Annotated in this window: 28 protein-coding genes and 2 CRISPR repeat arrays (1 of these 30 only partly in view); of the genes, 9 read left to right on the top strand and 19 right to left on the bottom strand. The window is 69.5% G+C overall.

The features are described from left to right. Positions 1–179: 179 nt before the first annotated feature. Entirely contained in the window at positions 180–881 is a 702-nt protein-coding gene (locus ACIQMU_RS29375) for a formylglycine-generating enzyme family protein (protein WP_352240554.1), read from the bottom strand. Between the two features lie 508 nt (positions 882–1,389). Between ACIQMU_RS29375 and ACIQMU_RS29370 the strand changes: the two genes are divergently transcribed. Then, on the top strand, positions 1,390–1,833 hold the full coding sequence (locus tag ACIQMU_RS29370) for a RidA family protein (protein WP_402690067.1): 444 nt from the start codon (positions 1,390–1,392) through the stop codon (positions 1,831–1,833). A gap of 350 nt (positions 1,834–2,183) precedes the next feature. Then, positions 2,184–3,713 carry a UDP-N-acetylglucosamine 1-carboxyvinyltransferase gene (locus tag ACIQMU_RS29365; protein WP_352240552.1) on the top strand — a complete coding sequence of 510 codons (1,530 nt, stop codon included), beginning with the start codon at positions 2,184–2,186 and terminating at the stop codon, positions 3,711–3,713. 137 nt (positions 3,714–3,850) lie between these two features. Here ACIQMU_RS29365 and ACIQMU_RS29360 read toward each other — a convergent pair whose 3' ends face one another. The 15 genes from ACIQMU_RS29360 to ACIQMU_RS29290 form a co-directional block, all read right to left on the bottom strand. Continuing rightward, positions 3,851–5,029, bottom strand: a complete 1,179-nt coding sequence (locus tag ACIQMU_RS29360) for a tyrosine-type recombinase/integrase (protein WP_402690066.1) — start codon at positions 5,027–5,029, stop codon at positions 3,851–3,853. A 131-nt stretch (positions 5,030–5,160) separates the two neighbouring features. Further along, positions 5,161–5,448, bottom strand: a complete 288-nt coding sequence (locus ACIQMU_RS29355) for a helix-turn-helix transcriptional regulator (protein ID WP_402690065.1) — start codon at positions 5,446–5,448, stop codon at positions 5,161–5,163. A gap of 137 nt (positions 5,449–5,585) precedes the next feature. Further along, positions 5,586–6,284 carry a tyrosine-type recombinase/integrase gene (locus ACIQMU_RS29350; protein ID WP_402690064.1) on the bottom strand — a complete coding sequence of 233 codons (699 nt, stop codon included), beginning with the start codon at positions 6,282–6,284 and terminating at the stop codon, positions 5,586–5,588. A 435-nt stretch (positions 6,285–6,719) separates the two neighbouring features. After that, positions 6,720–8,458: a CRISPR direct-repeat array (repeat unit 29 nt; unit sequence CGGAACACCCCCGCGTCGGCGGGGAGGAC). Positions 8,459–8,475: 17 nt separating this feature from the next. After that, on the bottom strand, positions 8,476–8,793 hold the full coding sequence (gene cas2e, locus ACIQMU_RS29345) for a type I-E CRISPR-associated endoribonuclease Cas2e (RefSeq protein WP_402690063.1): 318 nt from the start codon (positions 8,791–8,793) through the stop codon (positions 8,476–8,478). Beyond that, positions 8,793–9,731, bottom strand: coding sequence for a type I-E CRISPR-associated endonuclease Cas1e (gene cas1e / locus ACIQMU_RS29340; RefSeq protein ID WP_402690062.1), 939 nt, complete (start codon positions 9,729–9,731; stop codon positions 8,793–8,795). Before cas1e ends, cas2e begins: the two co-directional genes overlap by 1 nt. 56 nt (positions 9,732–9,787) lie before the next feature. Further along, a complete protein-coding gene (gene cas6e / locus ACIQMU_RS29335) occupies positions 9,788–10,438 on the bottom strand; it encodes a type I-E CRISPR-associated protein Cas6/Cse3/CasE (protein WP_402690061.1) in 651 nt (216 codons plus the stop codon). Continuing rightward, complete coding sequence (cas5e, locus tag ACIQMU_RS29330; protein ID WP_402690060.1) at positions 10,435–11,211, bottom strand: type I-E CRISPR-associated protein Cas5/CasD; 777 nt, start codon at positions 11,209–11,211, stop codon at positions 10,435–10,437. Before cas5e ends, cas6e begins: the two co-directional genes overlap by 4 nt. After that, a complete protein-coding gene (gene cas7e / locus ACIQMU_RS29325) occupies positions 11,208–12,371 on the bottom strand; it encodes a type I-E CRISPR-associated protein Cas7/Cse4/CasC (RefSeq protein ID WP_402690059.1) in 1,164 nt (387 codons plus the stop codon). The genes cas5e and cas7e overlap by 4 nt, the downstream gene beginning before the upstream one ends. After that, positions 12,368–12,979 carry a type I-E CRISPR-associated protein Cse2/CasB gene (gene casB, locus ACIQMU_RS29320; RefSeq protein WP_402690058.1) on the bottom strand — a complete coding sequence of 204 codons (612 nt, stop codon included), beginning with the start codon at positions 12,977–12,979 and terminating at the stop codon, positions 12,368–12,370. Before casB ends, cas7e begins: the two co-directional genes overlap by 4 nt. Positions 12,980–13,054: 75 nt before the next feature. Beyond that, positions 13,055–14,662, bottom strand: a complete 1,608-nt coding sequence (gene casA, locus ACIQMU_RS29315; protein ID WP_402690057.1) for a type I-E CRISPR-associated protein Cse1/CasA — start codon at positions 14,660–14,662, stop codon at positions 13,055–13,057. Between the two features lie 579 nt (positions 14,663–15,241). Next, positions 15,242–18,061: a CRISPR-associated helicase Cas3' gene (cas3, locus tag ACIQMU_RS29310; RefSeq protein WP_402690056.1), complete on the bottom strand. Its 2,820-nt coding sequence runs from the start codon at positions 18,059–18,061 to the stop codon at positions 15,242–15,244. A 290-nt stretch (positions 18,062–18,351) separates the two neighbouring features. Then, positions 18,352–20,203: direct repeats of the CRISPR family, unit length 29 nt; unit sequence GTCCTCCCCGCCGACGCGGGGGTGTTCCG. A gap of 551 nt (positions 20,204–20,754) precedes the next feature. Continuing rightward, positions 20,755–21,897, bottom strand: a complete 1,143-nt coding sequence (locus ACIQMU_RS29305) for a hypothetical protein (RefSeq protein WP_402690055.1) — start codon at positions 21,895–21,897, stop codon at positions 20,755–20,757. A 615-nt stretch (positions 21,898–22,512) separates the two neighbouring features. Beyond that, positions 22,513–22,824: a hypothetical protein gene (locus ACIQMU_RS29300; protein ID WP_352240551.1), complete on the bottom strand. Its 312-nt coding sequence runs from the start codon at positions 22,822–22,824 to the stop codon at positions 22,513–22,515. A 98-nt stretch (positions 22,825–22,922) separates the two neighbouring features. Beyond that, complete coding sequence (locus ACIQMU_RS29295; RefSeq protein WP_402690054.1) at positions 22,923–29,168, bottom strand: DNRLRE domain-containing protein; 6,246 nt, start codon at positions 29,166–29,168, stop codon at positions 22,923–22,925. A 404-nt stretch (positions 29,169–29,572) separates the two neighbouring features. Beyond that, positions 29,573–32,551 (bottom strand): LuxR C-terminal-related transcriptional regulator, encoded by a 2,979-nt coding sequence (locus ACIQMU_RS29290; RefSeq protein ID WP_402690053.1) that lies wholly within the window; start codon positions 32,549–32,551, stop codon positions 29,573–29,575. A 797-nt stretch (positions 32,552–33,348) separates the two neighbouring features. Between ACIQMU_RS29290 and ACIQMU_RS29285 the strand changes: the two genes are divergently transcribed. The 3 genes from ACIQMU_RS29285 to ACIQMU_RS29275 all read left to right on the top strand — a co-directional run bounded on the left by ACIQMU_RS29285 (position 33,349) and on the right by ACIQMU_RS29275 (position 36,856). Then, complete coding sequence (locus ACIQMU_RS29285) at positions 33,349–34,959, top strand: S8 family peptidase (RefSeq protein ID WP_402690052.1); 1,611 nt, start codon at positions 33,349–33,351, stop codon at positions 34,957–34,959. 209 nt (positions 34,960–35,168) lie between these two features. Next, positions 35,169–35,291, top strand: coding sequence for a hypothetical protein (locus ACIQMU_RS29280; RefSeq protein ID WP_352240548.1), 123 nt, complete (start codon positions 35,169–35,171; stop codon positions 35,289–35,291). 218 nt (positions 35,292–35,509) lie between these two features. Beyond that, positions 35,510–36,856 carry an MFS transporter gene (locus ACIQMU_RS29275; RefSeq protein ID WP_402690051.1) on the top strand — a complete coding sequence of 449 codons (1,347 nt, stop codon included), beginning with the start codon at positions 35,510–35,512 and terminating at the stop codon, positions 36,854–36,856. Between the two features lie 85 nt (positions 36,857–36,941). Here the strand turns inward: ACIQMU_RS29275 and ACIQMU_RS29270 are convergent, their stop codons facing one another. Further along, positions 36,942–38,444 carry a SulP family inorganic anion transporter gene (locus ACIQMU_RS29270; RefSeq protein ID WP_352240545.1) on the bottom strand — a complete coding sequence of 501 codons (1,503 nt, stop codon included), beginning with the start codon at positions 38,442–38,444 and terminating at the stop codon, positions 36,942–36,944. Positions 38,445–38,821: 377 nt separating this feature from the next. On the opposite strand from ACIQMU_RS29270, the gene ACIQMU_RS29265 reads away from it, so the two are divergent. The 3 genes from ACIQMU_RS29265 to ACIQMU_RS29255 all read left to right on the top strand — a co-directional run bounded on the left by ACIQMU_RS29265 (position 38,822) and on the right by ACIQMU_RS29255 (position 41,989). Further along, positions 38,822–39,223 (top strand): MerR family transcriptional regulator, encoded by a 402-nt coding sequence (locus tag ACIQMU_RS29265; RefSeq protein WP_352240544.1) that lies wholly within the window; start codon positions 38,822–38,824, stop codon positions 39,221–39,223. Between the two features lie 307 nt (positions 39,224–39,530). Continuing rightward, on the top strand, positions 39,531–41,216 hold the full coding sequence (locus ACIQMU_RS29260) for a ribonuclease J (RefSeq protein WP_352240543.1): 1,686 nt from the start codon (positions 39,531–39,533) through the stop codon (positions 41,214–41,216). Positions 41,217–41,248: 32 nt separating this feature from the next. Beyond that, on the top strand, positions 41,249–41,989 hold the full coding sequence (locus tag ACIQMU_RS29255) for a spermidine synthase (protein WP_402690050.1): 741 nt from the start codon (positions 41,249–41,251) through the stop codon (positions 41,987–41,989). Positions 41,990–42,301: 312 nt separating this feature from the next. Here the strand turns inward: ACIQMU_RS29255 and ACIQMU_RS29250 are convergent, their stop codons facing one another. Then, positions 42,302–43,759 (bottom strand): amidase, encoded by a 1,458-nt coding sequence (locus tag ACIQMU_RS29250; protein ID WP_352240541.1) that lies wholly within the window; start codon positions 43,757–43,759, stop codon positions 42,302–42,304. Positions 43,760–43,884: 125 nt separating this feature from the next. Between ACIQMU_RS29250 and ACIQMU_RS29245 the strand changes: the two genes are divergently transcribed. After that, on the top strand, positions 43,885–44,493 hold the full coding sequence (locus ACIQMU_RS29245; protein ID WP_352240540.1) for a helix-turn-helix domain-containing protein: 609 nt from the start codon (positions 43,885–43,887) through the stop codon (positions 44,491–44,493). 152 nt (positions 44,494–44,645) lie between these two features. Here ACIQMU_RS29245 and ACIQMU_RS29240 read toward each other — a convergent pair whose 3' ends face one another. After that, positions 44,646–45,127: the 3' end of a peptide chain release factor 3 gene (locus ACIQMU_RS29240; protein WP_402690049.1), read on the bottom strand. The gene runs 1,120 nt beyond the window's last position; the window shows 482 of its 1,602 coding nt (coding positions 1,121–1,602); its start codon lies off the right edge, out of view; it ends in the stop codon at positions 44,646–44,648.

Below are 45,127 nucleotides of genomic sequence, written 5' to 3'. Positions count from 1 at the left end.
GATACGCGCCGACCTCCATCTCGGCCTTCTCCAACTCGCCTGCAGCATCATCTGCTTGAGACGACTCAAAACCTCATTTTGAAACCGTCAGTAAGCGCCCTCACTCGACAAGGAACTCCATGAGGAACCATTGCGGGGCGTCCCGCGCCGTGCGCGGCGTCCCGTGCGGGAACCCGTCGTCACACGATGGAGCGTGCGACGCGGAACCCTACGTCCTCCACCTGGAATGTCGGGTGGCTGCGACGCCGAGCGGAGGCCCGGCAACTCCAGTGCTCGTCGAACCAACCACCACCACGGAGCACCCGGTAGCTGCCGTAGACCTCGGCGTCGTAGACGTCCCAGCACCAGTCCCAGACGTTGCCGAGCATGTCGTGCAGGCCCCATGGGTTGGGGCGTTTGCCGCCCACGGCATGGACCTGCTCGTCGGAGTTGGCGCGATACCAGGCGATCTCGTCGAGCGGCGCGTACCGCGGCCCCTCCGTACCGGCACGGCAGGCATGCTCCCACTCGGCTTCGGTCGGCAGTCGGTACCCGCCGGAGGACGCGTCCCACTCAATACCGTCACCGTCACTGTCGGCGTCAACGTCGGTGTCACCGTCGGCGCGGAAGCGGTACGCGGGCGTGAACCCGGCGGCTAGGGACAGGGCATTGCAGAACCGCGCCGCGTCCCACCAGGAGACGCACTCGACGGGCAGCCGGTCCCCCTGGGCCGCACTGGGACGCTGTTCGGCGACCTGCGCGTACAGCTCCTGGGTGACAGGGAACGCCCCGAGCCGGTAAGGCGCGAGGTCGACCGGCCAACTGCGCTGCGTCCGCCGGTCCGAGAGCGTCACCCGCCCCGGCGGAATGTCGATCATCTCCAGGCCCGCCATCCCATCCATGATCGAGCATCCTAAGGCTGTCCCACGATTCCCGGCGGGACAACCCTTAGGGAGCCCTGCCGGCATGGAACCTCGGGTCAAAGGCAGAACTGGGCGGCCCCGGAGGCCAGAACGGTCACCGACTCACCGCGCCGGCACCCGGCCGGACGGGCTCGTGCCCGGCCGCGGTGTGGCCTTCCCTGTCGCCGCCGCCTGACCGGCCGAGGACCGAGGGACAGCCGAGGGCCGGGGGACAGCCGAGGGCCGGGGGACAGCCGAGGGCCGGGGGACAGCCGAGGGCCGGGGGACAGCCGAGGGCCGGGAAAAAGGAGGAGCGGGACGCGCATGGCGCTGAGACAATTCTGCCTGCCGCCCGGGCCCGCACGTCCAGCACGAGACCGCGGCACACCCAGCACGACCGACGCGCCAGCACGCCCAGGCCGTCCAGCCCCGCTGACCCCTCCGACCCGTCCAGCCCGTCCAGCCCGTCCAGCCCGTCCAGTCCGTCCAGCCCAGGAGAAGTACGCACGTGACCCGCACCAGCGCCGTTTCGCTGATCCGTTCCCGCACCCTTTCCGACGTGGCCGAATACGCCTACGCCGCCACGGCGCCCGCCGGGTCCAGACTCATCTTCCTCGCCGGTGCGTGCCCGCTCGACGAACAGGGCAACACCGTGGCCGTCGGGGACTACGCCGGCCAGGCGGCGAAGGCCGTCGAGAATCTGCGGACCGCGCTCGCGGACGCGGGCGCCTCGATCGAGGACGTCATCAGCACGCGGGTCCTCGTGGCATCGGCCCGGCAGGAGGACCTCGTGACCGCCTGGGAGGTGGTCCGGGACGCCTTCGGCGACCACGACGCACCCAGCACGCTGATGGGCGTCACCGTGCTCGGCTACACGGACCAGCTCGTCGAGATCGAAGCCGTGGCCGCCGTCCTCGACGCCCCGGAGGCAGGACCTTCGCCATCGCGATGAGCCGGTCGGCCACCGGCCACCGGCCACCGGCCACCGGCTCCCGGACCGGCGACCCCGACTCCCGTGCCTCCGCCTCTCCGGCCACCGGCCGCCGGCCGCCGGCTCCCGGCGAACAGGGCAAGGACGCCGCGTCCGTCACTGCCGCGCCGGGGGCCGTCCGGTGCCCGGCGCGGAGGTCCGTGTTCGTGATCGCGGGCGGGGACGCCCCGTACGGACGCGCAGAGCACGCCCTTCGCCACCCCGTGAGCGACGATGAGGAGACCCGCCAGATGGGCGGCGGGTGCGCACCCGTCACTCGAACGGCGCACCCCCACATCAGCCTCATCTCATATCTGAGATAACCTGCCGTCATGTCAGACGACTACCTCGTACGCATCGGCAAGCTCATCCGTGACGCCCGTCAACATCGGGGCTGGACACAGACACAGCTGGCCGAGGCGCTCGCCACCAGCCAGAGTGCCGTCAACCGCATCGAGCGCGGCAACCAGAACATCAGCCTTGAGATGATCGCCCGCATCGGTGAAGCCCTCGACAGCGAGATCGTGTCCCTCGGTTACGCCGGGCCGATGCATCTGCGGGTCGTCGGCGGCCGGCGGCTCTCCGGGGCCATCGACGTCAAGACCAGCAAGAACGCCTGCGTCGCGCTGCTGTGCGCCTCGCTCCTCAACAAGGGACGCACGGTCCTGCGCCGGGTGGCCAGGATCGAGGAGGTGTTCCGGCTCCTGGAGGTGCTGAACTCCATCGGGGTGCGCACCCGGTGGGTCAACGACGGCGTGGACCTGGAGATCGTGCCGCCGGCGCAGCTGGACATGGAGGCGATCGACGCCGACGCCGCGCGTCGCACCCGCTCGATCATCATGTTCCTGGGACCGCTGCTGCACCGGATGGAACAGTTCACCCTGCCGTACGCGGGCGGCTGCGACCTGGGCACCCGCACCATCGAGCCGCACATGATCGCGCTGCGCCGGTTCGGCCTGGAGATCGCCGCCACCGAGGGGCTGTACCACGCGCAGGTCGACCGTTCCATCGTGCCGGGGCGGCCCATCGTACTGACCGAGCGCGGTGACACGGTGACCGAGAACGCCCTGCTGGCCGCCGCCCGCCACGACGGCACGACCGTCATCCGCAACGCCTCCTCCAACTACATGGTCCAGGACCTGTGCTTCTTCCTCGAAGCGCTGGGCGTACGGGTCGACGGGGTCGGCACGACGACGCTGACCGTGCACGGAGTCCCGCAGATCGACGTGGACGTGGACTACTCCCCCTCCGAGGACCCGGTCGAGGCGATGAGCCTGCTGGCCGCCGCGGTGGTGACCGAGTCCGAGCTCACCATCCGCCGGGTGCCGATCGAGTTCCTGGAGATCGAGCTCGCGGTCCTGGAGGAGATGGGCGTCGACTGCGACCGCACGCCGGAGTACGCCGCCGACAACGCGCGTACCCGCCTGGTGGACCTGACCGTGCGCCCCTCCAAGTTGGAGGCCCCGATCGACAAGATCCACCCGATGCCGTTCCCCGGCCTCAACATCGACAACGTCCCGTTCTTCGCGGCGATCGCGGCCTCCGCACACGGCCAGACCCTGATCCACGACTGGGTGTACGACAACCGCGCGATCTACCTCACCGACCTCAACCGCCTCGGCGGCCGCCTCCAACTCCTCGACCCCCACCGGGTCCTGGTCGAAGGCCCGACCCGCTGGCGCGCCGCCGAAATGATGTGCCCGCCCGCCCTGCGCCCCGCCGTCGTGGTGCTGCTGGCGATGATGGCGGCGGAAGGCACCTCCGTACTCCGCAACGTCTACGTGATCAACCGCGGCTACGAGGAACTGGCGGAGCGGCTCAACTCGGTGGGCGCGCAGATCGAGATCTTCCGGGACATTTGATATACGGATGCCGCCGCACCCCGTCTGACCTGCTACTCAGCGGGTCAGAGAGGGGTGCGGCGGCACCTCTGGGACTTCTCTGGGACTTTGGGCCCGCGAGGAGCTACGGGCCACACTCCACAGGCTCTGCCGACCGGCTACGGCTCCGCGAAGATCGCGTCGATGGCAGCGGCGCCCCGTGCGCCCGCGCGGGGCAGGAAGTGGGAGTACTTCCGCAGCGTGAACCCCGGGTCGGAGTGCCCCAGCCAGCGTGCCAGGGAGACGACCGATTCTCCAGCCTCCAGTTCCTCGGAGGCGTAGAAGTGGCGCAGGGCATGGAAGCCGTGCTCCCGGGACGGCTCCCAGACGCGAACACCGTCGGTGCTGCTCTCGTCCAGCGGGGCGATCACGTGCGCTGTCGCCAGAGCGGGCTTCCACACGTAGGAGTTGAGGTAGTTCCGGTTGACGGCCTTCTGCTCGCGTCCCGTCACCAGGAGGCTGTAGGTCCTCGGCCGCCGGTGTTTGGCCTCCACCGGCGTCTCGGCCGGAGTCGGGTCGTCCCAGGGCAGCGTGACCGGGATCGGCGCGAACTGCTCCATGTGCTGCCGGATTGCCCGGGCCACGCTGGCTGGTAGCGGCACGTCCCGGACCTTGCGGCCCTTCGGAAGCGCGAAGCACAGTTTCGCTCGCACCATCTTGATCTGCCGCCGGACGTGGACGACTTCCTTCTCGAAGTCGATATCGTCCACTGAGAGTCCGAGCGCTTCCCCTTGGCGGAGCCCGAGACCTGCTCCGATCACGAGGAGTATCCGGTAGCGGTCCGGCAGGGCCTCCCGTACCGCCAGGACCCGTTCGGGCGGCCACGCCTCAACCCTGCCAGGGGCCGCGGGCGGAGGCCCGACCGTGCTGGACCGGCATGGGTTGCGTCCAAGGCGACGGTCCTCGACCGCAGCCTGGAGGACGCTGGAGAGCGTCGCCCAGACCAGACGGATCGAGGTCGGACCGAGGTCCTTCTCCAGCCGCTTCTTCCAGTGCCGCAGGACTTCCGTGCCGATGGCGTTGAGCGGCTGAGCACCCAGGTGAGGAACGATGTGGCGGCGTACCCTCTGCTCGATCCGCTCGATCGTGGACGGGTCACCGCTCTGGGTTGGCCACCAGTGGGTCGCGATGTAGTCCTTGAGGGAGATTGCCCCGTCGCGGGGATCGACGAACTCGCCTCGGCGTGCATCGGTCTGGGCCTGGGCGAGCCAGGTCTTGGCGTCTTGGAGTGCGTCGAAGGAACGGTCCTTGACGCCGGGGATGCCCTTGACTCGGTAGCGGGTGCACTTGCCGTACATGGCGGTGCGGTCGCGTTTGCCGGTTTTCGGGTTCGGGCGCTTCTTTAGCCATCGGTCTTCTATGTAGCCGGCCAGGTGGAACTCCTTTGTGATGAGGGTGACGGCGGCGTTCTACGGCGCAGGAGGCCGTGTCAGGCGGTGGTAAAGCGGGCGGACCGCCCCTGCGGCCGGACGCTGAGTGGGTTGAGGGCGGGGTTGAAGCGGGAGTCGGCCTGCTCCTGTTCGCGGACCCAGGCGTCGAGGGCTTCCACTCGGTACATGACGCGACCGCGGGGGCCCATGCGGAAGCTCGGCGGTCCCTGACGGCGGTGGCGCCAGACGTAGAGGGTGTGGGGTGAGAGGCCGAGGTAATCGGCGGCGTCCTTCACGGTCAGGAAGGCCGTGCGTACCGCCGTGGAGGAAGCAGTGGGGGCAGGCAAGGGTCGTGCAGGCATCTGGGGTTCTCTGTGAGGGACGGGAGAGGCGAGCCCGGCTGGGCGGAAACCGCTGGTCCGCCCAGCCGTTGCCTGTCATGAGGCAGGGAAGAATCGCGGACAAGCCGCGACCCGGTGTGCCGCTACGGACGCCGTGCGGTCGAAGTCGGCTGGCTCGGCTCAGGAAGGGCCAAGGCGGCTTCGAGTCGATCCCAAGGGATTTCGTCCCGGCTCGGCTTGCGAAGGCAGTTCGCGAAGCGTTCGGCGAGGCGAGGAGCGTCCATTCCGGCGCATTCGGCCACCGCAAGGATGTGGCCCGCCGTCTGGTCGCCGTTCTTCAGCCACGCCGCAATGCGCGCGTCACGGAGAGCCGAGACATGCCTACCGAGCGACGAGTTCAGTTCATGTGCTTGCAGGGCTGCTGCCCGCGCCTGCTGCCAAGCCTTTCGGTAGACCTGGGCGGTCAGCGGTCGTCCGTTGTCGAGGACAAACATCGCGTCATCGGGGCGGAGATCGCGCCGGGTGGTCTCCTCCTTCAGGATCGCCGCCAACTCGCGGCAGACGGGAACACGCCGTACGGTACCGGCGCGGTCCGAATCCTTCTCGCGGCGCTCTTGTGCCTGAGGGTGGACCATGAGCCAACCGGTGCCGTCGTCCACGAGTTCCACGTCTCGCACGCGCAGCACCCGGGCCTCCTCCGGGCGCAGTGCCGCGAGAGCGATGGAAGCCAGGAAGGCTCGCAGGGCGAGGCCGTTCTGCGGATCTTCGCTGGCCCGGTCCAGGATCGCGAAGCACTGCCGATCGGACAGATAAGACGTTTGTTCATTGACGACTGCGGTCATGGAAGAGCTCCTTGAGGGTGAGGCATGGATAGACACGGCAGTCCGGCCATCCCAGGCGAATCGCACGGCGACCGAACACCATCAATACTCCGAAGAATCGCCGGTTTGGGTAACCGGCGATCCCGTGCTACCTTGCGCCGCTCTCGCGCACTCTTCCGCAGCTGATCTAGGTTCGCTTGCTTCACCGCACGATTCCAGTCTTTTCCCGGGTCAATGTGTCTGCCATCGGCGAACCACCATGCTGGCGCCGGAATCACATAGGTCAGCCTGTCGAATAGTCAGCCCTGAACGAGTGGAAGCACCGGAACAGAGCAGGTGTCTTCTAAGCACCTGGACTATTCTGCGAAGCTCTACTCGGCGCCTGAGCGCCAATACGCTCCTGCCGCAGATACATCTCCGCGTACCTGCGTGCCATGTCGGTACCGCCTCTCAGGACGGATCGCCCCCGCGTCGGCGGGGAGGACGGGCCCCAGGAATAAACCCACAGGCCCGGTGCCGGAACACCCCCGCGTCGGCGGGGAGGACCCCTGCGAGGCGATTTCCAAGCTCACGTCGGACGGAACACCCCCGCGTCGGCGGGGAGGACGCTCACCACCCATGAAGTTCCGGACGTCAACACGGAACACCCCCGCGTCGGCGGGGAGGACTCACGCATCTTGTACGCCGAGTTCTGCGCCATCGGAACACCCCCGCGTCGGCGGGGACGACTCTCACCGTGGGTGCGCTCACGAATCCCTCCCCGGAACACCCCCGCGTCGGCGGGGAGGACCCATGAGCCGGGTTCCCGGTGACAGCGGGTCACGGAACACCCCCGCGTCGGCGGGGAGGACAAGTACCGATGCGCCCTCTACCGGTTCTTCGACGGAACACCCCCGCGTCGGCGGGGAGGACCCGCAAAGACCGTCAGCCGCGCGCTGAAGGTACGGAACACCCCCGCGTCGGCGGGGAGGACGTTGACGGTTTCGAACCACCGCCAGAGGCCGTCGGAACACCCCCGCGTCGGCGGGGAGGACGCCTCGATGGAGATGGGCACGAAACCGTCGGCCGGAACACCCCCGCGTCGGCGGGGAGGACGGAAGCCGGGCGATCGATATCACGAACACGGGCGGAACACCCCCGCGTCGGCGGGGAGGACGGTGAGGGACAGCGGCGTCCCGGCCGAGTGCGCGGAACACCCCCGCGTCGGCGGGGAGGACACGTGTACGCAGGTGGGACATGGTTCGTCGGGCTCGGAACACCCCCGCGTCGGCGGGGAGGACTCCTTGGGCGGCCTACACGCTGATCGCGGCGCCGGAACACCCCCGCGTCGGCGGGGAGGACGGTCTTCTGGGGGTCGACGTTTACGCGGAGGGCGGAACACCCCCGCGTCGGCGGGGAGGACCTCGGCGGCCACACAGACACCGGTGCCATGACCGGAACACCCCCGCGTCGGCGGGGAGGACCCGGCCATCGCAGCCGACGCCGAGTCTGTGATCGGAACACCCCCGCGTCGGCGGGGAGGACTGCTGGGTGATGCCGGGGCGGTGGGGTTTGGGCGGAACACCCCCGCGTCGGCGGGGAGGACCCCGTATCGCCGCAGCACTGACCACCGCCGCTCGGAACACCCCCGCGTCGGCGGGGAGGACTGGATCAAGGGGGCCTTTCGGGTGGGCCGGTTCGGAACACCCCCGCGTCGGCGGGGAGGACGACGACATCTTCGAGGGGTGGCAGCGCTTCTACGGAACACCCCCGCGTCGGCGGGGAGGACCCGCGGGCGACAACGCACGCGACCCACTCGGACGGAACACCCCCGCGTCGGCGGGGAGGACGCCTTCTTCGCCGACGAGTTCGCGCTGTCGGCCGGAACACCCCCGCGTCGGCGGGGAGGACGTGGGTGTAGGTGACGGTGAGCGTGCCCCCGACGGAACACCCCCGCGTCGGCGGGGAGGACTCGGGGGCTGCCGGCGCCACGTCCGCGCCGTTCGGAACACCCCCGCGTCGGCGGGGAGGACGATGTTGGGCTCCAGGCCGAGGTGGACGCGGGCGGAACACCCCCGCGTCGGCGGGGAGGACAGCTGCGCCACAACGCCGGCCCCGTTGGTGATCGGAACACCCCCGCGTCGGCGGGGAGGACTAAATCAACCAGCGCAGCAAAGATGCCACCGTCGGAACACCCCCGCGTCGGCGGGGAGGACACTTCCTGACCTGCACCTTAAGAAGGGCTTTGCATTTCCTTTGCCTTTGGTGCGGCGGTCATACGGATCAGGGTAAGCCCGTCGAAGTCGGCGGGTACGCGGCGACGGGTGCCGGCGGTTCGGATGGCGTAGCCCTGTTCGGTGGGGGCGGGGTGGACGAGGACGGCGGCTCCGTTGCCCACGGTGTCGGTGACGGCTTGCCAGAGTTGGTCGCGGACGCGGGCGGAGACGCTGCCGACGAAGATGCCGGGGACGACCTCGCTGGTCCAACGGCTGAGTGCTCCGCGGAGGTGGTCAGGAACGGCCGTGGTGGCTATCACGAGCATGGACGGCATCATTCACCTCGGGCCGCGTAGTTGATGCCGGCGGGAAGGGTGCCGGCCTTGGGGTCCCAGAGGTGGACCAGTTGGACGTCGCGCTTCTCCTGTGGCTCGTCTTCGTCGGTGGCATCCGTGGAGCGTGGCGTCAGGAGGTTCTGGACGTCCCGGACGATGCGTGGGAGGAGCTTGAGGAGTCGTAGGTCTTCACGGAAGCGGCGACGTGCTTCCTGTTCGGGGTTGTCGGCATTGTGGAGGGCGAAGGCCAGAGGGAGGGTGGTCTCGGCCTTGTAGAGGTCGGCGATGTCGTAGACGAAGGAGTGCTGCTTACCGGTGTGGACGAATCCGAGGGCGGGAGACAGTCCGAGCGCGAGCAGTGCGGCGTGGACGATGCCGTAGAGACAGGCGCTGGCCGCGGACAGGGCGAGGTTGACGGGGTCCTGGGATTCCCATTGGTCGGGGTGGTAGTTGCGGCGGAAGCGGCCGATGCCGTGCTGCTGGGCCAGGATCTTGTAGAAGGCTTTCATCCGCTGGCCCTCGAGGCCGCGGAGTTGGTCGAGGGTGACGGCTTCGGGGAGGTCGGCGTCCTGGAAGCGCATGCGGTACATGCGGACGGCGACGTCGAGGCGTCGTCCGGAGTCGGCCCAGCAGGCGACCTGCTGTTCCAGCCAGTGAGTGGTGAGAGAGTCGGAGAGGATGCCCGCGTAGGCGCGTACTCCGCCGGATCCGACGGAGATGACGCTGGTGCCGTGGCGGGCCAGGGTGTTCAGGGCAGGTGTGGTGATGGAGACGCCCGGGCCGACGAGGAGGCACGACAGTGCCGCGGTGGGGATGTAGACGAGGTCGGTGCGCTGGGCGTCTACCTGGATCTGGGCACAGACTCCGGTGTCGTCCTGTACCACGCGGACCATGTCCAGGTAGAGGAATGACAGGGAGTCGGCGACGCGGGGCAGCATGGCGAGGGTAGGTGAGGCGAGGCGCCGACGGGCGTCGCCTCGCCTTCTCGGGGCGCTCATGCGACCGGTGCGGGGGCCAGGCTGAGCAGTCCGGCTCCGTACGGTTTGCCGCGTCCGATGCCGGCCAGGACGGCCTCGTGCAGAGCATCGGGGTCGGTGACGACTGCGGTGCCGTCGTAGCGGATCAGGCTGTGCCGCATGCCGTCGGCATCCTGCCTGCGGGGGCGGACCGGCGGCATGTTGGTGGGCGTCAGGACGTGGACGTGCAGTCCCGATTCGGCCGCCCGGCGTAGCCACCACTGGTCGGCGTCCGCCCCGGACAGTGGCACGATCCGGCCGCGCTTGCCTTTTGCCTCGAGCGGGAGGCGCTCGCGCTTGGCGGGGTTGAGGACGATGCGGTAGCGGACGGCCAGCCCTTTGCGCAGGGCTGTGAACATAGGGGTGAGGCTCTTGATGTCTGCCTGCCCGTATCCGGCGGGGAGACGGTCAGGGTTGAGGCGATTCGCTTGGACGAGGAGGGTGCTGGTGGTGTCGGTCTCGTCGAGGCGGTAGAGCAGGCCCGCCTGGCTGCGGGGCGATTCGCCGAGGCCATCGGGCACCATACGCATCACCGTGCGGTGCATTTCGGTGGCGTCGCGAAGATCCCGCTGTACGTCACGACTGTGCGGGTTGAGGCGGATCCGGGCGATCACCGGCTCGTCGTTCATGCGTGTTCCTCGGCGTGGGCGTAGTCGATCAGACGCGTGAGCAGGCTCTTCTGCGGTCCTGCCAGAGAGCGGTGCACCGGCTCGACGGTGCGGTAGAGACGGCGACTGGCATGGGCCCGTCCGTGTGGGGCGAAGCTGACCGACATGTCGTTGACCTCGATGACGTCGGCGGCCGCGCCGGGACCGCCTTCGGGAAGTGCACGCTCTCGGAGGAACTGCACCGGGACCGATTGTTCTGCATCGTCACGGGGTTCGGGAGAGATGAGAGGTACTCCGGTCAGCAGCTCATTCTCGGGGTCGTCGACGTGTCGGCGCAGGAGGAACGGCTCGTCGGGTGGGCAGGAGCGTCGGCCCAGGTACGGCGCCCAGTAGGGGCGCCGTAGTGCGGCAGCGAGCTGGGCCGTCAGGTCGTCGGGGGCGGTGACGGCGACGACGAAGACCGCGTCGGTCAGGTACTGGCGGCGGGTGATGACGGCCGCGTCCTTGTGGCTGCCGCCGCTGGTGGCGGCGGTGCGTTCCTTGGGGAAGCCGCCACCGACGGTGTGGTAATCCTCCAGCAGCGTGCCCGGTCGGTCGACCCGCACCGTCAGCCGCACCTGCTCGTACTTCTTGAGGCTGGCTGTGTCGCCCCGGGCGGTGCCCTGGGCAGCGGCGAACATGCCAATTAGCGCGGAACGGGTCGGGAAGAGGGCGGTCTCCCGCACGGGGGTGAACGCCGAGCGTTCACCCCAGGACTGCAGGGGACCGGCCAGGCGCAGCAGCAGTCCACTCACTGCTGGGCTCCCGCGACCGTGGTGTCGGCGGCGCTGATCGCGGCCTCGACGGCTGCGTCCACGAGCGTGTAGTAGGACTCGTGGGCGGTGCCGAGTCCCTTGGGGTTCTCCTGCGGGTCGATGACTGTGTGCCCGTGGAAGGGGCGGTTGCGGTCACCGGTGAGCCGGTTGATGTTGACGGTATAGGTGTCGAGTGCCTGGCGGGACGGCTTGGAGAAGCCTCCCTGCCGGTCGGCGGTCACAGGGGTTTCGAACGCGGCGGCCAGCGACAGCGGCCGGTGCTCGCGCACCGCCAGGTACGCGAGGTCCGGCAGGGTGTGCGGAGCCGTCGAGTTCTTCTTGGCCTGGGGCAGTGACATCAGGAAGTGCTCGGCGAATGAGGCCAGCACGGTGCGGGCGGCCTTGACGTCCCCCTCAAGGTTTTTCAGCAGGTCGGTGACGTTGACGGTCCCGTACCGGTAGAAGACGCCGGCGGCGAATTCGGCGGTGTCCAGGTGCCCGCTACCAGTCTCGGATTCGCCCAGCCAGTCGTCGACCGCGGTGAAGTAGTCCCGCTGTGGCTCCGCGGCGTGCGTGGTGAAGGCGTGCGCGACCTGAGCGGCACCATCGACGTTGGCGTCCGGCAGCTCGGCGAGCATGCGTCCCAGCAGGCTGATGGAGGCGGTGCGCCGCTTGAGGATCTCCTCGATCGTGTTCGGGGGCAGCGTCTGCGGGGCCTTGACTCCCTTCTTGGCGCTCGCCGCCTTCTTCATGGCGGCCTCCAGGGCCGCGCGGTGCTCGGCACACACGGTGGCGAGCTCCTCGACGGCCGCCTCCGGCAGGAACAACAGGACCGAGGTGTGACCGGCGGCCTCCAGACCGATGCCCTTCTTTCCGGCGCTCACCGCCACTTGAGAGCCGGCGAATGCGGCCAGGTCGGTGGGCCAGCCCGCCCGTTCGAGCGTCTGCTGCACCTTCACGGGGACGAGGCGGGTTCGGGCCGCCTTCTCCCCGAGGTCCTTCTCCACACCGAGACGGATGGGCCGCTTCCAGGACTGGCTGGAGACCCGGATCCGCAGCGCGTCGCCGTAACGCACCTGCTTCGGAGATCCAAGATCATCGCGGTTCAGGTTCGCGGCCGGCACCGACTGGAGCGCGTTCAGGTCCAGGTAGAGGGTCATCGCTCGTTCTCCTCGGGAAGAGTAGTGGTGGTGTCGGGGGCGCCAGCGGGCGTGGAGCGGCGGAAGTACTGGTCGAGCCAGCGGGTAGCAATGGCGTCGCGGTCCTGGGTCCACCAGGACAGGTCCTTCAGCAGGACAGACCAGTCGACCGCGGTGCCACCGCTCAGGAGCTGCCGGGTCAGGGAGGGAAGCGTGCGGTGAACGGCATCGCTGCTCTGCCGGGACATCAGGTGCAGAGCGCTCTCGGCCGTGCCCGCCTTCATGACGTCCCTGCGGACAGCCTCGCCGAGCGCGGCCCCCAGATTCGGACGCAGGGACCAGGAGGTGGCCGAGGTGGCCGCCGGCTCGGTGTGCCGGGCGGCGCGCGGGCGCGCCGCTATCAGCGAGGCCACCGAGTAGTAGGCGCGGCGGGTGTCCGGGTACCTGACGTCGTCGTGCTGGTGGAGCCAGGGGACGAGGTAGCGGTGCATGTAGTTGCACCGTTCGACCGGCAGGCCCAGGCCCCGGCGCAGCTCGGCACGGGTGCGGTTGTCCTGGCAGAGGTCGTGGACGTAGGAGATGAATCGGTCGTGTTTCGGCGGCGCAGCGGCCGCCGTGGAATCGGTCATGAGGCATCCCTGGTAGGGAGAATCAGGTGAGAGCGCTGACAGATGGTCAGCGTGTGCAGGATGGTCGGAGCCGGCTCAGCCGGTTTTGGGGCCCAGGAGCGCGAGGAGCATCGAGCGGGCGCGGTGCCGGGCGCGCGCCACTCTGATGTCCGCCCTGCTGGACGGGCCGATCGCCTCGTCCAGCGCCGACAGGGCGGCGTGAACGAACGGCTCCCGGGGCCGGACCGCCCGCCGCTCAGGTTTGGTCAGCTGCCAAAACTCGGTCTCGGCCTTCGGCCAGAACCGGGTCAGCGCGGCGGAGGCCCACGGGCCGGGCTTGCGGGCGTCGAGCTTGACCTTCGCCTTGGGCGAGGGATCAATGCTGGAGTCCGTGGCGATCTTCCAGGCGACCCTGGCCGCGAAGTCCAGCCGGTCACCCACCTCTTCTGCGGAAGCGTGACAGCGCTTGATGCGGTGCGCCATCTCCTCGTCGTTCTCCTCAAGCCAGGTCAGGACCCGGGGAGTCTTCGACGCGAACCAGACGCTGTCCTTCTGCTGGCCGTCCTGATCGAAACCGTAGGCCCGCACCCGCAGAGTGGGCAGCAGAGTTTTGGGCATTGCGCCAAAGGCAGGCGGCCGCTGGGCGTCCTGCCGGTCGTCCTTCAGCAGCAGGGCGTCCAGGTCACGCCACAGCGCGCGGGCACCATCGGCCTCGCGGGGCTGAAAATTCCCGTCCTTGCGCCGGTCGAGGATCTGGTAGGGGTCACGCACCACAGGGGCCGGTGCGTGCGTGGACCAGGTGATGTACGCGTCCGTCACCTGTCGGCCGTCAGACGACGGAACGAGCAGCACGGCGTGCCGGAACCGGCCGGTCAGCATCCGACCCGGCCACGTCATCGGAATGCGAGGCTCCAGCGGGTGAAGAAGTTCGCCCTCCCACGGGCACAGGTCCTCGTCCTCGTCGAGTTCCTCGTCCGGCAGCCTCGGCACGGCCAGGATCAACGAGGTGAACAGGTCACTACCCGACGGGAAGTACGAGACCGACTTCCGCAGAGGTGCCGCGTCCCCACTGCCGGTCCGTTCCTCGGTGATGCGCCGGGGAGTGCACTGGCCTGACGGCCCGAAGTAGAGCTGGGCGATCAGATGCCAGACGGCCTCCGCGGCCGGCACGGGGACAGGAGCGGTGTCGGTGAAGTGGCCGAACAAGACCGCTCCGTTGACGCCTGTCGGCCGGCCCATCACCAGCTTGTTCACACCCGACGGGTTCGGCACGCCCTTGGCGTCCACGCATTCGGTTCGAAGCCGAGGGTCCTGCAGGAACGGCCTCTGCGGGTCAAACAGGTCGAACCTTCCTGACGGCACGCCCTTGTCGAAGTACTCGTCCACGGCATCCGGATCGAATCGGCCCGTCCGCAGAACCCGCCGACGCAGAACGATCCAGTCCTGGACGTTCTCGGCGACGTCAAGGTCATCGAGACGGTCGTCTTCATCGGCGGCAATCCTGGCTGTGATCGCTGCCAGAATCCGCATCAGCCCAGCAGCTGCCGGCGGCACCGGCAGCTCCAGGTCTTCGATCTCATGAGCCTGCTTGAACACCTGCCGCAGTCCCAGCCGCGCCGACTCCCCAGTCAGCAGCCGCACCGGAATCCACGGCTCGTCCCGCAGGTCGAACCCCCCAGACATCAACAGCCCCTCCACAAACATGGTTAGCGCGAAGCAGCACGGCAAGGCCCCAGCGAACCGCCGCCTGAGTAACGCTTCGCATTCAAGCAGCCACCACTGACACAGAGGCTCCGTTCCGTGCTGCCGATCAGTAGAGCACCTTCCGGTGATGTGCGTGACGGATTCCCAGAAGGTTGGAGAGAGGGGTGGAGTCTGAGGAGGGGGGCTTGATCAACTTGCGCCATTGGGGCAGCGTCCGTTAGAACTGCCCTCCGTCACACCAGAGTTGACCTCGAGGAGACCTCGTGAACCGAGTCCCAACCGCATCCGCGTCCTGGGATTCACCGGCACCCTGGGTGCTGGTGATCACCATCATCGTGATCGTCGTCGGCCTGAGACCCGACCCGGCAACCACCGGATCGTGCCTGCTTCTTCTGACTGGGGCAGGCAAGGCGTACCACGGCTTCTCCCGGTAGCCTCCGGGGGAAGCAGTCGCCGTACGCAGGCGCGACCGCTTTCCCGCCGATGCGGGGGTGTACCAGTTGGAGAGCGCGGGGCTGGGAACAGCTCAACGCCTTCCCCGCCGATGTGGGGGTGCTCCACCTGAGTGGCTGTTCCCGCTTATTCGCGGACGAGGCCCAGGTCCTGATGCAGACGCAGCATTCTGTCGCCGATCTTCACGGCCTGGGCCTTGCCCTGGCGGACCGGCTGACGGAGAACTCGGAGGTCTCCCAGCATGGGGTGCTCGGCCCACGAGGAGGGAGGACTGAGGGTGTCCGGCTCGGCGTCACGAAACCAGTCGGCGCGTACAGGGATCGTACGGCGCATCACCTCTCGGACACGCGGGGCCGGCATCCTGCCGTCCTCGGGCATTTCGGGCAGCGGCTGCCTACCCTCAGCGTCGAGCGTCAGCTGGCCGCCCTCCTGCGCGTAGGCGCACAACAGGCGTACCGAGTCAGCACCCAGACGAGTCGACACCTCCCACTCGTCTTCTTCACCCTCCAAGGCATGCAGGTCATGCAGCTCGGCAACCTGCCGGGCACGCGGCACAGCGCACAGAGCAGCGATGCTCCGCTCCGCGGTCTCCTTGCCCTTGTGCTCCGCCCAAGCCTTCGCCTCGCGGCCGCCGGAGACGTTCCAGTCGAATTCCTCGCTGTCACCGTGGACCGCCTCGACCAGCCCTTGCACATCATCCGGAATGGCGATGTCTCCACCCTCGACCTCGGTCAGCATCCGGGAGGTCTTTCCGAGCAGGTGCTCGGAGTACACCTCACCCCACTGGACCGGTACCCGACCACCGCCCACCAGGGGATCGAGGACAACGAGACGAGGTGTATCCGCCCACGCCGGGCGGCCGCGACCGGCGGGGTACCCGTGCCTCTGCCAGTGCTTCTCATGGCGCCAGCAGCGGCCCGCTCGCTGCAGCAGCAACGACAGGGGGGCAAGATCGCTGATGACGATGTCCGCGTCCAGGTCCAGGGACTGTTCGACGACCTGCGTGGCCACCACGATCCGCCGGACCGGCCTCGGACCGCTCCGGCCCAGCCCCGCGGTGACCCCGGCCGTACGCTCCTCCCGCACATCTCCGGGGAATCGGGCATGCAGCAGCTGAACGTCGCCCGCTTCCTCATGGGAGCGCCGGTCGATCTCTGCCCGGAGCTGCAAGTAGGTCTCCTGCGCGTCGCCCACGGTGTTGCACACCACCAAAGCGGTACCGCCGTCACCCGTCGCGACCGGCTCCAGCAGCCGCTTGATCACCGCGATCCGGTCCCCCACTACGTCCTTCCCGCCGTGGAGGACGCGCTCTACGCCCACCCTGAGCCGCATGTTCCGCGTACGGGCCTGCTCCAGCTGGCGATCCTGGGACATCGGGGCGCATGTGCCGGTCTCGCCGTCCACGTACAGCCAGCCCGGGTAGGGCGCCGGGAAGGTCTGCCGTTTCAGCGCCGACGATTTGTGGCCCGCGCCCCGCAGGTACTCCTTGACCAAGCGGTCGCCGACCGAGCACGGCAAAGTCGCCGACAGCAGCACGACCGGCACCCCGTAGAAGCCCAGCCAGTTCAGCAGCCGGCCCAGCAGCACCTGCATGTACGGGTCGTAGGCATGCGCCTCGTCCACGATGAAAGTCTTGTTCGAGAGAGCCAGCATCCGCAGAGCGTTGTGCCGAACAGGCAGTACAGCCATGAGCGCCTGGTCAATTGTCCCGACCGCGAACTGCGCCAGCAGCGGCCTCTTCGGTCCACGCAACCACCGCCCCGGGCGCATGTCGGCCTCCCGGCGACGGCGCCCGGCCGGAGCCTCGTCGCCGTCGCAGGTCACCACTGCCTCGCCATCCAAGTCTTCGTCGGCGTAGGAGCTGCTCAGCCACGCCATGCTGTGAACCAAGGTCAGCCCGGCTTCCTCCCCGGACTGGTTTCCCAAGGTCCTGGCGACCCGGTCGTGCATCTGGTCACTGGTGGCCATCGTCGGCAGCAAAAACGCATACCCGTGCGTGCCGAAGATCTTCGACAGGATCCGCTCCGCCTCCAGCGCGGTCTCCGACTTCCCGTCACCAGGCGCGGCCGTCACCAACATGATGCCGCCTCGGCTCCCGGTACCCGCCGCGGCCAACAGGTCGTCCATGACCGACCGCTGCAAGGGATTCGGCTTCCCCGCGATGCCGTACGCCTCGGTGAAGTCCTTGCGCTCCAGTTCCACCGGAGTCAGCCCGGCATCCCTCAGCAATTCGGCCGCGTCAGCCTGCGAGCGCCGGAAATGAGCGGCCAATGAAGGCTCGAGCGTGCGCTGGCGTCTCCGCAGGTATCCCTCCTGACTGACCAGCCAGTCCGCGAGTATCACCACCCCCGTCACCAACACGGCAACGGGAGCCTCAAACGACCCTGGCGCGGCCGGGGACCCCAGCGCCTCGTGCACCGCTGTGGCATGCGCGACCCGCTGACCAGCCCACGCCGCGCCGCCGAGAAACGTCGGACAGGCGCCGTCCACCTGACGGTGGAAGCGGCCGTGATGACCGCCGATGATCTCCGCAACTCGTTCAGCGGCGGACATCTCGTCTTCATCGTCGAAGCCCAGGACCTCCAGCACCGCGGCCGCAGCAGTCATGCCCGCCACGTCGTGCCCGGCCCGTTCGGCACTCATCCGCTCGCTGCCCGCCGCCAGCCCGCCGTTGAGGAACTGCGCAGCCGGCCGTGAACAGAATTGGAACCCCGACACCTTCCCGATGTCGTGCAGGCCAGCACACAGGCCGACGAGCGCCCGAGCGCGATCCGGTTCCCCGGCCAAGCCCATCCCATCAGCTATACGCGCCCTTTGGTTCTCCGCCAGGTAAACGTCCCACAAGTGGAGCGCCATCGCGGCCGCGTCGAGAAGATGCCTCACCAGCGGATAGGGAGGCAACGCCGGATCCAGCCCCCGGGACTTTCCCCACACCGACTCATCCACCACGTTCCGCCTATGCAGCACGCCAGCCCTCTCCGCTCCACCACTCGAACCTGATCTGGCAACGGAAGCGAACCCGCCACCCATCGCATACAAGCACCCGGCACTGACATTGATATCGCTACTCGCGTACCGCGGCCGTTCCTCGATCAGTAACGGGGCGCGGTCCTCGCCTTGGCGACCTTGCCAGCTGCAGCTGGATAGAGTGACGGCATGCGTCTGACTGAGCGCCTCACCCCATCAAGAATGGCAAAGAAAATGCAAAGCCCTTCTTAAGACGCAGGTCAGGAAGTGTCCTCCCCGCCGACGCGGGGGTGTTCCGGATCAGGCCGCCGAGAAGGCTGCGCAGGCGGCGTCCTCCCCGCCGACGCGGGGGTGTTCCGCGCAGGTGCACGCCACCCTCGCGCTCGCCGCGTCCTCCCCGCCGACGCGGGGGTGTTCCGGTCTTGGTCGTCCTTGTCGAGACCGTTGACGGGTCCTCCCCGCCGACGCGGGGGTGTTCCGAACCTCGCCTGCTACTGCCCGCTCCCCGCTGAGTCCTCCCCGCCGACGCGGGGGTGTTCCGCAGGCCGCCGAGCCCGACGAGGAAACCGCCCCGTCCTCCCCGCCGACGCGGGGGTGTTCCGGCCATCTCGGACCTCATGGGAATCGTGAACTGGTCCTCCCCGCCGACGCGGGGGTGTTCCGTTCTTCAGCAACGGCGGGGCCCCTGGGGGTGCGTCCTCCCCGCCGACGCGGGGGTGTTCCGTCGGTGGGCGAGGCCCTGATGAACGTGCTGGAGTCCTCCCCGCCGACGCGGGGGTGTTCCGGACTTTCCGCCCCTCCCCTCCCCCGCCGCAACGTCCTCCCCGCCGACGCGGGGGTGTTCCGCAGTCGTGTCCCTTGCGTTGCGGGGCAACGCCGTCCTCCCCGCCGACGCGGGGGTGTTCCGCACGCGGAGGCCGCCACGGCCGTGGCGCCCGCGTCCTCCCCGCCGACGCGGGGGTGTTCCGGCTCCGTTGCTGTCCTCCGCGCCTGAGTGTGAGTCCTCCCCGCCGACGCGGGGGTGTTCCGAACTCGGGCGCCCGAGTTCACGTCATCGCGAAGTCCTCCCCGCCGACGCGGGGGTGTTCCGCAGGTGGCTGATGGCCGTGCTCGCAGTAACCCGTCCTCCCCGCCGACGCGGGGGTGTTCCGGAGATATGGTTTCGTGAGCAACGTGTGTACGTGTCCTCCCCGCCGACGCGGGGGTGTTCCGGCGACTGCACCGCCCGCCGGAGGGTGACTACCGTCCTCCCCGCCGACGCGGGGGTGTTCCGTCCTCTTGGGGCCGGCGGATCGGGGCCCGGCGGTCCTCCCCGCCGACGCGGGGGTGTTCCGTCCTCTCGGGGCCGGCGGATCGGGGCCCGGCGGTCCTCCCCGCCGACGCGGGGGTGTTCCGACATGGCCCGGCGCCTTGCCGCGCGGGCCCGAGTCCTCCCCGCCGACGCGGGGGTGTTCCGGTCCAGGTCGGCGAGGAGTTGTTCCACGAGTCGTCCTCCCCGCCGACGCGGGGGTGTTCCGGTCGATGCCCTCGATCAGAGCCTTGAGGTCCAGTCCTCCCCGCCGACGCGGGGGTGTTCCGGGTGGCCCAGCAGCCGGCGCCGCTGTCGTGCGTCCTCCCCGCCGACGCGGGGGTGTTCCGCCCAGCAGGCCCAGAACCTCCTCGAACAGGCGTCCTCCCCGCCGACGCGGGGGTGTTCCGCGGATGCTGACGAGCATTTTCGTCACCCAGGCGTCCTCCCCGCCGACGCGGGGGTGTTCCGGCGCGCGCCGTCGACCACATCGAGCACGGACCGTCCTCCCCGCCGACGCGGGGGTGTTCCGTTCACCGAAGACCAGATCTTCGCCGCCGCCGGGTCCTCCCCGCCGACGCGGGGGTGTTCCGGCCCAACCGGTCTGGTTGATGTCCCACCGGTAGTCCTCCCCGCCGACGCGAGGGTGTTCCGAGCCGGAGTCCGCCGAGGCCCTTCGCGGCCGTGTCCTCCCCGCCGAGGCGGGAGTGTCCGCGGGTAGCCGTGGTGACGATGACCATCGTGCCGTCCTCCCCGCCAACGCGAGGGTGCGCTCACCAGGGAAGGCGCTTGGCGCGGGTGTTGGTCCTCCCCGCCGACGCAGGGGTGTTCCGCTGCGCGGGAGGCAGTCGTCCCAGCCCTTGCCGTTGTTCCCGCCGAAAACGGCGCCAAGCCGGTCCCGGAGCGACCCGCCAGCTCGCCGCCGCCACGGGCCGACAGTCAAGGGTGCACTCCGTACCGACCAAGATCCGGGCCATACGCGGACCAGCCGCCTACAGCTTGGCCGCATAGTGGCCGTTTCCGCTGGTCAGGGAGCATCGGAGGCGTGTACCACCAGCAGACGAAGAACCTGCTGGCACTCTGCGCAAGTGGCTGAGTGGGACCGCTCAGCACCACGAAATTCCCAGCACCTTGCCGCACCCGTACAGTCAGGAGGCCACCCGACCAGCGGAGCAATGCGCCTGACGGCTCATCAGAACGAGCGTCACGATGCCTCGGAGAGCGTCATTTCAGCGTCAAGATATCGCCCGTAACGCCCACAGTGCACATAACGCACACCACCCAAACCCGCAGGTCAGACGTTCTTTACGACGGGTTCGAGGATCGCCACGCACTCCACATAGTGCGTCATCGGCAACACGTCGGCCCACCGCTGACGCGGGCGTCACCGTCCGCCTAGACACTCCGGTCCATCGGGACTCCAACCCCTGAGAAATGGCTTGAGTTCCTCACGCGTGGGCTCATGGGTGTACGGCAGTCCTGGAAGCGAAGCCAAGGGGTCGATTGACCTCACGTACTCCCTTGCCCACTCCAGCCACAGTCGAGCTGAGTCCAGAGTCGACTCGTCCGCAACACCGATCAACTCGCCGATGCGACGTTCCAATGCATTGCAGTACGCACTGAGGTCAGCGGCCTCCTGCCAGCGCGCAGCCTCTTCACACAGCGCCCGGGCAAGCTGTTCACGGACAGCTTGTTCCTTCGCCCCATCCATGGCCGCTTGCCAACGAAGTTCTCGTGCTACGTGGGCCTGCTGCTCCTCCTGTCTACGCCGAGCGTCCTCTACCGCCCGCGCCTCGATCTCTCCAAGGATCAAGCCCAGGGCTTCTTCGAGCGTCCGGGTCTTCCGATCCCGCCAGCGACCGGGCCGACCGGTCAGGCCATGGGCCAGCTCCACGACAAGACGAACGGAACGCTCCGGATCTGTGGACTCCGGGAACTCCTGTCTGACGGTGACGGTATACGCGAAGCCGTCGACAGCGACGTCCACTCCGCCCTCGCGCGGGTAGAAGGACGACCCGGCCTTCCGCACCGCGTACCCTCGCCGGACCGCCTCAGCCGCCAGTCCCTGCAACAGCAGGAGCGACCTACGGCGCAGAGCAGACGGCATGACGAGTCGGCGCTCGTCGTCTTTGAGGGCGGTCACGATCGGATGGAGGTTCCCCAGTCGTGAGGGAGCGGGGACCGGATCCCCGCCCGCCTTCGACCGTTGACTCCGCGCGTTGGGATGCGGGCCATCCGCAAGGAACAGCTCCAGCCCCGGCCCACCGCACGGAACCTTCTCAATGCGCTTGCCCGCTGGTTCCAGGCCGTGCCGTTTCGCGTAGTTGACGACGCGCCGCCACTCCGCGACCTCGTCGTCATCAGGGTCGGTGATCCGAACGCGACCCTCGGCGACGAGCCGCTCGATCAGCTCTTGAGCCTTCGCCCGCCGAGCCCGCGGGACGGGCCTCTCGCCGTAGGGCGTCCGAGGGCTGGCGGGCACTGCCGGCTCGCTGCCACCAGCGACCGCAGAGTCGTCGTCGATCATCAGGATCCCACCATCCCGCAAGCCAGCGCCCGAGCGCCAGTCACTCGCCATCCAGGCTCCACCACCTTCGTTGGAAACGAGGCCGTTTCGACGGCCCATACGCCCGTACAGAGCGGAAAGACACCCGTCAGCAGTGGGAGTCCCCTGGGACTTTTCTGGGACTTCCGGCCCCATCAAGCGGCACGAGCGTGAAACAGCCGAAAGGTCATTCGCGCAGGTCATCGACCACAAGTCACTCATCGCGGCAGGTCACCGCGTTCCCTGGTCTCTTCCGGGACATCTGAAAGCCCTCAGGAACAACACCGTTACACCCCTTTCCGGCCTGAGGCGCAACGAGTCAGGGAGGGGTGCGGCGGCATCTCCGGGGCTTCTCCGGGACGTGATCCCCGGTGGATCAGCGCGCGGCGTCGGATGCGGTGCATCGCAAGGCGGGCGGTCGTCCGCACACTGGATGTCTGTGGATGTTCCGACAAAGCGGCGAGGTGCCGTAGCTGTCGTCGTGCGCCCGTCAGGGATTACGGGACAGCCTGCACGCACCTCACGAGACCACCGCGACTTCGCATCAGCCCTGCTGACGAACTCGAAGGGCTATCGCCGCCCGGCCTCATAGGTCTTCTATCCGTCGACGACGAATTGTTCGACTCCCGTGTCGGTGAGCGAGTCAAGGGAGTCCAGTTGCTCCGCGGCGAGTACGAGGTCCTCGTACTCCGACCGGAGGACGGGAAAACGGTAATACTGGATCAGCAATCCGATGTCGTCCATCGCCAATTCGGTCTCGTCGTTCTCCACCATATGAACGACCGACGTCAGGGCACTGACCGGCTTGGCCTGTTCAGCCAGTCGACGGGCCATGCGCAGGGCGACGGAGCGGATGATGGCACCGGGCGGGTCCAGAGGCGGGTTGCCGGGCGGGTTCGGGGGGCGCACGTACGGATTCCCTCCTTGTGAGAAATGTGCAGCGGCGGGACGGCCGGGCCCCGGTGCCGGAAGGGAGAACTCCCGTTCCGGCACCGGGGCGGATGACGTCAGCGTCGGTTGATGTAGGCGCTGGTCACGCCGAGCGGCTTCCCATCAGGAGCCGCGACGGTGCGATAGTGCACCGTAACTGTGTACTTCTTCTTCTTTCGGCATCCGCAGCCGGTCCAGTAGGTGTAGTAGATATCCCACTTTCCGTTGCGGCTGTCGCCCCACTGATAGCGCCACTTACCTGAGGTGAGTGCCTTCTTGAGGTCACTCAACATGGTGGAGCTGGAACGCCAGGCCGATTTCTTCCCTCTGCCGACATGCTTGTCCTTGATGTGCCTCAGGCCGAACTTCCCGTACTTGACACCATTGGCCTTCACATTGCCCTTGCTGCCCTCTCGGATAGTCTTCCAGTGGCTCCCCGGCGAGCGGGACCACATGAGGATGCGCCATTTGTCGCACGACTTGAAGGGGTTGCCCCAAGCGCCGCACCGGCCGTCGAGGTCGGTTCCGTTGACCGGGTCGGCGCACACGAAATCGTACGCGTTGCAATTCCCGCCGAAGATCGGGTCGACCTGGAGGAAGCGCGCCGTGGAGGGGTCGTACAGTCGGACGCCCATCAGGACGAGTCCGCTGAGGGTCTCGCTGGAGCGCTGCTTGCCGCCGAACCAGCCGTAGCGCTGGGCGTCGCCGCCACCGCGGGGCGCGCCGTTCTCGTCACTGTCCAGAGCCTTTGGCGCGACGGACGTGTCGAGCGGCAGTTGCAGGGCGATGTCCCCGTGGATGTTCGACAGTTGGAGGACGGTACCGATGGTTTTGCCGGTGGTCGCGGCGAACATGCCGGTGGCGGACGCGACGTTGCGCGTCACCGCGCCCTGCGTGTTCTCCGCGATCCAGCTCGGGTTGTCGCCGTCGTCGCCGTAGTGGTTGGTCTTGGCTGTTGTCCGGGTCCAGGTACCCGCGTTGTCGGCCTCCACCGTCCAGGACCGGAAGCGCAGCGTGGCGTCCAGTTCCCACGTCTGGCGCTGCTTCCCCGCGACCTGCTGACGCACCAGATCGTTGGTGTAGTAGGAGAGAGTGGAGCCCGGCAGTGCGGTCGTACGCCCGAAGGCGTCGTAGACGTGACCCGCGCCGGCCACACGATCGGCACTGTCGTAGCTCCGGCCGGTGACCGCTCCCGCGCTGGTGGGGCAGGCGACACCGGCGGCGCCGGCGGCCTTGGCCGTGCCCGTTCGGTTGGACCGCTTGTCCAGGGTGTATGTGCGCAGGGTGCACGCGTTGTCGCTGGTGTCCTCCACGCGGGTGAGGCGGCCGGCGTTGTCGTAGTCGTAGCTCTGGTGCGACCAGCCGGCTCGGGTGGACGCCTGGCCGTGGATCGTTGAGGTGACTGCGTCGCTGAAGACCGTCGCCCCGTCGCTGTCTCTGGTGTAGAGGCGTTCGACGACTGCGCCCGCGGCGTCCTTGACCTGCTTCAGGGTGTAGCCACCCGGCAGCTTCTCGGTGGCCGTGGCCCCGTCGGCGTCGTAGGTGGCGGAGAAGTCGCCGGCGACCGAGTCGGAGACCTTGGTTGCCAGGCCCCGCGCGTCGACGGCGGTGTCATAGGTGTAGGTGACGGTGCTCGGGACGCTGTTGCCGACCTGTACGGGGCGGTTGAGGAGGTCGTACTCGGTGGTGGTCGTTCCTCCGTCGGCGTCGGTGTAGGAGATCAGCCGGCCCAGGTCGTCGTAGGCGCGGGTGATGGTTCCGCCGGTCGGGGACGTGGACTTCACCGCCCGGCCGGTGTCCGGGTCGTACGTGGTCGTGGCTGTCGGGACGGCCGCGCCGATGCCGCCCGTGGTCGTCACGGATACGGGCCGTCCGGCGGCGTCGTGGGAGTGGGTGATGGTACGGGTCGACGCTCCGGCCTTCTCCGTGGTCCGGGCCGTGTCGCCCCACCAGTTGTACTCGGCGGTCATCGTGGGGAGCTGGCCGGGGTTGGCTCCGCCCCCGGTGATGTCGCCGGCCGGGCCGGCGGTGCACAGCAGGTCGGCCCATTCGGGGCGTCCCGCGCAGGCGCCGGTGCCGGTGGCCGACCAGTAGGCGCTGACCTGGGTGCCCGCGTCGGTGCCCCCGGTGCCGGGTGCGCCCTGCCTGGTCACCCTGCCCTGGGCGTCATACTCGGTGGTGGTCGTGATGGCGAGCCCGGCGGGGTCCTGGACCACCTTCGTGGGCAGTCCCTTCACCCAGTCGTACCCGACGGTGGTGAGCTGTGCGTCCGCCATGACGGCCGGGTGTTCGCGGACCTGAGCACCTTCGGTGGTGCTGGTGACCTGGTTGCTCGTGACGAAGCTGCCGTCCGTGGGGCGGCCCTCGTCGTAGCGCTTACTGGTCCAGCTCCGCGCGATGACGGACGAGCCCGCGGACACAAGAGTGGTGGAGCCCGACTTCAGGTCCCTGGCCAGGTCGACTCGGCCCGTAGGACCGAACTTCTCGAGCTCCTGAGCACCTGTTTCGTCGTAGACCGAGCGGGTGGAGAGCAGTTCGGCGCGTTCGGCGCTCGGCAGGGCGCTGAGACCGAGGTCGGCAAGAGCCTCCTTCGCGCCTGCCGTGGTGCCGAGCGCGGTCTCCCGGTTCCCGGCCGACAGGACGCGCACGATGTTGCCGAAGCGGTCGTAGTCAGTGCTCTCGATCCGGCCGCCGGGCTCGACGGTGTTGGTGCTCTGGCCCGAGGCGTCGAGGTAGTGGACGGTGGCACGGCGGTAATCGGCCGGTGCGAGCGCCGACCCCGCGTGGGAGGAGGGCACGGTGTCGGCGGGCAGGACGGCGGCGGCGTCGACGGGAATGCTCCGCTGCCCCCACGCCCTGACCGCGTCCTTGTTCATCGAGTACGGGGCGGCGGAGCCGGAGAGCGGCACGTCGTAGACGACGCTGGTGGTCGCCTCGCCCTCGGTGGTGTCGGCCGTTCCCCGCTTCAGCGCGGCACGGGTGGCCTTGAGGAGCATTCCCTCACCGACCGCCGGGTCATTGCCCGCCTTGCCGTAGGTGAAGTTCCACGGGAGCTCTCCGGGCGGAGCCAGCGAGGTGACCCGCCCCGCCGCGTCGTAGGAGTACCGGGTCGGCAGCCCTGGCGTGATCTGCGGGTTCCAGGTGCGACGGAGCTTTCCGGTCTCGTCGTACTGGTACATCTGGACGGACTTGGACGTGGCCGAGGCGGCTCCGGGCGCGGTGGACCAGAGGCGGATCTCCTTGACCTGGCCCGCGAAGTCACCCAGGTCCGACGGCGTGGCGGTCGTGGTGGAGGCGTAGACGTACTCCAGCACGCGGCAGCCCTTGGTCGCCGGATCGGCGGCACAGGCCGAAGCGCTGACGGCGGAGGTCGGAGCGATGATCCGGGTGGGCCGTGCCAGCTTCTCGCCGTTCACGGCGACGTTCTCCGACAGGACCGTGGTGGTCGTGTGGGAGAGTCCGTCGTGCAGTGTGCTGCTGACCTGCCAGGTCGTGGTCTGCGGGTCGGCCCTGGTGAAGTGGGTCACCGTGCCCGCGCTGTCGGAGAGGGTGAAGGCGCCGTTGACGCTCCCCTTCAGGACCATCTCCTCCGCGCCCGGCTCGGGGACCCATCCGTTCTTCGCCGCGGTGGCTGTGAAGTGGATCGGGTCGTCGTCGGCGAGCATCACGCTGACGGCCGTGTCGGAGACCTTCTTCAGATGGGTGTAGTCCGACTCGGTCAGCTGCGCCTCGAACCCCGATACCCATTGCGGCCCGAAGATGGCGGCCTGGTCCTCCTGCTGAGCCCCGGCCTCCGGACGGCGCGAGGAGGCGGTGCGGGTTACGGCGACGTCGAAGTAGGAGACGTCCTCCTCGGAGATGCTGTAGTCGCCCGTCAGCAGATTGACGGAGCCCGGACCGATGTCCTCGCTCGCCGCTCCGCTGGAGTTGCGGTCGACCACGATGCTGATCGGATCGGTGGACCCGGTGGCCCCGCCGGGGCCGGTGAAGTCGGCCTTCAGCTCGATGGTGCCGTCGGGTTTGACCGTGCCTGTCGCATTCCAGGTGAGCGGGGTGTTCTTACCGCCGGCAAGTGCGGCCGGCCACTGAGCGAGCGCGGTGCCGTCCAAGGTCACGTCTCCGGCAGGCACCTGCTGCCAGGGGTCGGCGGCGGAGCGCCGCCACGAGAAGGAGACGCCGTCGTACTTGCCGCCGTCGCTCTCGGCCTCAAGGATGAGACGTCGCGCGGTACGGTCGCCGGACGCGGGACGCAGGAAGCCGCCCGCTCCGACGTTGAAGGAGTAGGTGACGACCGGGGACCGGTTGTCGGCCTTGTCGACGGCGCGGACCAGCAGGGACTGCGCGCCGTTGTCGGCGGGGGTGATGGCGACGTCCTTGTCGCCGCCCGCGCCGCCGGTGGCGACCTTGGCCCAGGTCTGGCCGTCCATCGACCATTCGAGCCAGTTGTGGTCGGAGGCCGGCGGAGTGACCGTGAAGCGGCCGGCCTGCCCCGCGCCCTTGCTCCACTTGCCCGACGGGTAGTCGGCCGAGGCGACCTTGGCGGGCGCTGCGGGGGCGGTGGTGTCGACGGTGAAGGTCTTCCAGGCGGACCAGCCGGTGTTGTAGTGCGCGCCGTCGTAGGGGTTGGTGCGGAACTTGTAGGTCCTGCCGTTGGTCAGTACGCCTGCCGGGACGGTCACGGAGGCGACTTGGCCGGAGGGTACGTAGGGGGAGACGATGACGTTGCCGACCTGGGTGTTGGTGGCGTTGTCGAAGATCTGGAAGGTGCCGTTGACCTTGTCCCCGTCAGCGTCGACGAAGGTGTCGCGCAGGGTGGGGGTGGTGGTGTCGACGACGTAGGAGCCGCCGTAGGAGAAGTACGGCGGACCGGCTTCCTGCTTGGTCCCGGTACGCGGCCGGTAGTTGTAGGTGACGACCAGCTTGGGCGGGTTGGAGGCGGCGTTGGCGGAGTTGACGCGCTTCCACTGCCTCGTGCTGCTCTCGTCAGCGGCGCGCAGGCCCATGTGGGACCGGGATGCCTTGGCGGAGGCCCATTCCTGCGCCAACGTGGTCACGTCGGCGTTGATCCAGCCGTCGGGCTGGGTCGAGCAGGAGGAGTTGCCGCGGGTCTCCGAGGAGGTGGCCTTCTGCGTCGTCCAGGCCGGCTGGTTCGGTGCCGCCCATCGCGAGGATGTCGACGCGGCTCCGGTGGACCACACCTCCCACGGCTGGGTGGGGCAGGAAGTGCCGGTGTAGTTGCTGGAGTGGAAGTTCCACAGGGACAGCTTCGCGTCCACCACCAGGGCGTCGGAGATCGGCGCGGTGTTCCAGGTGATGAAGGACCGGGCGGTGCGCGGGGTGCCGTCGGCGTTCTTCGTGCCCGGGTTGCCCAGGTCGAGTTCGGTGTCGGTGGACCAGTCGCGAGTCTCGCCCTGCTGGACGTAGGTGTCGAAGACGTTCGACAGCGCCGAGGTGGACGGGTCCACCGTGACGGGGTACGTCGTCTTCGGGTCGGCGAGGAAGTCGGCGTCGGGGGTGACGACCAGGTCCACGCCGTCGTCGGTCTTGACGACCTTCAGGCCGACCTCGCCCCGGTTGGTGTGCTCGCCGGAGACCTTGTCCACCGAGGCGTCCCACATCACCGGTGCGGGCATCACGGCCCGCTTCTTCTTACCCGACTTGGCCTCGGTGAATACCAGGCTGCCGTCCTTGAGTTGCTTGACCTTCAGCCCTTCGGTCTCCAGCGGCAGCGTGTAGGAGTAGGCGCCGGTGGCGGGGCGCTCGTTGATCTCGACGAACTGCTCGAAGCCGGTCCGCGTGGCCTCCACGACCACGTCAGCGTCCGGCAGGGCGTCAGGGTAGGTGGCGCGGGTGCCGTCCAGTTGCGGCGCGGGCAGGCCGCCCCTCCACTGGAGCGTGATCTGCTCGTCGCCGCTGCCCAGCGTCACCAGGTCACGGGCCGGCGCTTTCGCCGCTGCCGCGAGCGACTTCGGCAGCGCGCCCCCCTTCCCCGCCAGGCTCAGCCCTGCCGGGTGCGCCTGAGCCTCTACCGATCCGTCCGACTGCCGCACCAGATCGACATCGACGTCGACCCACTGCCCGTCGCGCTGGAAGCGGACCGGCCCTGACGACATCTCAGTCGTCAGGCTGCCGCTCTTGTTCACCCACGTCGTCGAGTTCTCCGTGCGCTCCGAGAGAGCCTCGACCCGCTTGCCCGACAACCGGGCCGCCACCTTCGCCGAGGCGATGTCGGCAGCCTGCGTCGCAGCGGGCTTCGACTCCTTCTCCCCCGCCGGCTGCTGCGGCGGTGCCGCGCTCGCGCCTTCGACGAGAGTGACGGACATCAGCAGAGCGAGGCCGCCGGCGGCCCAGCGCGCCCGCCTGGTTCCCAGCCCCCCGATACGCCGTGGTCTCCCAAAGGGAGGCGTATCCCCTATACCGCTCAAAGCACTTCCTGTCTCTTGTAAGAGAAAGCTAATCGTGAGGAAGATATCGAGTGAGTAAAGATGTCAAGTGCCCGTTTATGAGCAGCAAGCGGGCTCAGTTCAGTCGAGAGTGCCAGTGATGTGTGCCACTGGAAACCGTTCGGTGAAGCCGCCTTTCACCTCAAGAACACACAGGGTGTCCGTAGTTCGCTTCTCACTCAAGAGCCGCCAAATAGGTGTTCTTGGACAGCGATTCCGCACGAGTGGGCACGTGTCGGCGCTCGCCTCGGTCACGGCCGACCGGCACGTTTCAGGAGACGGTGTTACGAACTCCACGGCCGGAGCACGATGTCGGTCCTGGACGCGGCGTTCAACTTCCTCATGATGCGGGCGACATGGTGTTCCACGGTGCGAGGGGAGAGAACGAGGCTTTCGGCGATGTCCCGGTTGGCGCGTCCCTGGACGACCAGCCGGGCCACCTCCTGCTCGCGCGGGGAGAGCTGGTCGCCGTAGCCGAGCCGGCCGCGGCGGTGGGTGGTGACGATGTCGTGGCGGCGCAGCAGCCGTTGGCAACGGGCCACGTCCCAGCGGGCGCCCAGGCGCCGGTAGGTCTCGACGACCTCCTGGACGAGCGGGACCGCCGTCTCCTCGCCGGCGTCGAGCAGGCAGCGCCCGCGGGCTTCCGCCGAACGTGCCACGTCGAAGGGGCGGCCGAGCTGCCGCCACCGGGCCTCCGCATCGGCCAGCAGGCCGGTTGCCTCGCCGCGTCGTCCCTCGGCTTCGGCGAGCAGCGCACGGCACACGGCCAGGGCGGTACGGGCGGCAGGCGCGTCGCGGTCCGCGATGCCGACCGCGCAGTCGGCGACGAGCCGGTGGGCTCGCGCGGTCTGCCCGTCGCGGTGCAGGGCCTCCACCGCGATGGGCAGCACCTCTGCCGCCCACACCCAGCCTCCGGTCCGCTCCAGCCGGCGCAGGGCCTCCTCCACGGCGTCGCACGCCTGGCCGGGCCGCCCCGCCTCCAGGTGGATGCGGGCCAGGGCGGCGGCGGACGCGGTGAGGACGAAACCGGTGTCGTAGCAGGTGGTGCCGGCGGCCTCCGCGAGGTCCCGGCGGGCCCGGGGGACGTCGCCGAGCACGTGCAGCGCGGTCAGCCCGCGCACCAGCATGGCCTCCGCGGTCAGATCGGGTATCTCCTGGTACTGCCGGGTGGTGTGGTCGGCGTCCGTGTGCAGACCGCGCCAGTGGCCCTCGTGCCAGGTGAGCACCAGGCGGGCGGTCTGGGTGAGCCCCTCCAGGTACGGGCTGCTGGTCTCGGCGAGTCCCTCGGCGGCCAGGTCGAGGTACTCGCGGGCCCGTTCGCCGTAACCGAGGGCGCTCGCCGCGTGCGCGAGGTTGGCCCAGCCCCGGGTGTGGTGCGCGGCCTCCATCGCGGTCCCGGCCGGGTCGCGCAGCGTTCGGGCGGCGGCCCAGGCCCGCGGGTCGCCGAGCAGCATCAGGGCGGTGGCGCGGTTGGCGGCGATGGCGGCCCGGGCGACCGGGTCGGTCACCTGGCCGGCGAGCGCCCCGCAGCGCTCCAGCCAGTCCCGGTGGCGGCCGACGGGCCAGCCCTTGATGGAGGGGATGGCGGCGACCGCCATGGCGCGGGCGGCGGTCTGCGGGTCGGACGCCTCCAGGTCGGGGATGGCGCGGGCGACCTCGTTGAGGCTGTCCTGGGCCCCTCCGCTCTGGTTGCGCAGAACGACGCTCAGATGCAGCCGGATCTCACCGCGTATGCGCAGCGGCGGGTCGTCCTCGTCCAGTACCCGCCGCACCGCGGCCACCGCCCGGTCGCCCGCGCGGGCCAGTTGGGCGGTGCGGGCCAGCTTCGCGGCGGTGCGGACCCGGCCTTCCGCCAGCGGGTCATCGGCGACGGCACGGGTGTAGAGGCGGGTGGCGGTGGCGTAGTCGCCCGCGGTGGCGGCCCGGTCGGCCGCCACGACGAGGCAGCGCAACCCCTCGCGCACCAGCCCCGCCGCCCGGTACAGCCGCGCCAGGTCGACCAGCGGTGGCGGGCCGTCGCCGCCGCGGCGCAGGGCGCGCGCGGCGCGCAGGCTCAGCCGGGCCCGCCGCGGTCCGGACACCTCCGCCAGCGCGGCACGGCGGTCCAGCGGATTCCGGAAGACGGGGTACGGCCCGTCGGCCGTGAGCACGGACCGGCGTACGCAGGCGTCCACGGCCGCCTCCGCTCGCCCCGGCGCGATCTCCGCCACCTCGGTGAGCACAGCGACGGGCACCGCCGATCCGATGACCGCCGCCGCTTCGAGGAGTCGCCGCGCGTCCTCGGTGAGCGAGGCGCGCCGCCGGGCCGACTCCCGCCTCACGTACGGAGGGACGTCGCTCTCCCGTACGGCGGCGAGTACCGCGTCCGCGCGGCAGCCCTCTCCCGCCGCCCGCACCCGGTCCGCCGCGCCCGTGCCGCGCCCGTCGCCCGCCCGCAGCAGCTCCTCGGCCCCGCGCAGCAGCGCACCGGCGACCCCGGGCAGCCCTCCGGTCAGCTCATGCACGGCGTTGGCGAGTCCGTTCTCTTCCTCGCCTTGCCTCTGAGGGTCAGCGGCCAGCCACCACCGGACGAACGCCGCTGTCTCCTCGGCCGTCCAGGGCCGGACTTCGATCTCCTCCACCCGCACCCGCTCCGGTACGCGGACGTCGAGGGCCGGCAGCCCGCGTGCGGCCTCCTCGGTGACGACGAGCCGCAGTCCGTCCGGCATCGAGCCCCCCAGATGGCGCAGGAGGCCGAGGGTCGCGGGGTCCGCGTGGTGGGCGTCCTCCACCACCAGGACGACGTTCCCCAGCGCCGCCAGCAGGGCCTCGACCGCGCGCGGCAGCAGCCCCCGCAGGACCTCGGGGTCGGCCGCGGACGGAGGCGGCGGCGGCAACCGGTCGGCCAGTTCGGGTACGACCAGGCCCACGGCACCGGCCACCGGCGGCAGCGGCGGCAGCGGCGGCAGCGGCGGCAGCGGCGGGCCGGGGGTACCGGACGCGTACGGCAGCCCGGCCAGCGCGTCGGCGACGGGTCCGAGCGGAACCGGGTCCACCGCGTCGGGACACCTCGCGCGCAGGTGCGTCCACCCGGCGAACTCCGCCCCGCCGAGCGCCTCGTCCACCAGGCGTGAGGCGCCGGCGCCGGCGGCCGAGCGCACCACGGTGAGGCTGCACCCCTCGCGCAACGCTCGCCGCAGCCGCCGCAGGTGTGCGCTCCGCCCGACGAACCCGCCGTCGGCCGTCTCCTCGCCGCCTCCCGTACCGGGAAGACCTTTCTCCACGGCTCCGCCTCTCACCGGCCATCGGCCCCCAGGGGCCCCCTCGCGATCCGGCGGGCCCCTGGGGGCGGGCTCGCGGGCCGGACCTGCACGGGCCCGGGCCTCGTGGCCCGTTGGGCAGGTGGTCTACCCGCCGGACGGCCGACGTTGCAATAGGGGCGATCACCTAGAGAATGCCGACTGCCTGTCCGCGCCCCGCCCGGCCCGGCCGCGGCCCGTGGGGGACGGGTAGCCGGCCGCGGCCCGTGGGGAGGCGCGGGTGGCCGGGCGCGGGCCGTGGGGAGGCGCGGGTAGCCGGGCGCGGCCCGTGGGCGGTGCGGGTGGCCGGCCGTGGGCGGCCCGGGCGCGGGGCGGCCACCGTCCGTACCGCCGCTCCCACTCTTTGGGTAGCGCTACGGATTGCTGGACTGCCGCCGGGTGGCCGAAGCTCTGGGCGATCCGGCAACGCCACCCCGTGCACCCCGGTTCCTGGCCGGCAGAGCCGGGTGCACGGGGGCGGCCGCGTCCCCACACAGCCGCGCGGCGTGACCGGACCCGTGTCCCACCGAACCCACTTGGTGGGACACGCCCCCTCACCCCACCGCCTGCGGACGCCGGCACCCGAAGGCGTCCGCACGACCGCCACCACCAGGCCGTTGTCATGACCCCGGCAGAACCTGGCGTGCCCGGCACCGCGTGCCGTGGCGGTCACTCCGGGCCCCCGCCTCCCACCACGGACGGCGCGGGTCCGGAGACCACCCGGCGACGGGTGCCGCACATCCGGGCCCGAGCCGGTTCCGGACAGCTCTCAAGGAGAAATCATGGAGTTTGACGCACGCGTCCTGCGACGCCTGCTCGCCGTCGGCGCCAGCGCCGCCCTGCTCGTCGGGGCGGCCCAGACCACCGGGGCCGTGGCCGCCCCCGCACCGCCGGGCGGCGGCGAAGGCCGCATCGTCGGCGCGGACCGCCCCGGCGCGGTCGAAGGCTCGTACATCGTCACGTTCAAGGACTCGGTCGCCCGCACCGACGTGCCCGGCTCCGCGAAGGCCCTGGCCAAGCGGCACGCGGGCAGCCTGCGCTTCACCTACACCGCCGCCCTGCGCGGTTTCGCCGTGCGCATGAGCGAGGAGAAGGCCAAGCGGCTGGCCGCCGACCCGTCGGTGGCCCGGGTGGAGGCCGACGCTGCGGCGTACGCGATCGACACCCAGACCAACCCGCCCTCCTGGGGGCTGGACCGCGTCGACCAGCGCGACCTGCCGGTGGACCGGAGCTACACCTACGGCACCACCGCCTCCAATGTGAACGCGTACATCGTGGACTCGGGCATCCGCATGAGCCACCGCGACTTCGGCGGCCGGGCGGTCAGCGGCTACGACTTCATCGACAACGACTCCAACGCCTCCGACTGCAACGGCCACGGAACCCATGTCGCCGGCACCGTCGGCGGCGGCGCGTACGGCGTGGCCAAGGGCGTCAAGCTCATCGGCGTCCGGGTGCTGAACTGCCGGGGCAACTCGGGCGACACCTGGGCCCCGGTCCTCGCGGGCATCGACTGGGTCACCAAGAACGGGGTGAAGCCGGCCGTGGCCAACATGAGCGTCGGGGGCGGCAGGATCGAGTCCGTGAACGACGCGGTGGCGGCCTCCATATCCTCCGGAACCACCTGGGTCGTGGCGGCCGGCAACGACAACGCCGACGCGTGCTCGTACTCCCCGGCCTCCACCCCGTCGGCCATCACGGTCGGCGCCACCAACAGCCGGGACGCCCGCGCCACCGGCTGGAACAACGGGCAGGCATCCAACTACGGCTCCTGCCTGGACATCTTCGCCCCGGGCGACAGCATCGTCTCCACGTCCAACTCCGGCGACACCAACTCCCAGTCGATGAGCGGCACTTCCATGGCCGCTCCCCACGTCGCCGGCGCGGCGGCCCTGCTGCTCTCCGCCAACCCCACGTGGACGCCGGCCCAGGTCCGCGCCAAGCTGCTCGACGACGCCACATCGGGCAAGGTCACCGACGCCCGCACCGGCTCCCCCAACCAGCTCCTGCACACGGGCGCCGGCGACGACACCACGCCGCCCGGCGACGGCGACACGTTCGAGAACACCGACGACTACCAGATCCGTGACAACGCCACCGTCACGTCGCCCATCACGGTCACCGGCATCGACGGCAGGGCCGCCGCCGACCTGGCCGTCACCGTCGACATCCGGCACACCTACCGCGGGGACGTGAAGGTCGAGCTGGTCGCACCCGACGGCGGGGTGTTCCTCCTGAAGAACTACAACTCCTACGACAGCGCCGACGACGTCCGGGGCACGATCACGGTCGACGCCTCCAGCAAGACCGCCAACGGAACGTGGAAGCTCCGCGTCACCGACAACTGGGTCAACGACACCGGCTACATCAACGCCTGGTCGCTCCAGTTCTGACCCGTACGGCCTGACCCGTCCGCACGCGTGAAAGCGCCAGCCCCGCAGCGCCCGACGCCCCCCGCGCGGACCCGCGCCGCTCCCGGCAGACTCCGCCGGGAGCGGCGTCGGTTCTCGTGGAGCGAATTCCCTTCCTCGGCAGCGCATACCCGCGCCCTGGACCGTTGTTCTACCTTAGGATCTCCGATGTCTGCCGTGGGGACCGCCGCATGGCCGAGAACGAGATCCAGCACGTCCGCACCGGGCCTCCGCCCCCGTCAGCCAGGCCGCTCGACGCCCGACACGGCCTGCTCACCGCCGTCGTGCTCCTCAGCCCCGACCTGAGGGGCTGACTCCGGCATCGTGGAACAGCTGACGGCACGAGACCCTGCGCACATCGGCCCCTACCGACTGATCGCCCGGCTCGGCGAGGGCGGCATGGGTCTGGTCGACTTCGGCATCGCGCGGGCCCTGGACAGCGCCGGGCCACGGTCCGCCGGCGGCTCCGATGCACGTGGGCCCGGCCGGCAACGGCGCTCCGCCGGATCCCCGGCGCTGGTGGGGCCTCGCGGTGGCCACGTTCGCGCAACTGGTCGTGCTGCTCAACACGGCGAGCGCACTCGCGCTGCTGCCGGACATCGCTCGCGACCTGAGCAGCAGCTGGGACGGCCCGGCCTGGCTGTCCGCCGGCTACGCGATGGTCTTCGGCGCGCTGCTGCTCGTCGGCGGCCACCTCGCGGATCTCGTCGGCCGCAGGACGACGCTGCTCATCGGTCTGACCGGTTTCGCGGTGACCGCTGTGGCCGGCGCCTTGTCCACCGGGACCGACGCGCTGCTCTGGAGCCACGTCCTGCGAGGCGTCTTCGCCGCTCTGATCGTGCCCGCCTCGCTCGGCCTGGTCACCGCCCTGTTCACCGAACCGGACGAACGCAGGAATGCCTTCGGGATCTACTCCGTGGCCGGCCTCGGCGGCAGTGCGCTGACCCTGTTCATCGCGTTTCCGCTCTTCCTGACGCTGAACTGGCGCGTATCGCTGTACGTCACGGTCCTGCTGGCCCTCCTCGCGCTCATCGGCGCCGCCACGCTGGTCCGCGACCAGCCCGGCCGTACTCCGTCCCGCTTCGACGCGCCCGGTGCGCTGCTGAGCACGTTCGGGGCCGCGGCTCTCCTCTACGGCTTCGTCCAGTTCCAGGCGGACGACGGGGACGCATCGCTCGCGTACTCCGCCGTTCTCCGCGGCATTCTTCTGCCGGCCGCCTTCGCCTGGCAGCAGTCACGGACGGCGAATTGGATTCTGCTGGCGTACGCAACCGGGACCGGGACCCGCGACATGTTCGGCGCGTCGCTGGCCCTGTTCCTGACCGCGCTCGCTCTGGGGACCGTGGTACGACTCCTCGGCCCGTTCCTGATGTCCGTCGAACTGCCGGCGTCGCTCGCCGTATTCGTGCTGATGACCGGGCAGTTCCTCGTCGGCTCCCGGGTCGTCTCCGCCCGGCTGCTGCCTCACATCGGACCTCGCGCCCTCCTGCTGCCGGGTCTGCTGCTCGCGGCGGTCGGAGTGCTGCTCATCCGGCTGGTCGAGGGCTCCGTCGTCAGCGCCTTTCCGAGCATGATCTGTCTCAGCCTCGGCCTCGGCATGGCCGGTACGGTGATCTACTCGACCATCACCGACGGCATCGCCGCGCACGACTCCGGCGGACTGGCCGGCTTCGTCATGGCGAGCCAGCACATGGGCAACGATCTCGGAGTCGCGCTGCTCTACGGGACGACGAGCCGTCTGTCCGGTGACAACCCCGCGCTCCTCCACACAGCCGCCGCAGCTCTGCTGGTCGCGGCGCTGCTCGGAGGTCTACTGATCAAGGGTCCCGCCAGGAGCGTCGCACCCGCCGAGACGTGGGCTGCCCCGACCCAGTCATGACTCGACGGCGGCGGGCCACACGGATGGCGGCCCGACGCCGTCGGCGGAGCGGGAAGGGGCGGCTGGTGTCAGTGGCCGGCTGGTGTCAGTGGCCGGCGGTGAGCCGGCCGGCGAGTTTGTCGTGCATCTCGGCGCTGGCCTTGTTCAGGCCGATGATGGTGACCTTCTTGCCGCGCTGGGCGTACTTGGCCTCGATGGCGTCGAGGGCGGCGACGGAGGAGGCGTCCCAGATGTGGGCGTCGGAGAGGTCGATGACGACGTCGTCGGGGTCGTCCTTGTAGTCGAACCGGTAGACGAGGTCGTTGGAGGAGGCGAAGAACAGCTCGCCGGTGACCGCGTAGACGACCTGGTTACCGTCCGGGTCCACGACCCCGGTGACCTCGGCGATGTGGGCGACCCGCTTCGCGAAGATCACCATCGCGGTGATGCAACCGAGCACGACACCGATGGCGAGGTTGTGGGTGGCGACCACCGCGGCGACGGTGACGACCATGACGGTGGTCTCGCCGACCGGCATGCGCTTGAGCGTCTTCGGCTGGATGGAGTGCCAGTCGAAGGTGGCGAAGGAGACCAGGATCATCACCGCGACGAGAGCGGCCATCGGGATGTCCGAGACGACCGGGCCGAACACGATGCACAGGACCATCAGAAAAGCACCGGCGAGGAAGGTGGACAGGCGGGTGCGGGCTCCCGAGGTCTTCACGTTGATCATGGTCTGGCCGATCATGGCGCAGCCGCCCATGCCGCCGAAGAACCCGGTCACGATGTTGGCGACGCCCTGACCGATGGACTCACGGGTCTTGTTCGAGCGGGTGTCGGTGATGTCGTCGACGAGCTTCGCCGTCATCAGCGACTCCATCAGGCCCACCAGCGCGAACGCGAAGGCATACGGAGCGATCGTCGTCAGGGTGTCCATCGTGAACGGCACATCGGGCAGACCCGGCACCGGCAGCGACGACGGGAGATCGCCCTTGTCACCGACGTCGGGAACAGCGATCCCGGCGGCGAGCGTGATCACCGTCAGCGTGACGATAGCGACCAGAGGTGCGGGAACCACCGTGGTGATCTTCGGGAAGAACACCATGAGGGCCAGACCACCGACGATCAGCGGATACACCGCCCACGGAACATCCCGCATCTCCGGCACCTGCGCCATGAAGATCAGGATGGCGAGGGCATTGACGAAGCCGACCATCACCGAGCGCGGAACGAACCGCATCAGCTTGGCCACTCCGAGCGCGCCCAGGGCCATCTGCATCAGACCGCCGAGGATGACGGCGGCGATCAGGTAACCGAGGCCGTGCTCGCGGTTGAGCGGCGCGATGACCAGGGCCATGGCGCCGGTGGCTGCGGAGATCATGGCCTTGCGGCCACCCACGAACGAGATCACCACGGCCATCGTGAACGAAGCGAACAGACCGATCGCCGGATCGACACCCGCGATGATCGAGAAGGAGATCGCCTCCGGGATCAACGCCAGCGCCACCACCAGACCGGCCAGCACCTCCGTACGGAAAACCTTCGGAGAAGCCAGCCAGTCCGGCTTGGACATACGCAGCTTCGGAGCCGCGGACAGCGGTGTAGACATGCAACCGTTTCTGTTCGGGCGCACACATCCACCTGTCTGGACACGCACGCATCGTTCTCGACTCCATGCAGGGGGCGGAATCCCCGCAGCCCGGCATCGGTGGGGTCCTGCCAGATCGAGTGGCAGCCTTCGCGGCTGACCGTCGGGCATCATTGCCCGAAAAGCCTGTGAGGCCCTGGCTGGGGCTCAAGCGTCAGCGAGGTCCGCCCAGCGGTTCAGGCCCACGGCAAAATCGTACCCTGACGTGAGAGCAGAGTGCGAGTTGCGGCTTGTGAAATACAGGTAAATACGTCTGCGGATCATGTGATTCTGGACACGTATGCTGATTCCCTTCGAACGTTCGAAGAACAGCCGGTTATCGAGGAGGCAGGCGCGGGATGACAGAGCGGCAGATGCAGATCGGTGAGGTGGCCGAGCGAACGGGCTTGTCGCTTCGCACGATCCGGCATTACGAGGAAGTCGGCCTGGTCATCCCCTCCGCCCGCAGCAAGGGAGGATTCCGCCTGTACACCGAGACGGACGTCGGCCGCCTGATGGTGATCCGCCGCATGAAGCCGCTGGACTTCTCGCTGGAGGAGATGCGGGACCTCCTGGAGATCGTCGACCGCATCGCGGCCGACGACACCTCCACGGCCGAGGAGCGGGAGCGACTGCATGAGCGACTGGACTCGTACCGCAAGGTGGCCGACGCACGCTGCGAGACGCTGCGCGCCCAGCTGATGGCGGCGGAGGACTTCGCCGCCACTCTGCGCCGCAGGCTCGATGTCCGGAGTTCCTGACGGCTCGGCTCGGCCATCGCGACAGGACACGCCTCCCCGCACCGACCCTTGCGTTCGCACCGCTCCGGACACGGGGACCGGCGTCGATGGCGACGAGGAGGCCGTCGACCGGTCAAACCGGCCGAGGCCAAGCGCCTCGCTTTTCGCGCGTCACCCGTGCGCGGGGCCCCGCGCACGCGGCCCTGCCACCGACATCCGGTCTCGCGCACTTCCGCTCCCCCGCCGGAACGGCCGCACGACGCCCCTGCGCCGCGGAGCGCTTCCGCCCATAATGGATCACCCCGCAACTCTCCGGTAGCGTCAGCGTATGAGCCATCCACATCCTGATCTGAAGCCGGCCCCTCCTCTCGTCGCAGGCGGGCTGAGGGTCGTCGCCCTGGGCGGTCTCGGGGAGATCGGCCGCAACATGACCGTCTTCGAGTACGCCGGCAAACTGCTGATCGTCGACTGCGGGGTGCTGTTCCCCGAGGAGACCCAGCCCGGTGTCGACGTGATCCTGCCCGACTTCACCTCGATCCGGGACCGCCTGCACGATGTCGTCGGTGTGGTCCTCACCCACGGGCACGAGGACCACATCGGCGGCGTGCCCTACCTTCTGCGGGAACGCCGGGACATCCCGGTCATCGGCTCGAAGCTGACGCTCGCCTTCCTTGAGGCCAAGCTCAAGGAGCACCACATCAAGCCCACGACGGTGCGGGTGAAGGAAGGGGAGCGGCGCGACTTCGGGCCTTTCGGCTGCGAGTTCGTGGCGGTCAACCACTCCATCCCCGACGGCCTCGCGGTCGCGATCCGGACCGGCGCGGGCATGGTCCTGCACACCGGTGACTTCAAGATGGACCAGTTCCCGCTGGACGACCGCATCACCGACCTGCGGGCCTTCGCCCGGCTCGGCGAAGAAGGGGTCGACCTGTTCCTCACCGACTCCACCAACGCCGAGGTACCGGGCTTCACCACGTCCGAGCGCGAGCTGAACCCCGCCATCGAGCACGTCATGCGGACCGCCCCGCGCCGGGTGATCGTCTCCAGCTTCGCCAGTCACGTCCACCGTATCCAGCAGGTCCTCGACGCCGCCCATCAGCACGGGCGGAAGGTCGCCTTCGTGGGCCGGTCGATGGTCCGCAACATGGGCATCGCCCGCGAGCTGGGTTATCTGAGGACGCCGCCGGGTCTCGTGGTCGAGGCGAGGGAGCTGGAGAAGCTGCCCGACCACAAGATCACCCTGGTCTGCACGGGCTCCCAGGGCGAGCCGATGGCCGCTCTCTCCCGCATGGCCAACCGCGACCACACGATCCGCATCGGGCAGGGTGACACGGTCCTGCTCGCCAGCTCCCTCATCCCGGGCAACGAGAACGCCATCTACCGGGTGATCAACGGGCTGACCCGCTGGGGCGCCAACGTCGTCCACAAGGGCAACGCCAAGGTGCACGTCTCCGGCCACGCCAGCGCGGGCGAACTGGTGTACTGCTACAACATCGTCAAGCCCCGCCACGTCATGCCCGTCCATGGCGAGTGGAAGCACATGCGGGCCAACGCCGACCTCGCCATCCGTACCGGGGTCGCACCGGACCGCGTGATCATCGCCGAGGACGGTGTCGTCGTCGACCTCGTCGACGGGCGTGCCTCCATCACCGGAAAGGTCCCGGCCGGCTATGTGTACGTCGACGGGATGACGGTCGGCGGCGCGACGGAGGCATCCCTGAAGGACCGCCGCGTCCTGGCGGAGGAGGGCGTGGTCACCATCGTGGCCATCGTCGACGCCGACACCGGAGCCCTGACCGAGGCGCCCGACTTCCTGGCCCGCGGATTCGAGCACGACGACAGCACCTTCGAACCCGTCGTCCCGCTCATCGAGAAGACCCTGGCCGCGGCGGCGCAGGAGGGCATCGGCGACCACCACCAGCTCGAACAGCGCATCGCTCGCGCCGTCGCCTCCTGGGCCTTCCGCAGCCACCGCCGCAAGCCTCTGATCATCCCCGTCGTCATCGACGCCTGACACCGCGTCGCCGACCGGAGGAGATCCCCACCATGACCACCCGCTTCGAGGAACTCGACTGGAAGCCGACACCGATCGGCGACATCAGCCTGCGGCGCCGACGCGACCCGTTGTCGGGAGACGACGTGTACGAGGTGAAGCTCGGGGACGAGTTCCTGATGTCCAGTCTCTTCACCGAGGGCGAGATCGCCCTCGCCCGACTGGGCCTCGCCCCGCTCGCACACCGCACCGACCTCGATGTCGCCGTCGGCGGCCTGGGCCTCGGGTACACGGCCCAGGCCGCACTGGAGGTGCCGGGCGTCCGCTCACTGACCGTCGTCGACACTCTCGGCGAGGTCATCGATTGGCACCGACGCGGTCTGGTGCCGCTAGGAACGGCGCTCGGCTCGGACGATCGCTGCCGACTGGTGCACGGCGACTTCTTCGCCATGGTGCTGGAGGGCCACGGGCTGGACCCGCAGACCGAGGCCCGCCTCTTCCACGCCATCCTGCTGGACGTCGACCACTCCCCCCGCCATGTGCTGCACCCGAGCCACGCCGCTCTCTACCGGCCGGCGGGCCTGAGTGCGCTCACGCGCTTCCTCCACCCCGGAGGCGTCTTCGCCCTGTGGTCCAACGACCCGCCGGACGACGACTTCGTCTCCCTCCTCGCCCATGCCTTCCAGGACGCCGTTGCACATGTGGTGGAGTTTCCCAACCCGTTGCGAGGCGGCACCTCGACCAACACGGTCTACGTGGCCGTGACGGGCAGCGCCCCCGGTACGGGGGCCTGAGGGACCCTGTATGAGGCCGTCGGCGGGCGCCGGGCACCTGGGAGTCGGCACGGGGCTCTGCCCCGAGCCGGTCCCCCGCCAGTCGTCGCCCCCGCCTCCTGCGAGAGCCACGGCGCTCGCGTCACGTGCGCGAGCGCTGTACTGCGGCGGGAGCGCTGTGCGGCGACGGATGCGCCCCCGCGGGCGGATGCGTGCTGCGGCAACGGGGGCCCGGGCCCGGCCGGGGCTGGTCAGGGCGGTCCCGGCCGGACCCGACATGACTGCTATCTTGCCTTCGGTCCACCACCCGCCACCCGCCACCGCATCGGCCGGTCAGTGGGCGCCGGCCCAGACGGGGGGTGTGCGGTGCGACCACGGGGCAGTCTGTTCGAGTTGGCCGGCGAGACGGAAAAGGGTGTCTTCGCGGCCGAAGCCGGCGGCGAACTGCAAGCCGACGGGGAGCCCGGTCGCCGGGTCCGTGGCCAGTGGTACGGACATCGCGGGAGTGCCGGCGACATTGAAGGCGGCGGTGAACGGGGAGCGGTCGAGGAGCCGGTCGAGCCAGCCGAGACCGTCGAGGTCTTCGACGCCCTCGGCATGGACCCCCAGGCGCGGCGGCAGCTCGGGAAGAGTGGGCGTGAGCAGCAGGTCGTACCGGGCGAAACAGCGGCCGAGGCTGCGGGACACGGTGTTGCGCACACCGAGCGCGCTGACGAAGTCGGGGCCGGTGACTTCCCGGCCCCACGCGTAGCTGGCGAGCGTCTCCGCCTGGACGGTGGACCGGTCGATGGGCCGGCCGGAACCGGCGGCCAGGGCATCCAGCCACGGCACCAGGTTGGCCGTCCAGAGCCGGGCGTTGGCCAGTACGAATTCCTCCCAGCTCACCCCGAGGTCGAGCGTGGCCTCCTCCACGTGGTGGCCGAGCGAGGCCACATGCTCCGCGGCGAAAGAGACGGCGTCGAGCACGGTGCCCTCGGTGGGGCGCCGGCCGCCCCCCTGCGTGATGACGCCGATCCGGAGGCGGCCGGGGTCGCGGTCGGTCTCTTCGGTGTACGGGCGTTGCGGCTGGGCGGCGAAGTAGGGATCGCCGCTCTCCGGCCCTCGGATGTGGTCAAGAACTGCCGCACTGTCACGTACCGTGCGGCTGACGCTGCCCTGGACGGCCAGGCCGTTGAAGATCTCGTCCACATCGGGACCCATGGAAACCCGGCCGCGGGTGGGCTTCATTCCGAACAGGCCCGTACTGGCGGCGGGGATGCGAATGGACCCCGCCGCGTCCGTGGCGTGCGCGACCGGGACGATGCCGGCCGCGACGGCAGCCGCCGAGCCGCCGCTGGACCCTCCCGCGGAACGATCGAGGTCCCACGGGTTGCGGGTCGGCCCGTACAGGACGGCCTCGGTCGTTATGCCATAGGCGAATTCGGGGGTCGTGGTACGGCCGAAGGTCGCCAGTCCCGCCGCACGGAAACGCCGCATCAGATTCGAGTCCGCCGGCGCGACACTCCCTTCCGCGAGCCGGCTGCCCAGTTCCACCCGCTTGCCGGCCATGGACACGCCGAGATCCTTGAGCAGGAAGGGCACGCCCGCCAGCGGCGCCGCTTCTGCGCACGTCCGATCCGCGCCCTCGCCGCCCTCCGCGGGCCAGGTTTCCACGACTGCGTTGATGAGCGGATTGACGGCGGAAACCGCCTTGAGGGCGACAGCCTCCAGCTCGCCGCTGGTCACCTCTCCGCGGGCGACCAGTTCGGCCAGCCCGACAGCGTCGTACGCCACGTATTCCGACAGCTTCATGTGAGCCTCTCTAAGCGAAACCGATTAGGTCCACTCGAAACCGATCGGTATCGCGTGGATCTGGTGGGTACCCTAGCACCGGGGCGGCGCGAGAAAGGCTTCGCCCGGAACGAGAGGGAACAGACATGACGGACACGGTGCGGCCGGGCCGCGCAGAGCGGGTGGCCACGCTGCCTCCCCGCGAGCGCATCCTCGACGCGGCGGAAGAGCTGTTCCACTCCCAGGGGATCAGGGGAGTCGGAGTCCAGGCCATCGCAGAGAGAGCCGGCACGACCAAGGCTGCGCTGTACCGGCACTTCGACACCAAGGACGCGCTGGTCGCTCGCTGGCTGCTCATCGTGGCGGCCGACTACGCCTCCGCCTTCGACAAGATCGAGCAACGGTGGCCGGACGACCCCCGGGCCCAGATCATGGGTGTGACCGACTTCGTCGTGGAGACGCTGACGGCCATCTCGCATCGCGGGTGCCCCTTCATCAACTCCATCGCCGAGCTGCCCGATCCGTCCCACCCGGCGCGCCAGGTGATCGAAGCGCACAAGGCGCGGCAGCTCCACCGCGTCACCGCCATGTGCGTCGGCGCAGGTCTCATCGATCCCGAAGGCGCCGCAGCGGAAATCACCTTCGCGCTGGAGGGCGCCCAGGTAAGTGCCCAGAACGGAAGCGTGGACCGCGTCGGCGAACGACTCGTGACACTCGTCAAGGCGGTGTTGGCCTGGCACGGAGCGCGTGAATAGCCGTGCGGGGCCCGTATCCGCGGTGGTTGTCCGTCCGGCAGCTCGTCGCCCGGCACGGGTTCGTTGTATGAACGGGCAACCGTGCACTCAGCCGACTCCAGGCCGACGCCGTCGTCTGTTCGACTGCGACAGGGCTGCGTCCGGTGGGCGTGCTACTCGTGGGCGGCCAGGAGTGTGCCGAGGCTGGCGTCGGGGAACTGCCGTTGGAAGGAATGCGCCTGCCAGCGGTCGGGGAACAGAGCGAGCTGCGCCTTGTCGCGGATTCTGGTCAGGGCCTCGCCCGTGACCAGACGGGAGCGGTTGAGCGTGGCCGCTCCGGCCGCGTCGGTGGCCCGCGCCAGGTGGTAGGGCAGCGTCTCCAGGCGTACGGGGGCGGAGAACTCCCCGGCCATGCGGGCGGACACGACGTCGAACTGCATCGGCCCCACCGCCGCCAGCACGGGCGCCTGGTCCCCGCGCGCGTCGCTGACGAGGACCTGCACGACGCCCTCCTCGTCCAGCTGGGCGATCCCCCGGCGGAACTGCTTGGAGCGGCTGATGTCGACCGGCCGTACGACCGCGAAGTGTTCCGGAGCGAAGGTCGGCATGGGTGGGAACAGAGCCGGCGCGCCGTCGTAGAGGGTGTCGCCGACGC

The organism is Streptomyces sp. NPDC091649, assembly GCF_044756785.1.
In the GTDB taxonomy this organism is placed as follows: Bacteria; Actinomycetota; Actinomycetes; order Streptomycetales; family Streptomycetaceae; genus Streptomyces.
The sequence above is the reverse complement of the archived record's forward strand: the minus strand, read 5'-3'. Positions and strand labels throughout refer to the sequence as shown.

What these genes read in the sequence shown, in the direction of transcription:
- ACIQMU_RS29375 (WP_352240554.1), bottom strand. Translation starts at nt 881, where the DNA reads ATGGATGGGATGGCGGGCCTGGAGATGATCGACATTCCGCCGGGGCGG.
- ACIQMU_RS29365 (WP_352240552.1), top strand. Translation starts at nt 2,184, where the DNA reads ATGTCAGACGACTACCTCGTACGCATCGGCAAGCTCATCCGTGACGCC.
- ACIQMU_RS29360 (WP_402690066.1), bottom strand. Translation starts at nt 5,029, where the DNA reads ATGTACGGCAAGTGCACCCGCTACCGAGTCAAGGGCATCCCCGGCGTC.
- ACIQMU_RS29350 (WP_402690064.1), bottom strand. Translation starts at nt 6,284, where the DNA reads ATGACCGCAGTCGTCAATGAACAAACGTCTTATCTGTCCGATCGGCAG.
- cas2e (WP_402690063.1), bottom strand. Translation starts at nt 8,793, where the DNA reads ATGCCGTCCATGCTCGTGATAGCCACCACGGCCGTTCCTGACCACCTC.
- cas1e (WP_402690062.1), bottom strand. Translation starts at nt 9,731, where the DNA reads ATGCTGCCCCGCGTCGCCGACTCCCTGTCATTCCTCTACCTGGACATG.
- cas6e (WP_402690061.1), bottom strand. Translation starts at nt 10,438, where the DNA reads ATGAACGACGAGCCGGTGATCGCCCGGATCCGCCTCAACCCGCACAGT.
- cas7e (WP_402690059.1), bottom strand. Translation starts at nt 12,371, where the DNA reads ATGACCCTCTACCTGGACCTGAACGCGCTCCAGTCGGTGCCGGCCGCG.
- casB (WP_402690058.1), bottom strand. Translation starts at nt 12,979, where the DNA reads ATGACCGATTCCACGGCGGCCGCTGCGCCGCCGAAACACGACCGATTC.
- casA (WP_402690057.1), bottom strand. Translation starts at nt 14,662, where the DNA reads ATGTTTGTGGAGGGGCTGTTGATGTCTGGGGGGTTCGACCTGCGGGAC.
- ACIQMU_RS29305 (WP_402690055.1), bottom strand. Translation starts at nt 21,897, where the DNA reads ATGATCGACGACGACTCTGCGGTCGCTGGTGGCAGCGAGCCGGCAGTG.
- ACIQMU_RS29295 (WP_402690054.1), bottom strand. Translation starts at nt 29,168, where the DNA reads ATGTCCGTCACTCTCGTCGAAGGCGCGAGCGCGGCACCGCCGCAGCAG.
- ACIQMU_RS29285 (WP_402690052.1), top strand. Translation starts at nt 33,349, where the DNA reads ATGGAGTTTGACGCACGCGTCCTGCGACGCCTGCTCGCCGTCGGCGCC.
- ACIQMU_RS29280 (WP_352240548.1), top strand. Translation starts at nt 35,169, where the DNA reads ATGGCCGAGAACGAGATCCAGCACGTCCGCACCGGGCCTCCGCCCCCG.
- ACIQMU_RS29270 (WP_352240545.1), bottom strand. Translation starts at nt 38,444, where the DNA reads ATGTCTACACCGCTGTCCGCGGCTCCGAAGCTGCGTATGTCCAAGCCG.
- ACIQMU_RS29265 (WP_352240544.1), top strand. Translation starts at nt 38,822, where the DNA reads ATGACAGAGCGGCAGATGCAGATCGGTGAGGTGGCCGAGCGAACGGGC.
- ACIQMU_RS29260 (WP_352240543.1), top strand. Translation starts at nt 39,531, where the DNA reads ATGAGCCATCCACATCCTGATCTGAAGCCGGCCCCTCCTCTCGTCGCA.
- ACIQMU_RS29255 (WP_402690050.1), top strand. Translation starts at nt 41,249, where the DNA reads ATGACCACCCGCTTCGAGGAACTCGACTGGAAGCCGACACCGATCGGC.
- ACIQMU_RS29250 (WP_352240541.1), bottom strand. Translation starts at nt 43,759, where the DNA reads ATGAAGCTGTCGGAATACGTGGCGTACGACGCTGTCGGGCTGGCCGAA.
- ACIQMU_RS29245 (WP_352240540.1), top strand. Translation starts at nt 43,885, where the DNA reads ATGACGGACACGGTGCGGCCGGGCCGCGCAGAGCGGGTGGCCACGCTG.